The following is a 57,671-nucleotide window of genomic DNA, read 5'->3' on the forward strand; positions in this document are numbered from 1 at the left end:
ATGAAGAGTGACTATCGTTTTTTATGGAATAACTGTTTGAACGTCATTCGGGACAATATCCCCGAACCGGCGTTCAATACATGGTTTCTCCCCATTGTGCCATTGAAGTATGAGAACCATGTACTCACAGTACAGGTCCCGAGTCAGTTTTTTTATGAATATCTGGAAGATAAGTACCTCGACCTTATACAGCAGACACTATATCGTGAAATAGGGGAGGGCACCATTCTCAACTACCGGATTCTTGTAGAAACAGAGAGTAACACTGCCGTGGAACTCCGGGGAGAGAGCAAGCCATTCATAGGTAAAGAAAAGAGTGTTGCCAAAAAAATCACCGCCAAGGTGCCCAGTCCGTTCGACCGTGTGGAAACCTCGGAATTTGATTCACAGATCAATACAAAGTATACTTTTCAAAATTTCTTTGAGGGTGAGAGTAACCGTCTGGCGCGTACTGCAGCTGAGGCCGTTGCGAACAACCCGGCAAAAACAGCATTCAATCCTCTTTTTGTGTATGGTCATTCGGGTGTGGGAAAGACGCATCTTTGTCATGCCATCGGCTCAAAGGTTGAGTCGTTATACCCTGATAAAAAGGTATTGTATTTATCTGCCCATCTCTTTAAGGTACAGTTTACCGATGCCCGCAGGTTCAATACCATTAACGATTTTATAAATTTCTATCAGAGCATAGACGTGCTCATTATTGACGATATTCATGAACTGTCGGGGTTGGAAAAAACGCAGAACACCTTTTTTCATATTTTCAACCACCTGCATCAGAACAACAAGCAGTTGGTGATGACCTCTGATTGTGCACCCATGGATATGCAGGGAATGGAAGAGAGGCTGCTTACCCGTTTTCGCTGGGGCCTTACGACCAGACTCGAGCGTCCCGATAAGGAACTTCGCAAAAGGATACTACAGAACAAAGTTCTTTCCGACGGCCTTTCCATTCCTGCGAATGTGATTGATTTCATTGCCGAGAATGTGACGGAGAACGTGCGTGACCTGGAGGGTATTGTGGTCTCTCTGATGGCTCATTCCATCATTAATAATCGCGAAATAGACATGAATCTTGCCCGTCGGGTGGTGGAGCAGAGCATTAAATATGAGCGCAAACGTATAACAGTACAGAAAATACAGGATACGGTCTCTGATTTTTTCAATATCAAAAAGGAACTGATTCAATCTTCCTCACGCAAGCGGGAAATCGTACAAGCCCGCCAGGTGACCATGTATTTTATTAAGAAGCACACGGAACTGTCTCTTTCCCAGATAGGTGTGCAGGTGGGAAATCGCAACCATGCTACGGTACTCCATGCGTGTAACACTGTAAAGAATTTTTATGAGGTCGATAAGGGATTTCGTTCCGACATTGAAGAAATCGAAAAAATTCTGAATTCCTGATTGCCGTAGCAGACGATCTCACCGGTTGTTTTTTTATTTTTATCCCTTTTCTGCATAGGGTATTTCAATGAATTCATTATATTTGCCCTTTTGCCGGAATCATTAAGAAGTGGTTCTGCCTTATCATATAAGAAATGAATTATTCACAGCACTACCTTTTTGCTGCATTTTTTTTATTTGTTACCGGCACCCTCAGCGCCCAGGTGCCCAGCGGCTATTATGCGGGGGCAGAAGGTAAAAGAGGATCCGAGTTGAAAACCGCACTGTTTCAGATTATAAAAGATCCGCAGGTGGTTCCCTATGCAGATCTGTGGGAGGTTTTCCTGTTGACCGACAGTCAGAAAAACAACAAAGTGTGGGACATGTATTCAGACAATCCTGAAAAGGGGGCCGAATACCTTTACGATTTCAGAAATGACCGTTGTGGTTCTTACCGGAGGGAAGGTGACTGTTACAACCGGGAACATATATTACCGAAGAGTTGGATAAAAGGGTCAGAATTACTGGAGTCAGACCTGTTTCACCTTTATCCTGCCGATGGATACGTAAATAACCGTCGCGGTAACCTGCCTCTCGGGGAAGTTGGTATTACATACTGGGAGTCATCCAACGGATCCAGGATTGGACAAAATGTATTCGGAAATTATACAAAGACTGTTTTTGAACCTATCGACGCCTATAAGGGAGATTTTGCCCGTACTTATTTTTATATGGTTACCGCATATGAAGAACAGTTACCACTGTGGAATTCCGATCAGGTAGGAGGCAACCGCTATCCCGGTTTCAGCGACTGGTCGCTTCGTCTGATGCTCAAGTGGCACAGGGAAGATCCCGTCAGCATTAAGGAGGTACGCCGGAATGAAGAGGTCTACCGTATACAAAAAAATCGTAATCCTTATATCGATTATCCGGAACTGGCTGAATATGTATGGGGTGATTTCAGAACCACAAGCTTTGAATCCTCGGCTCTTTCCGACAGTTTTTTGAAGATCGAATGCAGTCCCTTTGAACGCTGGCTGCAGGATGTGAAACTATTCTTCAAACGGAACAACCCATGAGCCGCAGGTGGTTGATTCTGTTGCTTTTATTACGGTTTGTTTCGTGTGATGTTTTCGCGGCGCAGGTACCCTCGGATAACAACTTCGGAGGTGATGCCATATTGAAAATTGCGGTACTCACCGATGTACATTATCTTTCTCCTGAACTGGCTGAGAAAGGAAAGGCGCTGTCCGTCTTTGAGGAATCAACCGGAAGAATAACGTGTGAACTGCATGAGGTACTGCATGAGGTACTGTCCGACCTCGGCAAAGAGGTACCCCAGATACTTCTTGTTACGGGAGATTTAACCAACCACGGCGAACGGCAGAGTCATCTCGGTTTTATTGAACTGCTCACTCCGTTGCAGAAAGCCGGAACCAGGATTTTTGTGATTCCAGGTAATCACGATGTCAATATTCCCGATGCCGTAGCCTATAAAGGAGACGTGCGAAAGAATGAAGAAGGAATCTCCCCTGATGAATTTGCCCGGTTATACGGTGCTTTCGGTTACGATGAAGCAACGCGCAGAGACAGTACATCACTCAGTTATCTGGCGGAGATTGACGAGAAAACCTGGCTGCTGGCAATAGACAGCAACCAGCATCAGGAATATCGGACCTCCTCACTTTCGGCTGGACGAATCCGTCCCGAAACACTGGAGTGGGCTCTTCACATCCTTCGTGATGCCAAGGAAAGAGGCGTGACGGTGCTGGGGATGATGCACCATGGACTAGTGGAACATATGCCATACCAGGAAGCGTTTTTTTCCGATTATCTTGTAGATAACTGGAAAATTCAGGCTGAAAGACTTGCCGACGCAGGACTCCGCATAGTCTTTACCGGTCATTTTCATGCCAACGATATCACACTTTTTACTTCCCCCGCGGGTAACAAAATCTACGACGTGGAGACTGCCAGTCTGGCACAGTATCCTTTTGGCTACCGCATCATGCAATTGCAGGGAAAAGAACTCTCCGTGGATACCCGGTTTATCACATCTATTCCCGGAAACCCTACGTTGGAAAGTGAATCAGCCAGGCGTCTCGCAGTGCTCACGCGCAGGGTGGCAAAGCACAGACTGGACACAGGCGCATTACCGATTCCGGAAGGAGTGAGGGAAAACCTGGTTGAAATGATCGTACAGCTGAATCTGATGCATGTGAGAGGCGATGAGATGTTGAATCCCGGACTGCAGGAATTAATTGCAAGCTTTGCTGACATGATGGGAACAGAGGCCGAAACGGATTCTTTTGTTTTTGATTTTCCGCCGGCAGACAATAAGGTAGTTTTGACAATCGGGGAGGATTGAGGAATGAAGCAAAATCATCCATTGCAGAGTTTTATGAGAGTCGGATGTGTGGAAGCCGGATGCGACGAGGCCGGACGAGGTTGTCTTGCAGGTCCCGTATTTGCGGCCGCTGTGGTGTTACCCCCCGACTTTTCCTGCGACGAACTGAACGATTCCAAACAGTTGACCGAAAAAAGACGGGATGAATTGCGTTTGGTCATCGAAAAAAATGCGGTAAGCTATGCTGTGGCATCCTGCTCTCCCGAAGAGATTGACGAAATGAACATTCTCTGGGCATCGGTCGAGGCGATGCACCGGGCACTACGAAAGCTGTCACTGCCGCCTGCCCATATTCTGGTTGACGGAAACCGCTTTCGTCCTTTCGGATCTATCCCGTATACCTGCGTGGTGAAGGGGGACGCCCAGTTCCAGTCCATCGCTGCCGCATCTGTCCTGGCCAAGACTTGCCGTGATGAATATATGCGGGAGTTGCATCAGCAGTATCCCTGCTACGATTGGGCCTGTAATAAAGGTTATCCTACGGCGAAACACCGTCAGGCAATTCGGGAACAGGGCATCACACCCTTACACCGGAAAAGCTTCCAGCTGTTTGAACGTCAACTGATGCTTGATTTCTGAAAAATTATCTACTTTTTCAGGGAGAGCGCAATGCGTTTCCTTTCCGTATCGATCGACAATACAGTCACTTCCACATGTTGATGAAGTGACACCACCTCCGTTGGGTCGGTGACAAACCGGTCGGCCAGTTCCGAAATATGCACCAGCCCATTTTCCTTGATACCGATGTCTACAAAACAGCCGAAGTTAGTGATGTTTGTGACAATGCCCGGAACCTTCATCCCCTCTTTCAAATCATGGAGAGTGCGGATATTGGGGTCAAACTCCAGCACCTGTACCGAGGAGCGGGGGTCGCGTCCCGGTTTCTCCAGCTCCTTCAAAATGTCGGTCAAAGTTTCAATACCCGCTTCTTCGGTCATGTAATTGTTTATGTCGATGGTTGCGATCAACGGTTTATTCCGGATTAGCTCTTTCACAGAACAATGCAGGTTACGGGCCATTTTTTCCACGATGGGGTAACTCTCTGGATGCACCGCCGAGTTGTCAAGCGGGTTTTCCGCATCCGTAATTCGCAGGAATCCGGCGCATTGCTCAAATGCTTTTGCTCCCAGCCGGGGTACATTTTTTAGTTCCTTCCGTGAACGAAAAGGGCCGTTCTCAGCACGCCAGGTCACAATATTTTGTGCCAGCGACTCCCCCAGACCCGATACATATGTGAGGAGATGCCGGCTTGCCGTGTTGAGGTTCACACCCACCAGATTCACACAACTTTCCACTGTTTGGTCCAGAGAATGTTTCAACTTTGTCTGATCCACATCGTGCTGATACTGACCTACGCCGATCGATTTCGGGTCAATCTTCACCAGCTCTGCCAGCGGATCGCTCAGCCGTCGGCCAATGGAGACGGCGCCCCGCACGGTCACATCATATTCCGGAAACTCTTCCCGTGCTGTTTTGGAGGCGGAGTAGACCGATGCTCCGCTCTCACTCACCACGAAGACCTTTACTTCCTTCTCATAGCGCAAGTTGGAGATAAACCGTTCTGTCTCGCGGCTTGCGGTACCATTCCCGATGGCAATGGCATCGATCCTGTAGGTGGAAACCAGCTTGACTACCTTGCTCGCCGCTTTGGTGAATTCGTTTTGGGGCGGATGGGGGTAGATGGTCTCGTTATGCAACAGATCGCCTTGCTCATTCAGGCAGACCAGCTTGCAACCGGTGCGGAAGCCGGGGTCGATGGCCAGGATGCGTTGCTGCCCCAGAGGGGGTGACAGCAACAGCTGGCGCAGATTTTCTGCAAATACAGCTATTGCCGCCACGTCGGCCTTCTCCTTGGAGAGATTGGCAAACTCAGTCTCAATGGAAGGTTTAAGCAGACGCTTGTATGCATCTGTAACCGCCTCCTCCACCTGACCGGCTGCAGGTACATCTTTTTTTACATATCGGGGTATAAGCCTTTCAAGGCATTTTTCGTCATCAGGCGAAATGGCGACACGCAGAAATCCTTCTGCTTCACCACGACGAATAGCCAGGATGCGGTGTGAGGGGCATCGCGCCAGCGGTGTGGAGAAATCGAAATAATCGGCATATTTTTCACCTTCCTGCTCCTTCCCCTTCACCACCTTCGACGTGATGAGGGCATCGCCTGAAAAAATATTCCGGATTAGCTGACGGGCATTTGCATCTTCGTTCACCTGCTCGGCGATGATGTCTCGCGCTCCTTTTAACGCTGTCGCTGCATCAGGTACTTGCTCATTTATATATTGCCCTGCTTTTGCCTCCACGGAGCCATGCTGTTGTGTCATCAACCATTTGGCAAGTGGTTCAAGTCCGTTTTTGCGGGCAATTTCGGCACGGGTCTGTCGTTTGGGTTTGAAGGGGAGATAGAGATCTTCCAGTACCGCGCTGTCCCAGCAGTTATTGATCTTTTCGCTGAGTTCCGTTGTGAGTTTTTCCTGTTCTGAAATGGTTTTAAGGATAAATTCTTTTCGCTTTTCCAGTTCACGGTATTGCTCGTATTGTGCTTTGATGTGGCCTACTTGTACCTCGTCGAGCCCACCTGTGGCCTCCTTGCGGTAGCGGCTGATAAAAGGGATGGTGGCACCTCCTTCGAGCAGCTCCACGGTGTTTTCCACACTTTTGAGGGGGAGGCCGAGTGACCTGGATATCAATGAATGAATAAGAGACATCTGTGGTATTTTAAATTGTTGTAAAAGTTGGGTTGTCGGCTTTCCGACCACCCTGTTCCGGCTGTTTCTGCCATATGCAACTGCATACTAACGACAAAAGTACAAGAAATTTCTCTATCTTTACCTCCTTAAACAGTAACAGTATGGCAAAACTGAAATCGGTCTACTTTTGCAGCCATTGCGGGCATGAATCACCCAAATGGATGGGCAGGTGTCCTTCCTGCGGAGAATGGTCTACCTTCGTGGAGGAACTGGTGCGCAAGGATACTGCCTCCAAACAGGAAGATACCCGTACTTTCCGGGAGGGCAAGAGCGTGCCCGTGATGTTGCGGGAGATCAAGGCCGATGATGAGCCACGCATCGATATGCAGGATGGGGAACTGAACCGTGTACTGGGCGGTGGTCTGGTGCCGGCATCGGTCGTCCTGATCGGTGGTGAGCCGGGTATTGGCAAGTCGACGTTGGTATTACAGACCATCCTGAAACTAAAGAGTATCCGTACGCTCTATGTCTCCGGTGAAGAGAGTGCAAGGCAGCTGAAGCTAAGGGCAGAGCGTATCGGCATTGAAAACGATAATTGTCTGATTGTATGCGAGACAAACCTCGATGAGATTTTCAAGCACGTGAAACAGGTGTCGCCGCAGCTGCTGATCATCGATTCCATACAAACGGTTTACAGCGACGCGCTGGAGTCATCACCCGGAAGCATCTCGCAGGTGCGTGAGTGTGCAGCCATGCTGCTAAAGTTTGCCAAGCAGTCGGGTACGCCGGTGCTGTTAATTGGCCATATCACCAAGGAGGGTAGTATTGCCGGTCCGAAGATTCTGGAACATATCGTAGACACGGTATTGCAGTTCGAGGGCGACCAGCACTACATGTATCGCATTCTTCGCGGTATCAAAAACCGGTTTGGCAGTACTGCCGAGCTGGGTATCTACGAGATGAACCAGACGGGATTGCGGGAAGTGAATAATCCTTCCGAATTGTTGCTTACGCAGAATCACGACGGGCTTAGCGGCGTCTCCATTGCCGCTGCCATTGAGGGAGTACGCCCTTTTGTGATTGAAACCCAGTCGCTGGTAAGCACAGCCGCCTATGGTACGCCGCAACGTTCTGCCACCGGGTTCGATATACGTAGAATGAACATGTTGCTTGCCGTACTGGAGAAAAGGGCCGGCTTCAAGCTGGCACAGAAAGATGTCTTCCTTAATATTGCCGGCGGGCTGCGGGTAAACGACCCCGGCATGGACCTGTCGGTCATCAGTGCGGTGCTTTCTTCGAGTCTCGATATGGCTGTCGACAGGGAGACCTGTCTCTGTGGTGAGGTGGGATTGTCGGGGGAAATACGTCCGGTGAACCGCATTGAACAGCGTATTCAGGAGGCAGAGAAGCTGGGATTCAACCGGATGCTCATTCCTGCCAATAATCTGAAAAGCATCCAAAAGAAAACGTCGATTGAATTGCAACAGGTAAAGCGAGTGAGCGATGCGTTCAGACTCCTGTTTTCCTGATTCCCTGTGTTTCTTGATCTCCCTGTGTTTCCTGATTCCCTGTGTTTCCTGATTCCCTGTGTTTCCTGATTCCCTGTGTGCTTTTTTTACTCTTCACGGAGATGGTTTCACGGTAAGACATATCTTCTACCTCTAATTTCTGCCGTGGCTAAAATTAGTGGCCAAACTTTTTATTTCTCAAAAAAATATGCTACATTTGCAACCGCTTTACGCAAGCAGGGTACCTTGGCCGAGTGGTTAGGCGCCGGTCTGCAAAACCGTTTACGGCGGTTCGAATCCGCCAGGTACCTCTGAATGAAAAAATCCCAGCACTGTTTCGTTTAATGGTGGTGGGTATTTTATTGTTATGTAATGGCTTATGAATGCCCGTCGTAGTTTGGAGTACTGGTGTCCGGTTCATCATCAGCATCTTCACTGCCAGTCTTGCGTTCCTTTTTTAATGTGTCAGCAATCTTGCCTAAATTTTCTTTCCATGATTCGGAAACAGTTGCAAAGAAGCTGACGGCACTTTCTTTGACTATATCCCATTTGTTGTCGGCAATGTTTTCATACTCCTCTAATTTGGAGGATAAGTTGTCCCGGATACCTTTCAAATTATCAAGACGTTCCCTATATCCCTCTCTGGCATCCTCTGCAATTTCACCTGCCTTGTCTTCCAATCCTGAGATATAATCAGCCAATTCATTCAGGACATCATTCGTTTTTTGTTTGAATTCTTCTTTCTTCATTGTATAGGATGTTTATATTCAACTTCAATGAATAAACATTTTGTATGACGATTGGTTCAACAGGTAATTGGTTTGACAAACAGCAAGGAAACAATGGGGATAATTAAATCCCGAAAATTTGCAGCTAAACGTGGAATAGATATCACAGGAAGTCCGCAAAACGGAGGAAAATATGTATCTTTGAAGCTTAATTCAGAAAGTAAAAATGTTGAATGTAGTAATTTTTGGCGCTCCCGGATCTGGCAAGGGAACCCAGAGTGAGAAGTTGATAGAGAAATACGGTTTAAGTCATGTTTCTACCGGAGATTTATTACGGGCTGAAATGAAAGTTAAATCGCAATTGGGACAGATGGCTGAATCCTACATGTCCAGGGGACAGCTTGTTCCCGACGACGTGGTGGTTGGCATGCTTGAAGGGTTGATTAAAAAAAACAACCATGTGAAGGGGTTCATTTTTGATGGCTTTCCCAGGACACTTGCGCAGGGTAAAGCACTGGATGCCATGTTGGTGAAATATGATGAGAAGGTAAATGTGGTGCTTAGTCTGGAGGTGGAGGATGAAGAGCTTATTGCGCGGCTGCTGAAGCGGGGAGAAATCTCCGGACGGTCAGATGACAACAAGGAAACCATCGAATCCCGTCTTCGGGTATACTATGACCAGACGGCCCCATTGAAGGATTTTTACCGCGAACAGGGGAAACTGGTAAGAATACCCGGTCAGGGCTCTGTGGATGAGATTTTTGCATCGATGGAAGCCGTTGTGGACCGGATAATCGTTTAGTGAATGGCTGAAACAAATTTCGTTGATTACGTAAAGATATTTTGTCGCTCAGGAAAGGGTGGTCGCGGTTCCGCGCACTTCCGCAGGGAAAAATATATACCGAAAGGAGGACCTGACGGCGGTGACGGCGGTGATGGCGGTAACATTGTCCTGCGAGGTAACCGAAACTACTGGACATTGCTTCATCTGCGCTATCAGCGACATATTTTCGCCGGCCATGGTGAGGGTGGTTCCAAGGCACAGCGTTCCGGCAAAAAAGGAGAAAGCAAGATCATCGAAGTGCCCTGCGGTACTGTTGCGTATGACGCACATACGGGGGAGTATCTGTGCGACATCACTGACGACGGACAGGAAGTGGTTCTTCTGAAGGGGGGACGCGGTGGCCTGGGAAATCAGCACTTCAAGACAGCCACCAACCAGGCGCCACGTTATGCACAGCCCGGGGAGCCACATGAAGAACGTTGGGTGATTCTGGAGTTGAAACTTCTGGCAGATGTGGGCTTGGTGGGCTTTCCTAATGCAGGAAAGTCGACTCTCCTTTCGGTTGTATCCGCTGCAAAACCCAAAATCGCAAATTATCCATTCACCACACTCGAACCCAACCTGGGCATTGTTGGCTACCGCGATGGGAAATCGTTTGTAATGGCCGATATCCCCGGTATTATTGAAGGGGCGAGCGAAGGAAAAGGCTTAGGCTTACGTTTTTTGCGGCATATTGAACGGAATTCGTTGTTACTTTTTGTGGTACCTTCCGACAGCGACGACATAAGAAATGAGTATGGTATTTTGCTGCGTGAACTAAAATTATATAATCCGGAATTGCTGGATAAAAGGCATCTTCTTGCCATTTCGAAATCAGACATGCTCGATGATGAACTCATGGATGAGATTAGAAAGGATCTGCCTGCCATTCCGTATGTCTTTATTTCGTCGGTCACCGGATACGGTATACCCCTGTTAAAGGATTTATTGTGGCGTGAACTAAATTCTGAAGATTCCATTCCCGTAGCAGCTTCCCGGCATACATTGGTTCACAGAAACCTCGATCTTTCTTCATTAGAGTTTGATCCGGAAGAGGAGTTCTTTGGTGACGAAGATGCCGAATCCGACGCGGAGGATAATGATGATTTTTCTGAAGAAGAAGATATCTAAGATCCGTTATGAAACAGCATCCACAATATCGTAATCTATTGCAGTTTGGTCTGTTGAGTCAGGAGAAAGAGATTGAGCATTTTTCCACCACCCGCTCCGGGGGAGTGAGCAACGGTACCTATGCTTCATTCAACATGGGTAATTTTTCCGACGATAATCCGGTAAACATCTATGAAAACCGTCGGATTCTTGCACGCATGTTGTACATGGAGATGGAGCAGTTTATTATTCCCCATCAGACACATGGCACGCGGGTATTGGTTATCGATGACTCTTTCCTCGCATTGGACCAGGCAGCTGCCATTGAAACAATGTATGGTGTGGATGCAACCATCACTTCTAAAAAAGGTTTTTTCCTTTGTGCTACAACTGCCGACTGTATCCCGATTATTCTTTTCGATAAAAAGAGAGAAATCATCGCGGCCATTCATGCTGGATGGAAAGGTACCCAGGGCCGGATCGTGGAAAGAACAGTTGCAGAAATGAGCCATCGGTATAACTCTTCGCCTGCGGATATCGTTGCCGGAATAGGACCGGGTATCAGCCAGTTACATTACGAAGTAGGCAGTGAAGTAGTCGAAGCTTTCGTCCGGGAGGGTTTTGATTTTTCTGATAGGGCGGTGGCATTCCGAAAGAACCCATCCTCGAAGTGGCATCTCGATCTGAAGGAAATAAACCGTAGGGAGTTGCTTCGGTTGGGAGTAATTGGGGAAAATATTGAAAAGAGTGACCTTTGTACCTTTGAGAGAGAAGAACTTTTTTTCTCTGCACGACGTCAAACGGAGCATTCCGGCAGAATGCTTACCGGCATCATGATGAAAATAAAATAAAAAAGGATGTAACCATGCGATTACATCCTTTTCCTTTTAAAGTGACTTACAACATCCTGCCGGATGATTGCTTTCAATTAATAACGTGCACTTACAACGTCCCAATCGATGATCTTCCATAATTCTTTCAGGTGGTCGGCACGGCGATTCTGGTAGTCGAGGTAATAGGAATGTTCCCATACGTCGAAGCCCAGGATCGGGGTCAATCCTTTGGTAATCGGATTGCCGGCGTTACTCTCTTTTTCGATGGAGAGTTTACCGCTCCCGTCTTTTGCAAGCCATACCCATCCTGAACCAAACACAGAAGTCCCGGCAGCATTAAACTCTTCTTTAAACTTTTCGAACGAACCATACTGAGCGTTGATGGCACCTGCCAAAGCTCCTTTGGGTTCACCGCCCCCCCCCTTTTTGAAAGAGGTAAAGTAAAGGTTATGATTGTAAATCTGGCCCGCATTATTGAAGATGGCGCCATCACTTTCTTTTACAACTGTCTCAAGATCCGCGTCGGCAAATTTAGTGTCTACAACCAGCTTATTCAAATTGTCCACGTAAGCCTGGTGATGTTTTCCGTAATGGAGTTCAACCGTTTGTTTACTGATAACCGGCTCCAAAGCGTCGGTTGCATAAGGTAAAGCTACTTTCTCAAATTTCATATTTACACTGTTTTTAGTATTGTTATTTTTATTATCTTTCGCATTCGAATAACCGCAGCTGATTACTGAGAATGCCAATATTCCGATCAAAAGGGCTGAATGAATCTTTTTCATTTTCCAATTTTTTTGTTGTTTATTAATAACGAAAAGGATCCCTTATTTGTTCGATTTTTTTTAGTGGTATAAATTTAAAAAGGTCATAAAATATCTCCTTAAAGAAATGTCAACAGCCTGACTGCTGAAGGTCAGGCTGTTGATTGAACGTGCGGTGTATTATTGCTTTACTCTATCATTGTTTTATAAAATTTATTCGGGGTTTTTCTCCTCCGTATCAAGGAAGACATTGTCTACGGGATGTTCCGGCTTGGAAGGTATTTTCTTGTCTTCCTCACTCTCTTTTTTGTGATCCAGAATTTCCTGTGAGCGCGATACCCACATACGTTTACCGAAGATATGTTCCAGGTCGTCGGCATAAATGATCTCCTTTTCCAGAAGAATCCCGGCCAACTGGTTGTGACCCTCTGCTTTCTCCGTGAGAATCTTTTTTGCCCTTTCATATTGTTGGGCAATCATCACCTTCACTTCGGTATCGATGAGTTCAGCCGTATCTTCACTGTAAGGTTTAGAGAAGCTGTATTCTTGCCCCGATGAATCGTAGTAACTCAGATTTGGCAGCTTTTCACTCATGCCCATGTAGGTTATCATGGCGTAAGCCTGCTTGGTAACCCGTTCCAGGTCGTTCATCGCCCCGGATGAAATCTGTCCGATAAACACCTCCTCTGCAGCGCGGCCTCCCAGTAAGGCACACATCTCATCGAGCATTTGCTCCTTCGTGGTGATCTGCCGCTCTTCGGGCAGGTACCAGGCTGCACCCAATGCCTTTCCGCGTGGTACGATCGTTACTTTCACCAGGGGGTTGGCATGTTCCAGGAACCAGCTCAGCGTGGCATGTCCTGCCTCGTGAATGGCGATCGACTTCTTCTCGTTTTGGGTAATGATTTTATTCTTTTTTTCCAGTCCGCCCACAATGCGGTCTACAGCATTCATGAAATCATCTTTCTGCACAAACTTTTTTTTCTTGCGAGCAGCTATCAATGCCGCTTCATTGCATACATTCGCGATGTCGGCACCTGAGAATCCAGGTGTCTGGCGGGCAAGAAAGTCTACATTGATTGATTCATCTATTTTGATGGGTCTCAGATGTACTTTAAATATTTCCTTACGGTCGTTCAAGTCAGGCAGTTCCACATAAATCTGCCGGTCGAAACGCCCTGCGCGCATCAGTGCCTTATCCAGCACATCGGCCCGGTTTGTCGCGGCCAGAATGATCACGCCACTGTTTGAGCCAAAGCCGTCCATTTCTGTAAGCAGCTGGTTCAGTGTGTTCTCCCGCTCGTCGTTTGAACCGAAGTTTGTATTTTTACCACGTGCACGGCCTACCGCATCAATTTCATCGATAAAGACAATACAGGGCGCTTTTTCTTTCGCCTGACGGAAGAGGTCCCGCACGCGTGAAGCGCCTACTCCGACAAACATTTCCACGAAGTCTGATCCTGAGATGGAGAAAAAGGGAACATTTGCTTCTCCCGCCACTGCTTTTGCAAGCAATGTCTTTCCTGTCCCGGGAGGTCCTACCAGTAGTGCTCCTTTTGGGATTTTTCCACCCAGATTGGTATAGTTGTTGGGGTTCTTCAAAAACTCCACGATCTCCTGTACTTCTTCTTTAGCTTCGGAGAGGCCGGCTACATCCCTGAATGTCACCTTCTGGCTGGAGTCTTTGTCAAAGAGTTGTGCCTTCGACTTTCCCACGCTGAAGACACCTCCACTTCCGCCTGCGGCACCGCCTTGCATCCTACGCATCATCCATATCCAGAATACAATAAGCAGGATGAATGGCGCAAAAGTAAGCAGGATACCCCACATCTCGGACGTGGTATTAAAACTCACCCCGATGTCATAGTTTTTTTCTGTCTTTACCTTGTCGATGAATTCGGAAATCGCATCGGCGGAGGATCCTTCCACTTGAATTACAGGCATTTTCCCCACACGGCCGGCATCGTCACCGAAAATATAAGGAACAGACTCTTCCCTTACAACCGCCTCTGCCGTTCCCTTATTGCTGTATATTACGATACTTTGTACCCTGTTGTCATATACATATTGTTGAAAGTCAGACCATTTTATCTCCTTTACGGTGCTGTCCTGACCAAAAAACCACATGCCCATCAATATAGCAAGAGCTACGGCATAAATCCAATAGGGATTAAATGGCCGTTTGGGGTTGTTTCCTCCCATGATTGGACGTAAGGTGGGTTGTTTGTCCTGTTTGCTGTCCTTTTTTGTATTACTCATTTGTTGTTGTCTCTGTTGCAAGGTTTTGTAGAAGCGATCTCTTTTATTTTGAGAACCATTGTGAAATATTAGTAACAATTCTTCAGAGAATTAGTTTTTATAATGAAGGAATCTGTTCAGACAGGGCATCCTCCCAAAGTGTATCAATATTGTAGAAAGCGCGGAGCTCGGGGAGAAAGATATGCACAATCACGTTCCCGTAGTCCATTCCGATCCATTCGGCCTGTTGTTGCCCGTGTACCCGTATAGGGTTTTCCCTCGTATTTTTCTTCACAATTTCTTCAATGGATCCGGCCAGTGCAGATACCTGTGTAGGACTGTTTCCTTCACATATCACAAAATAATCGCAGATGGTGCCCGATATTCCTTTCAGTTCAATTGCGCTGATATTTTTTCCTTTTTTTTCCTGAATTCCTTCAATGATACTTTGCAACAGTTCGTTTTTTTCTATCATTCTTTGTTTTAAGAGAGTTAATAATACAAAGATAGGTCCTTTTTTTAAAATTGATGATAAAAAGAGTCAACCTCTCTTCTTTTATGTAGCATAGAACAAAAACAGTGCCAAAAAAGTGGGAAGTCTGAATAAATTATAGTCATGCAAAGAAAAGGCTTGCGATGAGAGTGAATGCCAGTCCGCAAGCAGAGATGATTGATTCCATCACCGTCCAGCTCTGAAGTGTTTGTCTCTCATTCATCCCCAGATATTTTCCTACCAACCAAAAGCCGCTGTCATTTACATGGGAGAGCATGGTCGCTCCTGATGCAATAGCAATAACAATCAGCGCCCGTTGCGGATCACTTAGTTCAAAAGTATTGATGATGGGTGCTACCAGGCTGGCTGCAGTAATCATGGCTACCGTGGCCGACCCTTGCGTGATTCTCACCGCAGCAGCGATAATCCAGGCAAGTATTATCGGAGGTAAAGAGGAATACATCATTGATTCGGCTATTACCTGTCCTGCGCCGCTGTCGATCAGCACCTGTTTCAGTACACCGCCAGCTCCGGTGATCAGTATAATGATTCCGGCCGGACCCAATGCTTTTGTACTTAACTCCAGCACCTTCTGTTTGCCCATACCTCTTTTTATACAAAGGAAGTAGGTGGCGGTTAAAGTGGCAATAATCAGCGCTGTGAATGGATGGCCGATAAACTCAATAATATCTGTCCATACGCCCGGAGTGATCATTTCTTTTGAAACGGCCATGGTTGTAAAGGTATTAAGGAGGATCAGGATGAGCGGAATTACAATGACGACCACAACAAGCCGGAAAGAGGGATGATTGTGCTGACCCGGTTCCCGCTGCTGTATATCGATACCCTCGGGCGGTAGAAGTTTTATTTTTCCAGATATGTATCTCCCGAAGAGGGGTCCTGCAATGATGGCTGTGGGGACTCCCAGGATGAATCCCAATAATATAACCCATCCCAGTTGAACACCGATGATGTCGGCCACCGCTACGGGACCCGGTGTAGGAGGAATGAAGCTGTGCGTTACAGCCAATCCGGCAAGCAAGGGAATGGCATAATACAACAAAGAACGTTTTGTGTCACGTGATAAAGCATACACAATGGGTATCAGGATAATAAAGCCCACGTCGAAGAAAACCGGAATACCCACAATAAAACCTGTAAGGACCATAGCCCATGGAGCACGTTCTTTGCCAAACTTCTTTAGCAGGTAATCAGCCAGAGATTCTGCCCCGCCCGAGCTTTCCAGCATTTGGCCGAAAATGGCTCCCAAACCTACTACTGTTGCCACAAAACCAAGGGTTCCGGCCATTCCTTCCTGAATAGAACGAGATACATCGCGAAGCGGCATACCGGTAAGCACACCCACATAAATGGAGGTAAGCAGCAATGCGATAAATGCACTGACTTTAAGTTTCAGTACCATGAAGAGGAGTATCAGTACTGCCGACAGAACGATAAGAAGGATGGAAAGGGTTGGCATGCGGATTAAAAAATAAACCCACCGGCAAAACAGAGTTTCAGGTGGGTTTTCAGAACGATCATATTTTTGTCTGGTTCATTATAATGTTTTCAGATTCAGGTTTCTCCAGAGCACTTTGATGCCCCCTCCATCGTGAATCTGCAGTGCGATACGTCCCTGGGCATTGCCAATCTTTTCATCGGTGAGATCTACCATCTCCTCTCCATTGAGAAAGGTCTTTATATTGTTTCCTTTTACTACAATGCGGAGCATGTTCCAATCGCCCACTTTCAGTATCTCTTCCTTTTCATCGGGGATTTGTACGAGCCACCCGCGACCGTAAGATTCGTAAATGCCACCGGTGTCGTTGCCTTTGGGGGCTACTTCAACCTGCCAGCCGTTCACAATGGCACCCGGTTCCACGAAGGAACGAATAAATACACCCGAGTTGCCATCTGCCTCCTGTTTAAACTCCACGCTCAGGTCGAAGTCGTCATAATATTCACGGGTAGCCAGATAACCATACTGTTTGTCGGGGCCGCTTTCGCAGACCAGCAATCCATCCTGCACATACCATTTCTCAGTGCCGTAAACCTCCCATCCGTGCAGGTCGGTGCCATTAAATAGCGACACCTCTTTTGTTTTGCGGGGCAGTTCCTTGATTTTTACATTGCGGAACCAGGCTGCCGAGCCATGATCCTGCAGGCAGATCACTCCCTTGCGTGCCAGCCCGTATTCAGGAGCATTTTCCCATTTCCCGCTGTCTTTGCGCGTAAACCAGTCTTCTGTCCATGCCTCAAACTCCACCACCTTTTCACCGTTAAGCCAGTGTTCTACATGACCGTTATCGAAAACAATCTTTGAAGTATTCCATTCACCGGCGGGTTTGATGATGGTTTTGGCAGTGTCGGCAGTATGCATGGCGTAGTCAGCCGCAGTCTTCTGCCACTCTTCCAGTGGCTGGGGGAAGTTCAAATCGTCGATTAGCTGGTATTCCGGTCCCGTGACATACGGAACGGGAAACTTGGAGTTTTCCACCACGTGATACAACACACCGCTGTTACCGCCGTCGGCAATCTTCCAATCCCATACCAGTTCAAAGTTTTCATAGATCTTTTCGGTGACAATGTACCCATGTTCATCGGCTCCTTCACCTTTTGCCTGTATCATGCCGTCTTCGGCAAACCAGGGTGCTGTAAGGCTGTCGCCATTATAGTCACGCCATCCCTGAAGGGTTTTACCGTCGAAGAGGAGTTCCCATCCTGCTGCCTCTTCCTGCGGGGTAAGTTTATTGTGCTTTCCCCCTGTAGTGCAGGATGTTGCGAGTATCGCCATAGCTGTTATACCCATCAAAAAATTAAGTTTCATTTTTTTTCTTTTATAGGTTTAAACTTTAACAGACACAAAGATAGGAAAATTCCCGAAATAAGAAATGCAGAAATTTTACTTTATTCTGTGTATCTTTGTGCCATTCCGGGGCAATATTCAGGCATAGTTTTAAGCCAAAAATAAATACAGAATGTTTATTAACACGGAAACTTCCCGGAAGATTCCGCCAAACAACCGATTAGTTTTGGAACGCATTGATCTGTCCGAAAGCAAGATAATGACTGATGGTCCCTTTGTGGCCTCTGTCGGCTTTTTTGACGGGGTACACATCGGGCACCGTCATCTTATTAAACAGGTAAAAGAAAAGGCCAGAGAGCTCGGTTTACCATCGGCCGTCGTCACTTTTCCTGTCCATCCTCGTAAAGTATTGCAGAAAAACTATCAACCGGCCCTGTTGTGCGGTTACGAGGAGAAGTTGGAGCAGTTAAGTACTACCCAGATAGACTATTGCATCAGTCTCCCTTTTACGCAGGAACTTTCCCGGTTGTCGGCCAGGGAGTTCATGAATGATGTGCTGAAAAAGCAAATAAATGTTCACACGCTTTTCATAGGCTACGACCATCGGTTCGGATATAACCGGGAAGAGGGTTTCCCTGAATACAGAAGACATGGGAATGAACTTGGTATGGAGGTAATTCAAGCCCATGAATACCAGGTAGCGGGAGAGGATGTCAGTTCCACAAAGATACGATCATTACTGAAAAAGGGAGATATTGAACAGGCCAACAGCCTGTTATCTTACCGTTATACACTTTCGGGAAAGATAGTGGAGGGATACCGTGTAGGACGGACCATTGGATTTCCAACGGCAAATATACGTTCCTGGGAACGATATAAAGTGGTGCCCGAGCTCGGTGTATATGCTGTATTAGTGCATATAAGAGAAATTATTTACGAAGGAATGCTTTATATTGGTACCCGACCCACGTTGCACGATGATCCGGAAATCAGCGTGGAGGTGAATATTTTTAATTTCAGTGGCGATCTGTATAATCAGTCGCTCACGGTGGAGTTCGTCGATTTTATCCGGGCCGATCGGAAGTTTGACGCCATGGATGAACTGGTTGCGCAGATACATAAGGATAAGATATTGGTGATCAAGCGTCTGAAAAGTGAAAAATAGGATATGGAGACAAGAAAATTGAATAACGGAGTAGAAATCCCTGTAGTAGGATTGGGCACCTATAAAATAGGAAACACGGATAAGGAGACCTATCGTGCCGTGCGTACAGCACTGGATGCGGGATACCGGCATATCGACACTGCCACGCTGTATGTGAATGAGCGTCCGGTTGGAAGAGCCATCCGGGAGAGTGGTATTGCGCGGGAAGAGATTTTCGTGACCACGAAGTTGTGGGGAAGTGCCATCCTTTCAAACCGGATTCAGGAGGCTTTCGAAGGTAGTCTATCTAATCTGGGTCTAGATTATGTGGATCTTTACCTTGTGCACTGGCCGGTGAAAGGCAAGCTGGCTTTCACATGGCAGGCAATGGAACGGATATTTGATTCCGGAAAAACAAGATCAATCGGTGTGAGCAACCATCTCGTACATCATATTGATGAGTTGTTGCAGGAAGCCACCATCGTGCCAGCTGTGAATCAGATGGAGCTCCACCCTTGCCTGACACAAAATGATGTGGTGAAATATTGCAGCCGAAAAGGAATAGTTCCTGTGGCCTGGAGTCCGCTGGGGAGAAATAATATTGCTTTGCTGGAAGAAGAGACGTTGGTTACAATCGGAAAGAAGCATGGGAAGTCGCCAGCACAGGTTATTTTGCGCTGGAATGTGGATAAGGGCATCGTGGTAGTCCCCAAGTCGTCCGATAGCCAACGACAAAAAGAGAACATTGAAATTTTTGATTTCCAGCTTACAACAGAAGAAATTAACCAAATTGATGCACTAAACAGAGACTACCGTACGGGGATTCATCCCGATAAAATCTCATTTTAACAACGCTAATAAATATCTCTTTCGTTGAGTGCCTGCTGGTATGCTCTTGCATTTCGTGTATGTTCGGCATGTGTGACTGCAAAATTATGTCGTCCGGACAGGTCTTCCTTTGCACACATGAACAGATAGTTGTGCTCTTGGGGCGATAAGGTTCCATCAATGGCGCGGATTGACGGTATACGAATGGGGCCGGGGGGCAGGCCGGCATTTTTATAGGTATTATAGGGTGATTCTACCTCCAGATGCCTGTAAAGAATGCGGCGCAATGAAAAATCTCCTACTGCAAATTTCACGGTGGGATCGGCTTCCAGCCGCATCCCCTTTTTTAAACGATTCAGATAAAGTCCTGCCACCACAGGATATTCATCGGCGTAAGTGGCCTCTTCCTCCACGATGGAGGCCAGGACGGATACCTCAGCCGGAGTCAATCCGAGCTTTTCAGCCTTGTCCCGGCGGCTTTCATTCCAGAAAACATCATATTCCCTCTTCATCCGGGTCAGCAGATTCCCGATGCCCGTATCCCAGTATACTTCATAGGTGTTTGGGATAAACATCGATATGAATGTCTCTGCATCAAATCCATACTTTTCGGCATTGGAATTATTCCTGAGGGCATTCAACAATGTCAGGCTATCCATCATCAGCTGTTGGGATATACGCCCGGCAAGGTTTTCCGCAGTACGCATGTTGTTGAAGGTAAGATCAACCGGTGTCTGGCTCCCCGAGCGTAACAGACGGATGACGTCAGACATTGTCATGCCGTCATTAATGGCATATCTTCCGGTTTTCACCTTGTTCGGGTAGTTCATCCGTTCCGCCATCATCCGGAATATTTTTTCGGAAGGAAATCCGGCCTTATCCCTGATTTGCGTAACAACATCTTCATACTTCTTTTGCCCGTCGATATAAATATAGACAGTTTCTGACAGGGAAAAGGGTTTAGATATTATGCTGAAGGCAAATATACCTGCAGAAACTACCAGTAGCAGCAATGTTCCGCTGACCCATAACAGAATATTCTTTTTTTTCTTCTTCTTTTGCATAGTGTGGCATGAAAGCTGGCGCAAATGTAAAAATATTCGCTTGAAAATATCATCTTTTCTTTGACAAGTTGAAAACAAACTTGTATATTTGCATCCGATTTTAGCGAAAAATTACAAGGAAGTGTGGGTGAGTGGCTGAAACCAGCAGTTTGCTAAACTGCCGTACGGGTAACTGTACCACGAGTTCGAATCTCGTCGCTTCCGCTGCAAGGGGATTTTTGGGTAATACCAAAAGTCCTTTTTTCATACTTATGCCATGCGGATAGGTTTATTCTATTCTCCTTCGAAAAAATCTATACAAAATATGTTGTACAACATGTTTTTTGTTGTATCTTTGTAGTGATTTAAATGGCAAGCGAGTTATTTGGAATCATCTTTAGGTTATCAATTACATACTGAATGGCTTCTTAATAGTCGGTTGCCGATGAATCATGAATTTTTTAAAGAAAGGAAAAATTATGACAATCAGAAACCTTACCAAAGAAGAAATTTTGGGACAGATCAAGTATCTGGAACGAAACATCTCAAACGGGTCTGTTTCATACCGTATAAACAGGTTAAACAGGCTTCGTACGTTAAGAGCGAGTTTGCGATATGCAAGCTAAGGACCATTTGCCGGTAGCGAAGAGCAGAAAGCAGGAATTGCCTGCAAGTATGCTGATGCCGTGAGGCAAATGTAATCAGACATGGTTTTGAAGCTGAGTGATCGAATGTATATCACGGACGCTTTATTTTGATTTTTATTTATACTATTATATTGCAGGCTACCTACCGGGTGGCTTTTTTTGTTTTTGAAAGAGTTTTACGGATATTTATGCCAAATATTCTGGATGGCATGCTTTAAAATGTGATTTTTGTCTATCTTTGTGCCGTATTCTAACAAAAAGCTAATTTAATTCAAAGATTATGATGAATTTATTATCTGCCAGATTGTCTGCCTTGTCGCCTTCAGAAACTTTTGCGATGGCGCAGAAAAGCAATGAGCTGAAAGCCAAGGGTATTGATGTGATCAATATGAGTGTGGGCGAACCTGACTTTACTACGCCCGACCATATCAAGCAGGCTGCAAAAAAAGCGATCGACGATAATTTTTCATTCTACTCTCCTGTTGCAGGATTTCCTGACCTGAAGAAGGCGGTGTGCGAAAAGTTGCAAAAAGAAAACGGATTGGAATATACACCGGCACAGATTGTGGTTTCGGGAGGAGCGAAACAATCACTTTGTAATGTGATCCTTTCTATTGTGGATAAGGACGAAGAGGTGATTATCCCTGCCCCCTACTGGGTGAGTTACCCCGAAATGGTAAAGCTGGCCGAAGGAAAGTCTGTTTTTGTGCATGCAGGAATAGATCAGGACTTCAAGATTACGTCGCAACAGCTGGAAGAGGCAATCACTCCGAAAACCAAGGCTTTGATTCTCTGTTCCCCCTCAAATCCAACAGGGAGCGTTTACACGAAAGAGGAACTGAAGGCGATGGCTGCAGTGCTGGAAAAGCATCCTCACGTCTATGTGATTGCCGATGAGATCTACGAGCACATCAACTATATCGGCCAGCATGAATCTATCGCGCAGTTTGTCACTATCCGTGACAGAGTGATTGTGGTGAATGGCGTATCGAAAGGGTATGCCATGACGGGATGGCGTATAGGATGGATTGCCGCACCACAATGGATTGCTTCAGCATGCAGCATGTTGCAGGGGCAGTATACTTCCGGACCTTCGTCCATCTCACAGAAAGCAGCCACGGCAGCCTATACCGGTGATCAATCCTGCGTAAGTGAGATGAGAGTGGCTTTCGAGAGAAGACGTAATCTAATTGTTTCACTGCTTGGTGAGATTCCGGGATTGAATGTGAATAACCCGATGGGTGCTTTTTATATTTTCCCCGAATGCAAAAGTTATATTGGAAAATCTTACAACGGGAAAATAATGAACAGTGCTACAGATGTGGCAATGTATCTTCTGGAAGAAGCACATGTGGCCTGTGTGGGGGGGGACGCCTTCGGAGCTCCGGGCTGCATCCGTCTGTCCTATGCCACATCCGATGAAAATATTCAAAAAGCAGTCGCACGCATAAAAGTAGCTTTGGAAAAGTTGTCCTGACCGCGTATTGCAAGGCATGTTCACGCAGAGATCGTCCTCAATTAATCAGGATTTCTAATTGTTGCTTGTGATTGAAACTGACACCCATACCGGGAGATGGTCTGAAGCCATGGTCTCATTTTCTACCCTGGTTTCCAATACAGTGAAGGCTAGCTTCGGATTTTTCTTTGCCAGTATATAATCGATGCATCTTTTTGGATTATTGACGGGAATTGTCGGTTGAGATGTGTCGTTTAAAAAAGTCCACTCCTTCGATAGCTCCTGAATTTCTTCCGAGTCGGGAACAGCATTCAGGTCGCCGGCAAGGAAGATTGGTTTTGACCTGTAATTTTGCATCAGCTCATTGATTATGTCGACCGATGCTCTCCTGTCGGGTTGCTTCAATGACCAGTGTGTGCAACAGATTATGTAATCTACCATCTCAACAAGCAGCAGGCTGCGCTGTTCTTCACTGCCGGGCAGTTCGATTGCATCTTTGCGTAGGGGCTTTTCTTTTGTCAATATGCCGATGCCATATCCCCCTCCCTGATAATCTATCGATTTGTTGTATGTGGCAAACATCCCCGTGCGTTTTGCCAACTCATTCAGAGCAATTAATCCTCCGCTTCTTTGAGTGGCACTGTCTAGTTCCTGAACTGCCACACAGTTGGCATCAATCCGCCTGATAACGTCTGCCACACGGTCATAATCGATTATTTCATCCATGCCCCGGGCATTACGAACATTATATGATAATATTTTAACCTGTTTCCTCTCAGTGTTTATGGTTTCCCCTTTATGTCTGATTGTAGAACAACATGGCAGTAATACGAAGAACAATAGAATGATCATATTACTGACGCTTACTTGTGCCTTTCTCATATGGATATATTTTAATAAATTAATCTAAAGAAATGAAAGATGTGAATAGTTATTTTATACAATTATTAATCATAAAAGAGTTGGGTGTTCTCTTCGATTAACTTACCTCGCTGACGGCATCGCAATATTTACTTTTCAGGGCGAGTGAAAACCGTTAAAATAAGAGAATACGCAACATGAATATCTTTTTACGGATCATAGCCTGACTAAAATCCTCAACCAGTTCGGGGTGCTTTTTCTTTATATGAGATCTCACAATAGATAATGATTCCGAATATTTATTATATACTGTTTTTTTGCTCACAGTCAACGCTCTGGCTGTCTCTCCCACGGACCAATTGTTAATCCGTAACCAGAAAGTTTTCTGTATTAATGGGGGGTGCCCATCAAGGGCATCACAGATTATTTGTACCAGTTCTTCCTCTTCCATTTTCGCTATTATGCTACTGTAGCCGGTCTCTATGTTCTCTTGTAATTCCAGTTGATCGATGGAGATGATGTTCTTTAATGTTTCCCGGTAAATGTCCAACATTCGGAATCTGAGATATTGTAACATATATGATTGTGCCGAACCTTGGTCATTACATTTCAGGAAAGATGGGTTTTCCCATACCTTTATCCAGAAATCCTGAATAAGGTCATCTGTCAATGCCTGATCATTCAATTCATAATAAACGAAACTATAGATCAGTTTAATATATCGCTTGTAGAACCAATCGAAAGCCTTTTGGTTTTTTCCCGCAATAAGCAGCAGCAATGAATAATCTGTTCTCTTTTCCATACAGATTTTTTCTTGTGTGATATATTTCTTTACAAAGAAACATAATTTCATTTAAAAAAAAGACTTAAGGAACGATTAAGTTTTTGTTAAGTAGTGGCTGAAGATATATTAAATATAATTTAAAATACTTGCAATTAATTTCTTTAAATATCACAATAGGAAGTGGATAGAATATTCCTGATTGTAGTTAGCATATATTAACTAAAAAGTCAGGGAGAAAAATCAATTCAACCACGTAATATGTATATAGGAAAAATATATTGCAAAAAATAAAATGGAAAAGAATAAACTACCCGTTGATAAAGTTAATAGAGAAGAGAAGAAGATGTTGTTAAAGAGTTTTTTACGGCACTTCCATTACGAAAACATGTCGCCGAAGGAGATGAGAGTAATTGAATTGTTAAGGAAAACATATAACCCTGTTAATAATGCGGGAATCTTGACTGATAAGGATCTGAATAAGGCAGTCAGGAGAAATCGGAAGCAAATTTTAAAAAAGATAAATACATCCCCAACTCCTTGGAGAACGAATAAAACAAGCCGGTATACTCCTGTCTTCATAGGAGGGAGTGTTGCAGCCATTACCCTCCTGGTAATTTGCTTTATAACTCCTTTTCCCAAGAGTATACCAGTTACTGAAAAAACAGGTATAACAGCAGACTCTTACATGATCGAAAAACAATTTATCGCGGAAGATAATATGAAAAAGATCGTCCTGGCCGATGGATCTACTGTATTTCTTAATAAAGGAACGACTGTCAGTTTGCGAACAGGAAAATTCAATGCCTATATCCGTGAACTATGGCTTGACGAGGGCGAAGCCTTCTTTCAAGTTACGAAAGATGCAGACCGCCCGTTTGTTGTACATACATCCAATGGGATAGCGACAAAGGTATTGGGTACCTCTTTTAATATAAGGGCATATGCCGAGCTAGAGGAACAGGTGATTTCGGTCAATACCGGTCGTGTACAGGTATATGATGAAAGTGACAATAAGATTATCCTCGACCCTGATTATAAAGTATCCATTAAAAACGGAACCAGCGGATTTATGGCAGGTAAAACAGATGCCCACAATATTTCCGCATGGCGATCAGGAGCCATTCTACTGGAAGATGCAACCATCAAAGAGGTTGCCTTCAGGCTGAAACAAGTATTCGATATTGATCTGATCTATGGCGATGCAGTTGACCTGAATGAGGAAATTGTCACCTCGTTTACTCCGGACATGTCACAAGAGGAGGTGATTATGACGATATGTAAATTGTATGGCGTACATTATGAAAGAGATAGTAATAGGGTAATACTGATTAAATAAGATGAAAATTATGGTGATAAAGATGGAGAAGATGTGCAGTATCGTCCTTCTGGTGATGGTGCTGGGGTGGGCAAATTTTGGAAATTTGTCTGCAAATGTTCAACATGGAGGAAACTTCCCGGTTGAGTCGATGATTGAAAGAATGGAACGGCTCAATGAAATGGGGAAAACAACAGGACAAACCGTATCGTATAATGCAACAGAAATTCGCGATGAGATTGTACCGGCAATAGAAGCTGAAACCAACAATATGGAAGAGTGGTTATATAAATCGTTGAAGGACTCCAAATATACATACGAGAAGAGGAATCAAGCGCACTATCTGGTTGTCCGGAACAACTATGAAACTGAAGAAAAAACGGAGCAAAAACAGCAAGTGTCTGTACTCCAGGGACGTGTGACGGATTATCGGAATGAACCGCTTATCGGAGTAAATATTGTTGAAAAAGGCACTTTAAACGGGACAGTAACCGATATAAACGGTCATTATTCTTTATCCGTTCCTCCTGATGCCGTTATTGTATTTTCTTATATCGGATATACTGCTCAGGAAACTCCGAGAAATAACCGGAATATCATAAATATAGTCCTTTGGGAAGATTCGGAAATACTCGATGAGGTTGTTGTTGTCGGGTATGGAACACAGAAAAAAATCAACCTTACCGGATCAGTGGCTTCCGTGCAGGGAGATGTGTTGGAAAATCGCCCGGTAGGCACTGTCGGAGTAGGATTGCAAGGGATGTTGCCCGGTGTGACCATCACCTCTTCTTCCGGTCAACCCGGAAGTCCCGGTCTCAATGTCTTGGTCAGGGGTGTAAACACGATTCACAGCCAGACCTCTCCGCTTATATTAATCGATGGTGTGTCAGGAGGTGACATTAATTTAGTTAACCCAGACGATATTGAAAGTGTAACAGTCTTGAAAGACGCCGCTTCCTCGGCCATTTACGGAGCACGTGCCGCGAATGGCGTCCTCCTGGTTACTACTAAAAAGGGGAAGAAAGAAGGAAAACCTACGATCAATTATTCCGGTTATATAGGAATACAGACCCCTACTTCATTACCTGAGCTGGTGAATGGGCGTGAATATATGACATTGTCTAACGAGGCACGAAATGCCCGGGGAGTGGCAATTCCTTATACCGACGAGGCTTTTATGAAGTATGACTCTAAAAATTTCCCTAATGATTATTCCAACACTAACTGGGTGGATGGCGTATATAAAAAACAGGCAACCCAACAAAGCCATAACATCAATATCAATGGTCGGAGCGCAAATACTTCTTACTATATGTCTTATGGATTTCTTGATCAAACTGGCCTGATTGTCGGCGATCCGTATGCTTCCAGCCGCCATAATACACGTCTTCGGTTAATCACGGATTTAGCCGATCGTTTGCGTATTGATGGTAATATCAGTTTTATTGACTTCTACCGTAAAGATGCCGGGGGAACCGGAACGGCTGGTGTATTCCGACTGGTACAGCGTATTTCCCCCTTGCTTCCAATTAAATGGCAACTTCCTACTGACGATGGTAACTGGCAGGATTCCCCACATTGGTCGTACGGATCAGTGTCTAATCCTGTACGGGTTGCGTATGAGTCCGGTTATACCAAAAATTATTCCAGGACCTTTAACGGTAATTTTAATGCTACTCTGCGTCTGGTTGAAGGAATGGATGTAAACGCGCAGTATGCCTATAATTATTACACGCGTGACATGAAAGACTGGAGCCCGACCATGCCTCGTTTTCTGGCTGATGGAACTCCTCACACGGGAAACAGTCAGGCGGTGAATTCAGTTTCGGAATCCCGTCTTAATACGGTAACTCAAACGTTTAATACAACGTTGAACTATGTGAAGCAGATTTCCCGACATGAATTGAAACTTCTTGCCGGTTTCTCTCAGGAATCGGCCGTCATACCTTATTTGAGCGCCTCGAGACAAAAAGTGTTACTTGATGGAATTGAGGTAATTGATGCCGGTACGGAAAATATTCGTAATAGCGGGACCGAAGAACATTGGGGACTCCGTTCCTACTTTGGACGGTTAAATTATGACTTCGCTTCCAAGTACCTGTTCGAGGCAAATATCCGTTACGACGGTACTTCCCGGTTTTCAAAAAACAACCGTTGGGGAACCTTCCCTTCCTTCTCTACCGGATGGCGATTCTCGGAGGAAAAATTTATGGATTTTTCCAAAGATTTTTTAGATTCGGGAAAACTTCGTGCTTCATGGGGAGAATTGGGAAACCAGAATATCAGTTCTGATTACTATCCTTACCTCATTGAAATAGAACGTGTGGAAAAGGCATATCCTATCGGCAATAAAGAGAATGTAGGCTTCAAGCAGTACGCTTTGGCAAATGAAAATATCAAATGGGAAACCATACGAATGTTCAATATCGGCGTAGATATGGTAGCACTGGATAACCGGCTAGATTTTTCGTTCGACTGGTTTAAGAAGATCAATCGGAATGCTCTTTTGAAGCCAATTTATCCTTCAATTATTGGTATTACGGCTACTTCAAACCTCCCTTTTGAAAATGTTGGATCAATTGAAAATAAGGGCTGGGAGATTAGTTTGAACTGGCGGGACAAAATTGGACAAGTTAATTATGGCTTGACAGCCAATCTTTCGGATGCTAAAAACAAAATAACCGATTTGGGAAACAGTACTCCTTCCTTAGGAAACAATATTCGGAGAGTAGGCGATCCGATTAATGCATACTATGGTTACCTGACAGATGGATTGGCGCAGGTAACCGATTTTGAGTCGTATAATGAATCAACTCAGCGGTACGAAAATCCCAAGTTTCCTCTTATCAGCAGTTATGCAGCCATTATTCAGCCTGGTGATATAATTTATCGCGATATCAGTGGTGAAAATGGGAATCCGGATGGTAAAATCGATGATTACGACAAGGTGGTTTTCGGAAATCCCTATCCCCGTTATACATACTCATTAAGAGGCTTTGCCGAATGGCGGAATTTTGATTTTTCATTTTATCTGCAAGGTGTTGCGAAAGTCGATGGTTATCTGAGTGAAGAGGCACGACATGCGTTCATCAATGATTACTCCATTCCCAAGAAAGCACATTTGGACCGGTGGACACCTAATAATCAGGATGCTTCATATCCTCGCATGTACTACCAACCTGATCACAATGTTGTTTTTTCGGATTATTGGTTGGAAGACGCTTCTTATTTGAGATTGAAGAATATTCAACTTGGTTATAATATTCCTAAGTCCTTGATTAATAAAATGAAAATAAGTAATTTAAAGGTGTTCTTAACGATTGATAATTTATTTACCTTGACCAATTATTTCGGCGGATTTGATCCGGAGGTCAGGGAAACTTCCGGGGATGCTTACCCGCAATTAAAAACATATGCAATAGGCGTTCAACTCGGATTTTAATATTATTAATGAAAAAAAACATGAATAAAATGACAAACTTGAAATATATTCTTGTTGCAATGCTTCTGTTTGTATGGAGTTGCGACGATGGTTTTTTAGATAAATTTCCCCTCGACACGGTTACTAACGGAACGTACTGGAAATCGGAAGATCAGTTAAGGGCTGCTCTTTATCCTTGTTACGACGGACTTCAGTTTGAACTGATCACCTACCCCAGTGTTTTCGGGGATGATGTGGTATGGGGCGCTTTGGGCAGCGGACTGAGCAAAGTGCCCGGAGGACGGCATACGGCTTTGGATGGGTTCCCTATAAGTTCTTTCTGGAATTATACTTATTCCCATATTTTTACGTGTAATAACTTTCTGGATCATTATAATGCGGCGGAAATACCACAAGCGACAAAAGATGTATATGCTGCCGAAGTGAAAGTGATCCGTGCATTACAGTATTTCTGGCTTACATCCTATTGGGGAGATGTACCTCTCGTTACAAAGGTCATCACTTCTGAAGAGGCTTACGGACCGAGAACACCTCGCAGTGAAGTGATTGAATTTATTCTTGATGATCTGGATTGGGCGGCAAGCAAGCTGAGTGGGGATATTCCCTCTGGAGACAATTTAGGACGTATCAACAAATGGGGCGCTCTGGCATTGAAGGCACGCATTGCTTTACAAAATGAATTTTGGGAAATGGCTGCTTCTGCCGCGAAAGAAATTATTGACAACAGTCCATATGAACTATATTCCAATTATGCAGATTTATACCAACTTGCCGGTAATTCCGAAACCAATCCGGCAAATAAGGAAGCCATTATTTATAGCCTTTATGTGAAGGATATTCGCATGAATAATATGACCAACTATACCTGTACCCCTGTTGACTATATCCGTTTTAATCCATCCAAGCGGTTGGTGGATGCCTTTTTATGTACGGATGGTAAACCTGCAAAAACCGGGTTGGAATATTATGGGCGAAATGATGTTTCGGTCTCCGGCCTATACACCTATCCCGAGCAGACTTATGCCGATTATTTTCAAAATCGCGATCCACGTATGGCCATGACCCTATATGTGCCCGGAGATGAATGGCCGGGAGGTGATGACGGAGATTCGGATGATAACATCCCAAATCCCATATTCCGGTTGCCGCGTTTTGCCGCTTTGCAGAATAACAACCGAAATGGAGCCAACGGGTTGACCGGCTTTTATTTTAAAAAATACAATACTATTGAGCTGGCAGGTGCTACTAACAGAGACCACAACAATATTAACGTGATTCGCTATGCTGAAGTATTGCTGATCTATGCCGAAGCATTGTTTAATATGCAAGGGGGTACCCTCACTCAAGCACAGATCGACCAGACAGTCAACAGATTGCGAGGCAGGGTGGGAATGCATCCCATGAAACTAAACGAACTGGATGCCTGGGGAATGAACCTTGAAACGGAGCTTCACCGGGAACGACGGGTGGAGATGTCCATGGATGGAATGCGCTATTTTGACGTGCTGAGATGGAGAGAAGGTGAGAAATTCCTGGGAAAGGCCATGGTGGGTCCCCGCCTGCAGGTGTGTTTGAATGATTTGGGTAAAAACCCTTTCAGTGCTAACGGTGTGGATGAATTTGGTGATATAATTTATGAAAAATCTGTGGCCGAGGGCGGAATAGATCACTTTGACCCGAGTAAACACTATTTATGGCCGGTACCTTATGCCGAAAGAATTAAAAACCCCAAATTGGGACAAAATCCGGGATGGGAGGAATAAGAAATGAAAAAAATATACATGTCTGCTTTTTTGATGTTCTCATTGCTTATTGTAGCAATAGCCTGTGATAAAAAGTATAAAGAAATGGAGGATCCCGGCTGGATTACGCCAAAGCCGGATAATAAGGTTGTTGTGATGAGTTACAACGTTAAATACTGTTCTGCTATTAATAGTACTGTTTCGGATGTTGATGCTGTAGCGGCAGTTATTAATAAGATAAAACCCGACATCGTTCTTTTTCAAGAACTTGATAAAAACACTACCCGTAGCGGTAAGGTCGATCAGCTGGCCCTATTGTCGTCCAAAACAAATATGCCTTATACGTTTTATAGTAAAGCTATTGATTATCAGGGAGGAGAGTCCGGGCTTGGTATTCTTTCCAAGTACCAGCTGTCCGATCCGAAACGATATGATTTGCCTCGTGTAGACTTGGGTCCGGATGTGTATGTCAGCTATCGTATTCTGCAGACAGCAGTCATTACCGTAAATGAGAAAAAGGTTCTGATTGCTAATACGCACATGGAACTGACGCAGGAAAACCGGGATTTGCAAGTGCCTGAAATTAATAGGATTCTTACTAGTTCTGCGATTCCTACTATTATTGGAGGAGACTTCAACGCCGTTCCCGGTAATAAGACCATGCAGTCTTTTTTCGATTTTGGCTTTAAAAAAACATGTACTACAAATTGTTTGACCATCCCGTCAATTAATCCGAATCGAGAGATTGACTTTATCCTTTACCGTCCTGAACAAAAATATTCAGTAGTGTCGCACCAGGTTATTGATAGCCAGGCATCAGACCATTTGCCTATTGTTGCGGTTTTGGAACTCAAATAACGAGATGTTTGATATAAACGAATTAAAAATGCATACAATGAATAGACTTTTATCATTTTTCTCAATCCTTACAATTGCGCTTTTGGCATCATGTGAGGATAAGATGTCAAATCCCCTCATAACATTCGAAAACGGAGTGGACAGCATTGCTGACGTTTTTCCGGGAGATATTATTCATGTGAAAGGAACTATTACTGCCGAGGAACCTCTTGTGGGAACTTTTTATTTTATTCAGAGAAAGGATGCGGGAGTCTTGGAAGAGACCGGAGATCGTCTGATCCTTGGAGAGGAGGGAACCTCCGGATCTTTCTCCCTGGAAGTGACCGCGGAAGCTGTAATAACTGGTGTGAAGATAATTGCCGAAGATAAGAGCGGAAATCGTACCGTTAAAATATTCAAAGTAATAAAAGGTGTAGACGAAATCAATATTGCCCTAGAGGAGCCCGCTTTTCTTGATGATATCAATACCGGAGAGGTCTTTCACGTAAAAGGTAAAGTAACGTCCAAAACGAAAATAACGAATTTGAACTATCGGATAATAAAAGGCGACACAAATGATACTCCGGTAGACATGGATATAACAGGAGCGCTGGAATCCTCTTTCGATATTTCTTTAGCTGCACGTAACGGCTGGACCGGTGTATTAATAACTGCTTCTAATCAGAGTGAGCTGGTTGCCGAAAAACTTTTCGAATTAAAGCACGTGACTCATGTAGGTCCTTCAATTTTGTTCGATTCGGAAGAGATTCTGGTGAAGCCTGATTCTATGTTTACCGTATCCGGAAGAGTTGCCTCCAACCACCCTGTTGCTTCACTTTCATATATAGTTGTCAGGGGCACAGTGTCTGATCCTGCTAAACCAGCCTTATTAACCGGAGACAGGTTTAATTTTGAAGTGAATGCCTATGAAACGGCAACTGCTGTGATGCTAATAGCAACTGATGAAAAAGGAAATGAGGGCGAGGGGACAATCCCTGTGTCTATTCTGTTTCCCTCCAGAACGGAAGGGAGTTCAATGATCCATTATAAAAACATTATTCTAACGGATAGTCCGTCGAAGGGTTATTTTAGTTTTTCTCTGGCTCCCTATGTGCTTGACAAAGAGAAGGCTACCTCTAGCCAGGAACATGTCAATCTGTTGTATTCCAATTTATTCATTGCAGATGGGAATACCAATAACGGTCCGGCTGTTTTTGGCCCGAATGTATACAATGCCTCCACAATCAAAGCACCTTATATGGTAGAGGGATGGACCACACTGAACTTAACGCGCACACCTGTTGCAAATGATTTCTTCAGTGTCTCGGGTCTCACCTTTGATGAAATACCGGATAATAAGGATGCCTGGGATCAGATCAATCAATATATCAAAAGCAAAATAGGGTCTTCCAGTGTAGTGCGTCAGAAGAATGTGTCAGTGGGATATATGTTCGCTATCGGTTACGGAGGCACTACTGCAGGAGAGATTAATAAATATGCGCTCGTTATCGTTCGGGGGATGGGTGGTAAAAATGCTACTTCCGTTGGAGAGTCCACAGGAGCCTGGATTGAGCTTGAAATTAAAATGAGCAAATAAATAATAGTTATTGAGTTAATAAACGTAAGAGGGTGAGGTCACGCAGTGATTTCACCCTCTTCAGGTATGTCGGCATGGCACTTAACTTGGTAGAGATGCTTTTTTATCGGAATAGACAAATGAGGTAGGCTTGTATGTCGATTGTCATTTCTCAATTTATTACTACCTTTGCATCTTAAATTTTGTATGGTTTAAATGTATTGACAATGAGTAAAAAGTTCCCGGAATACAATCAACTAAATCTTTCAGAAGTTAACAAGGAGATGTTGAAATTGTGGGATGAGAAGGAGATTTTCAGGAAAAGTCTGGAAATACGCGAAGGACATCCCCGGTTTGTATTTTATGAGGGTCCTCCTTCTGCCAACGGCATGCCGGGGATCCATCATGTAATTGCACGATCCATCAAAGACATTTTCTGCCGTTACAAAACAATGAAAGGATTTCTGGTGAACCGGAAAGCCGGCTGGGATACCCATGGCCTGCCTGTGGAACTCGGCGTGGAAAAGTCAATGGGCATTACCAAGGAGGATATTGGAAAGAAAATATCCGTAGAGGAGTATAATGCAGCCTGTCGCACAGAAGTAATGAAATATACGCGGGAATGGGAAGATCTCACGCGGAAAATGGGTTACTGGGTGGACATGAGCGATCCTTACATTACTTACGACAATCGCTATATAGAAACACTCTGGTACCTGCTCAAAGAGCTGTACAAAAAAGATTACCTCTATAAGGGATATACCATACAACCCTATTCACCTGCCGCGGGAACAGGATTAAGTACACACGAACTTAATCAGCCCGGATGTTACCGTGATGTAAAGGATACCACCTGTACGGCGCAGTTCCTTATTAAGAACCCACTGCCCGAGTGGAAAGAATTTGGGGAGCCATTCTTTCTGGCATGGACAACCACGCCCTGGACATTGCCTTCGAACGTATTGCTGGCCGTAGGAAAGAATATTGATTATGTTGCGGTGCAGACCTATAACCCTTATACAGGAAAACCCGTGACGTTGATACTGGCCAAGAATCTGCTTGGAACTTACTTTCCGGAGAAGAACAGTGCTTTGTCCCTTGATGAATACAAACCCGGAGACAAGAATATCCCGTTCCATGTGCTCGACAAGGTATGGAAAGGTTCCGACCTTGCCGGGATCGGTTATGAACAGCTTATCGCATGGGTGAAAGCGACTGATAATGCATTTAAAGTGGTGACGGGCGACTTCGTAACTACGGAAGATGGCACCGGAATTGTACATATTGCACCCACCTTCGGTGCGGATGACATGAAGGTAGGCAGAGAGAACGATGTGCCTGGTTTGTTACTTACCGATAAAGAAGGGAATCCACGCCCCATGGTGGATCTCACAGGTAAATTTTTCCGGCTCGAAGAGCTCGATCCGCTTTTTGTGAAGAACAACATGGATGCGGAACATTATAAAGAGTATGCGGGCCGCTATGTAAAAAACGAATATGACAATTCCCTCACCGAAGAGGATGCTACGCTTGATGTGGATCTCTCCGTAATGCTGAAACAACAGAACCGTGCCTTTCGCATTGAAAAGCATGTACATACCTATCCCCACTGTTGGCGCACCGACAAGCCGGTATTGTACTATCCCCTCGATAGCTGGTTTATCCGTACCACGGCAGCCCGTGACAAAATGATTGAACTCAACAATACCATCAACTGGAAGCCGCAGTCCACCGGTACAGGCCGTTTCGGCAAATGGCTCGAAAACCTGCAGGACTGGAACCTGAGCCGCAGTCGCTATTGGGGTACACCGTTACCCATCTGGCGTACAGAAGACGGCAAAGAGGAGAAATGTATCGGTTCGGTGAAAGAACTCTATGAGGAGATGCAGAAAGCACTGGATGCCGGTGTGATGACCGAACTCCCATGGAAGGATCTGGACCTGAACAGCTACAAGGAACTGCAATATGATCAGATTGACCTGCATCGCCCCTATGTGGACAATATTGTACTGGTATCGGAGAGTGGTAGGCCGATGAGGCGCGAGTCGGACCTGATCGATGTCTGGTTCGACAGTGGAGCAATGCCTTTCGCACAGGTTTTCTATCCCCACATTTCAGAAGACGGGTTTCAGCGGGAGTTTCCTGCCGATTTTATCGCTGAGGGAGTGGATCAGACGCGCGGCTGGTTTTATACACTGCATGCAATCGCTTCGATGGTAAAGGGCAGTGTGGCATTTAAGAATGTGATATCCAACGGACTGGTATTGGATAAGAATGGTAATAAGATGTCCAAGCGTTTGGGAAATGCGGTGGATCCGTTTGATACCATCGGAAAACATGGTTCCGACCCGCTTCGCTGGTACATGATTACCAATGCGGCACCCTGGGATAATCTCAAATTCGATATAGAAGGAGTGGAGGAATCACGCAGGAAGTTCTTTGGTACACTTTACAATACCTATTCCTTTTTTGCTTTGTATGCCAATGTAGACAATTACATCGATCAGTATCCGCGGATTCCGGTTGAAAAGAGACCAGAAATAGACCGCTGGATCATCTCACTGTTGAACTCACTCGTGAGGGAGGTAGATCAGGGTTATGAGAATTACGAGCCGACCAAGGCAGGACGTGCCATAGCCGACTTCGTAAGCGACAATCTCAGTAACTGGTATGTGCGCCTGAACCGGAAACGTTTCTGGGGAGGTGAGATGACCGATGATAAATTGTCGGCCTACCAGACACTGTATCAGTGCTTGGTGACGGTAGCAAAGCTGATGGCGCCCATCGCCCCGTTTTATGCCGATAAGTTGTACCTCGACCTGATCTCCGTCACAAACAGCGAACGTCAAGAGTCGGTCCATTTGGCCGATTTTCCGGAGGCGGACGGAAAACTTATTGACCATCCGCTCGAGGAGCAGATGTACCTGGCACAAACTGCATCTTCCATTGTGCTGGCATTGCGTCGCAAAGTGAATATCAAAGTACGTCAGCCTCTTTCCAGAATCATGATTCCGGTGGTGGATGAAGAACAGAAGCTATATATATCGTCTGTTGAGTCACTTATTCTCAGCGAAGTGAACGTCAAAGAACTGCATTTTGTGGATTCAGCCAGTGAGATACTTGTGAAACGGGTAAAGCCCGATTTTAAGAAGCTGGGGCCAAGATACGGAAAAATCATGAAGCCACTGGCGAGACATATTCAGGAGATGAGTAAGCACCAGATTAATGAGCTGGAGAATACGGGTTCACTCCTCCTTGTGATAGATGGACAAGAGGCAGTGATTACAACCGACGATGTGGAGATTATCTCGGAGGATATCCCGGGATGGCTGGTAGGTAATGAAGGAAAGCTGACTGTGGCGCTCGATGTGACGATTACCGGAGAACTCGAAAAAGAGGGTATTGCCCGGGAACTGGTCAACAGGATTCAAAATCTGCGTAAAGCAAAGGATTTTGCAATCACAGACCGCATCACCGTACGCATTTCATCTCACCCCGCTTTCAATGAAGCAATCACAACCAATGCCGGTTATATAAGAAATCAGGTGCTGGCCGATAAAGTCGAAATTGTGACGGAACTGCTTGATGATCAGATAGAAATAGATGATCAGGCTTTGACCGTCAGCATTCTTAAAAACAGTTGAGAATTATTTGTTTTATATGTATCTTTGTGAAGGTATGCAAAAGCAAACAGGCATTATATAATTCCGGTTGTTGTACATAAACTCAGATTCCAATAAGAGGCATAGCCAATAAACATATATTATTATGAGCGAGAAGACAAGATATTCAGACGAGGAACTGGAGGAATTCAGGGCCATTATCAATGAAAAGTTACAGGTTGCCCGTCAGGAGTATGACAATTATCGTGCTGCCGTTACCAATACCGACGGTAACGATACCATTGATACATCTCCTACTTACAAGGTTCTTGAAGAAGGTGCTTCCACTCTCTCAAAAGAGGAAGCGGGTCGTCTGGCACAACGTCAGATGAAGTTCATTCAAAACTTACAGGCTGCATTAGTACGCATTGAGAATGGGACATACGGCATTTGCCGCGAAACAGGCAAGCTGATCCCGAAGGAGCGCCTTCGCGCAGTGCCTCATGCCACATTGAGCATTGAGGCCAAGTCTGCCAAGAAAAAGTAAGACCTGCCGGATGAAGAATTGTACACACAAGGCCTGGATGGCCGTAGCAGTTGTTCTTCTGGTTCTTCTGGTTGATCAGCTTTCCAAGATATGGGTGAAAACGCACATGGGTTTGTACGACTCCATACCGGTTACCGACTGGTTCCGGATTTATTTTGTGGAGAATAATGGAATGGCTTTTGGCATTGAAGCGGGTGGAAAACTCTTTCTGTCACTTTTTCGTATTGTTGCGGTTGTGATGATCATCTTCTATATCAGTAGACTGGTGAAGGAAAATTATAAAACCGGATTTATCGTGTGTGTTACACTCGTCCTGGCGGGTGCCACCGGAAATATTATCGACAGCATCTTCTATGGCGCCATTTTTGAAGCCAGTTATCCGGGACATGTGGCTTCCCTGGTGCCGTGGGGCGAAGGATATTCGTCGCTCCTTCACGGTAAGGTTGTGGATATGCTGTACTTTCCGTTGTTCAGCGGTACCTGGCCCCACTGGGTGCCAATGGTGGGTGGAGACGAGTTCCTTTTTTTTCGCTTTATCTTTAATATTGCCGATTCGGCGATTACCGTGGGTGTTATCCTGATTCTGCTGTTTTATAGAAGAACGTTGTCCTATTCGTTGCTGTCGAAAACAGAACGGGATAAATTAGACAAAGAAAAACAGGCAAAGGAAAGTGAAATCTAATCTTGCTTCATATTTTTTATTTACCATCGCGGTGGTAGTATGGATCTCCTCCTGTCAGAACCGCCCGAAGGAAGTATTGAACAGGAAGCAGATGGAACAGGTCTTGTATGATGTATATGTTGCCGAGGCAATTATAGAGAGTGATTATCAGCATTTCGATACACCCGAAAAAAAAGAGGCATATATCAACGAGGTCTTTAAAGCACATCAGATCACACCGGCTCGGTGGGACACGTCGTTGTCGTGGTATTCCGACAGAATAGATTTGTATCTGAAGATGAATGATTCTGTAAAGGCGAGGCTGCAGCGAGCACGCACCGACATAGATACCCGGCTTTCAGCACAACAGACACAGCAGTATACAGCAGACCCGTCTCTGTTTCAACCATCCTACATCCCGCGGACGTTTGTCTTTTCCATGCCATCACCCAGAAACGGGTTCCGGTTTCAACTGGATTCAACGGATATAAATGAGAAAATCCCCGACGATCGTTTCTCTTTTACATTCAGTGCGATTGGTATACCGCCACTCTACAATACACGTTTTTTCTCTCTGCTTACCCTGCAATATACGGATACGACCCTTTATCAACAGGTAGACATCACTGAAAACAAAACCTATAGTATGGTTGCTTCGAAGTTTATTGAAAATGATACGCTTTCGCAAATACAAGGTTTTGTACATCTGCAGGATACCACCTCTGTAGCCTTACAAATAAAACTATACGATATATTCCTTGGGAACAAGCCAGATCCGCAGGATACGATACCGCAACAATTACAGGATATTATACCGGAAGACGAACGGCTTTTGCACAGAGAACGCTTAAAAATGGACGACAATGATTCTTTATAGAAAAAAGCAATTGACCATTGGTAATTTCTTTTTTAGATAATTTACTACATTTGCGAACAGAAAATTTTTACTGGAAGTATTTTAACATTTAATTATCATTTTACGACATCACGATGGAAAAGAAAAGAGTGTATACCTTTGGGAGCGGTGCCGCAGAAGGACGCGCGGACATGAAAAACCTGCTTGGCGGCAAGGGGGCAAACCTGGCTGAAATGAACCTGATCGGTGTACCCGTTCCTCCCGGCTTCACAATTACTACGGAGGTCTGTACGGAGTACAACGAATTGGGCAGGGATTACGTGATTGGCATCCTGAAAGAAGAGGTGGAAAATGCTGTTTCACGTATTGAAGAGCTCACGGGAACCAGGTTCGGAAATAAGGAAAATCCATGTCTGGTGTCGGTACGCTCGGGAGCCCGGGTATCGATGCCGGGTATGATGGATACCGTATTAAACCTTGGCCTCAATGACGATGCCGTGGAAGGAATCGCGAAGAAATCGGGCAATGAACGCTTTGCCTGGGATTCGTACCGCCGCTTTGTGCAGATGTACGGGGATGTGGTATTGGGATTGAAACCACAAAGCAAGGAAGATATCGATCCTTTTGAGGAGATCATGGAGGAAATGAAGAAATCAAAAGGGATTGAGCTGGATACAGATCTCACTACGGACGATTTGAAAGAGCTGGTTATACGATTCAAGGAGGCAGTGAAGGAAAAGACCGGACACGACTTCCCGATAAACCCATGGGATCAGCTCTGGGGGGCCGTATGTGCCGTGTTCGATAGCTGGATGAACGAGCGTGCCATACTTTACCGGAAAATGAACAACTTCCCGGAAGAGTGGGGTACTGCGGTGAATGTGCAGGCCATGGTATATGGAAACATGGGAAAGACTTCCGGTACCGGAGTTGCCTTCACGCGTGATGCCGCCACCGGAGAAGATATCTTTAACGGCGAATACCTTATCGATGCACAGGGAGAGGATGTGGTTGCCGGCGTACGCACTCCTCAGCAGATCACCATCGAGGGCTCACGTCGCTGGGCAAGGATGCAGGGAATATCTGAAGAGGAACGCATAGCCAAATACCCTTCTCTCGAAGAAGCACTGCCTGAATGTGCAAAGGAACTGATGACAGTACAGCAAAAGCTGGAAGACTATTTCAAGGATATGCAGGATCTGGAGTTTACCATTCAGGATGGGAAGCTATGGTTGTTGCAGACGCGTAGCGGAAAACGTACGGGTGCTGCCATGGTGAAAATAGCCATAGATATGTTCCATCAGGGATATATTGATGAAAAAACCCTATTGAAGCGATGTGATCCCGAGAAACTCGATGAGTTGCTGCACCCTGTATTTGATAAAAAGGCGATAGCTGTTGCAAAATCAATTACGCACGGATTACCCGCTTCTCCCGGAGCAGCAACAGGTCAGATAGTTTTTCACGCCGATGAAGCCGAACAATGGCATAAGGAAGGTAAAAAAGTGATTCTCTGCCGTATTGAGACTTCGCCAGAGGACCTGCGTGGTATGGCCAGCTCACAGGGAATACTGACAGCCCGCGGAGGGATGACCTCACATGCCGCGGTGGTGGCACGTGGTATGGGTAAATGCTGCGTGTCGGCAGCCAATAACGTGATCATCGATTATAAATCACGCGCAATGAATATTAACGGGCGGGAGCTGAAAGAGGGAGACTGGATTTCACTGGATGGCTCTACGGGATATGTATATGAGGGAAGAATACAGACACAGGACGCCGAACTCGACGCCAACTTTACCGAATTGATGGCCCTGGCTGAAAAGTATACCCGCATGGATGTAAGAACCAATGCTGATACACCTCATGATGCACTGGTAGCCCGTAATTTCGGTGCGAAGGGAATCGGATTATGCCGTACGGAGCATATGTTCTTTGAGGAGGACAAGATTGTGCCCATGCGTGAGATGATTCTTGCCAAGGATGAAGAAGGGCGCCGCAAAGCGTTGGAGAAGTTATTGCCATTGCAGAAGAAAGACTTCCATGGTATTTTCAGGGCAATGGATGGGTATGCTGTCACCATCCGTCTGCTCGACCCGCCACTGCACGAATTTGTACCTCACGATGAAAAAGGGCAGATGGAGATGGCAAGGGTGATGGGTATTTCCTATAAAGATATCCACGACCGGGTGGAAGGTCTTATGGAGTCTAACCCGATGTTGGGTCTCCGTGGTTGCCGTCTTGGCAATCTCTATCCCGAAATTACAGAGATGCAAACCCGGGCCATCATGGAAACTGCCCTGGAGCTTAAGAGGGAGGGGATAGAAGTCATTCCCGAGATCATGGTACCCCTCACCGGTATTGTATACGAGTTTACAGCGCAGAAAGAGATTATTGAAAAGACTATTCAGTGGGTATTTGCGGAAAAAAGTGATTCGGTGGAATACAAGATTGGAACAATGATTGAGATTCCCCGTGCAGCACTTACAGCCCATAAAATCGCCAGGGAAGCCGATTTCTTCTCTTTCGGAACCAATGATCTGACACAGATGACCTTTGGCTACAGCCGCGACGATGTGGCGAAGTTTCTGCCGATGTATCTTGATAAGGGTATTCTCAAACAGGATCCTTTCGCGGTACTCGACCAGAATGGAGTGGGGCAGCTTGTACGCATGGCAGTGCAGAAGGGACGTGAAGTGAAGCCATCGCTGAAATGCGGTATCTGCGGAGAACATGGTGGTGAGCCCTCATCGGTAAAATTCTGTCATACCGTAGGGTTGAATTACGTTTCCTGTTCCCCCTTCCGCGTGCCCATTGCACGTCTTGCAGCTGCACAGGCAGCCATTGAAGGGTAATGAAACCGATGGACAGGGATATTTTTTTTACAGAGACGCCACCCGTGGCGTCTCTGTGCTTATAACTACTTTTAACCATCAAACCATTTGGCTGCTAAGGGGATTATCATTACTTTTACATCTGTTATTCTACACCGATTAACTTGTGAAAATAAGCTTTGAAGTTAATTTGTGAATGTGATAGATTCAAAGATGTGATGATTTAATCTACAAATCGTTAAATCAGTAAATCAACTAATATGAAGTATTCTGTGAAGATATTGTTCTTACTTGTAGCATTGTCAACTGCTTCCTTTCTTGTGGCTCAAAACAATGTAATTGACGAGATTGTCTGGGTTGTGGGCGACGAAGCCATCCTGAAATCGGAGGTGGAAGAATATCGCAAAGAAATTCTGATGCAAAATCAGCGTATCGAAGGAGATCCCTATTGTTTTATCCCGGAGCAACTGGCTATCCGGAAACTTTTTCTGGATCAGGCCAAGCTTGACAGCATTGAAGTGCAGGAATCCAATGTGAACCGTTCACTTGAGTATCTGATCAATGAATATATTGCTTCCACCGGTTCTGTAGAACGGCTTGAAGAATATTACGGGAAAAGTCTGGCCGGTATCAGGGAGGACATGCGTGAACAGATACGCGAACAGCAGCTCGTGGAGGGGGTGCAGCAGAAGCACTTCGGAAATGTACAACTGACTCCGTCTGAAATAAGAAAATACTATAATAGCCTTCCTCAGGACAGTCTTCCGTTTATCCCTACCACGTTGGAAGTACAGATCATCACAGTGGAACCGAAAGTACCCCTGCAAGAGATAGACAAGGTGAAGGAGCGGCTGCGTGAATATACCGATCAGATAAATAGTGGACAGAGAGACTTTTCTACGCTGGCCCTGTTGCATTCCGAGGATCCTTCTGCGATGAAAGGAGGTGAACTGGGATTTATGACCCGGTCGCAGCTGGTTCCCGAGTTTGCCAGCGTGGCTTTTGCCCTGAACGATCCGAAGAAGGTATCGAATGTGGTAGAATCCGAATATGGATTCCATATTATCCAATTGATTGAACGACGTGGCGATATGGGCAATTTCAGGCATATCCTGCTGAAACCCAAGGTGCCCCAGGAATCGCTCGATACGGCGCTGGTGAGGCTTGATTCAATCAGTAGTGGCATCACACAGGGAAAAATCACGTTCGACGAGGCTGCCACCTATCTTTCCGCCGATAAAGATACGCGCAATAACAAGGGGATTATGGTAAATAATTCCCGTGGCTCCGCAAATGGAGGAACACCTCGTTTCGCCCTGAATGAACTGAATCAGGATATCGCAAAAGTTGTGGGCGAAATGAAAGAGGGTGAGATATCGAAACCCTTTATCATGCTCAACGAAAAAGGGCGACAAGTAGCGGCAATGGTGAAGATCTCCGCACGAAACGAAGGACATAAAGCCAACATCAATAATGACTATCAGACCATCAAGCAAATGGCAGAAAATGCCAGGCAGCAGAAGTTGGTAGATGAGTGGCTTCAGGAAAAAATAAACAAGACTTATGTGCGCATCGATCCTGCATGGCAGGGATGCGAACTCAAATACAAAGGATGGCAGAAATAATCCTTTTTTTTCTATTGGTAACCGCTCAAATACAGCAGCCACCTTCGGGACTTGCTCCGACAGCACCCGACACCCGGATCATTGAGTTGAAGCAGGCCGATTTGTGGAGTAAAAGGAGTGGTTTTGATGCAGAAATACTCACGGGCAATGTCACCTTTTTTCACGAAGGAGCTTTTATGTATTGCGACAGTGCATATCTGTATCAGCAAACCAACACATTCGAAGCCTTCAGTAACGTGCGCATGGAACAGGGAGATACCATCTTTGTATATGGCGACTATCTTCATTACGACGGTAATACCCGCCTTGCACGGCTGAGGAACAATATTCGCATGGAAGACCGCACGGCAACTCTCTTTACCGACAGTCTTGATTACGACAGGATGGCAAACCTCGGTTACTATTTTGAAGGAGGAATGCTGGTGGATGAAGAAAACGAGCTCACTTCATTCTGGGGGCAGTACAGTCCCGACACCAAACAGGCATTGTTCAGCGACAGCGTAAAACTGATCAACGAGGATTATATTATCTATTCAGATACGCTGAAATATAATACAGAATCGAAATACGCTGATATCCTGGGCCCTTCACGTATTGTATCAGACAGCGGTTATGTGCATACAAGCAACGGGTGGTATAATACAGTAACCGAAGATTCCCGTCTTTTTGACCGCTCAGAGGTGTATAGCAATGACGGCACCAAGGTGCTCATTGGCGACACCATCTTTTATAACCGTCAAACCGGTGTGGGAGAAGTCTTTGGTAACATGTTCCTCGAGGATAAGGAGCGTAAGGCCATTCTTCAGGGAAATTATGGATTTTATAACGAAAAAACCGAATACGGACTTGCCACCGATTCAGCTTTTGCCATCGACTATTCGCAGCAGGAGAGCATGTATGTGCATGGCGACACACTGGTGTTGATCACTGATTCTGTATATCGCGACATCAAAGCGTATTACGAGGTACGTTTCTTTCGTGCCGATTTGCAGGGAGTGTGTGACTCATTGCATTATACTTCACGCGATTCCATGGTCTACATGATCGGGGACCCGGTAGTCTGGAGTGATAATAATCAGATCACGGGGAATCAGATCAATATTTATCTGAATGATTCAACGATAGAGAAAGCGATTGTGAAAGACTATGCGCTGGCTATTCAGGACAGGAAGGAGCATCAGCAATACAATCAGCTTAGTGGTAGGGATATGACCGCCTTCTTTCGCAATGGGGACCTCTATCATGTACTGGTAGAAGGTAATGCCGAGTCGCTTTACTACCTCACGGAAAAAGACAGCACGATTATCGGGCTGAATAAAACGGAGAGTGCTTACCTCTCCATGGATATTGAGAATGAACAGATCAAACGGTTGAAACTGTGGTCGTCTACCACAGCCGTAACAACTCCTTTGCCTCAGCTGAAGCCGGAGGATTCGCGTTTACAAGGTTTCGTTTGGCTTGATTATTTACGTCCTGCCGGACCCAACGATATTTTTCGAAGTAACAAGCGACACAGCTCGGAAGGTACGGAACAACGGCAGCAACGGTTTCAGAGAGAGGATATCACATTGTAGGAATGCCGTTTTGTTTCTCTGAACGGAATTTTCTATTTTTGTAACAAACAACATTCTTTTTACTTATGGGCACTTTTTTTTTCTACAATAACAGAAAGCCGCGTAAATTCAATTATACGCCAATCCTTCACGATCCGGAGGAAGATGCACGTAAGGACAAGCTGCAGAACCGAATTGATGAGATAAAAAGAGAGATGGGTGTGCTCCCTGATCTCCCGCAGGAAAAGATGGCCGAGCGGAAAGATTTCAAAGCTGAATTTATCTCGCAAACCCGTCATCTGAAAAAGAGAAAAACACGGGAAGCTTCCGGTGAGCGAACCTTTTTCACCAACAACGGATTGCTAATTATTATACTGATCATCCTTTTTGCCGTCTTCTTTTTCTGGTTATTGCGGTAGCAATCAGACATTCATACTTATGCCAGATATCATACATCTACTTCCGGATTCCATTGCCAACCAGATTGCAGCAGGTGAGGTAATTCAACGACCGGCGTCGGTAGTAAAAGAGCTGGTGGAGAATTCACTTGACGCGGGTGCTACGCATATCCGGATATGCATTAAAGATGCAGGTCGCACCCTCATTCAGGTGATTGATGATGGGCTGGGCATGTCGGGTACCGACGTGCGGATGGCCTTCGAACGTCATGCCACATCAAAAATAAGACAGGTGGATGATCTTTTTTCTCTCACCACCATGGGTTTCCGAGGTGAGGCACTCCCCTCCATAGCTGCCATATCACAAATAGAAGTAAAAAGCCGCCGTGAAGAAGATGAACTAGGTACGTTGATTGTGATAAATGGTTCCAGACTCGAAAGGCAGGAATTTATTTCTTGCGCGACAGGAACTTCTGTTTCTGTGAAGAATATATTTTTCAATGTACCTGCGAGACGTAAATTCCTGAAATCAAACGAAACCGAAAGACGCAACATATTTTCTGAAATCGAACGCATTGTACTGGTGAATCCTCATATTGAGTTCACCCTCATAGAAAATGATATTGAAACACTCCATCTGCCTGTAACCAGCTTAAAACAACGCATCGTACAGCTCGAGGGAAAGAGCGCCACCCAGCAACTTATCGAGATAGATGAAGAGACTACACTTGGTAAGATTCACGGGTATGTGGCACGTCCCGAGTTTGCCAAAAAAGGGAGGGTAAACCAGTTCTTTTTCGTGAATAACCGTTTTATCCGTCATCCTTATTTTCACAGGGCTGTAATGACGGCTTTCGAACCATTGATCGCCGCAAATGAAAAACCGGCCTACTACATTTATCTTCGGGTAGATCCAGACACGATTGATGTCAATATTCACCCCACAAAGACAGAGGTGAAATTTGAGAATGAACAGGCACTTTGGCAGATCCTGATGGTTACGGTGAAGGAGTCGCTGGGTAAGTTTAACGCTATACCCAGTATCGATTTTGATAGGGAGGATGCACCGGAGATACCAATTTACGATCCTTCCCGCAATGCGCCCATGCCGCGGGTAAATATCAATTCCGGTTATAATCCTTTTCACAACACCCGTCCGGAAAGACAAGCCTCCTCACTCCCCGCTTATGGATGGGAACAACTTTACCAGGGGTTTGAGAACGAAAAGGAACTGTCGTCCGAAGCGGACACTGACAGACAGGGAAGTCTTTTCACCACCGGGGTTAATCAGGATCATCCCGATACGGAATTTTACCCCGAGCACTATCAGTATAAACAAAAATACATTCTTACTTCGGTCAAGTCGGGCCTGATGATTATTGATCAGCACAAAGCGCATATACGGATCCTTTTCGACAAGTATCTTGAACAAATAAAGCAAAGAAAGGGTGTGGTGCAGCGTGTATTATTCCCGGAAATACTGGAGCTGTCGGCAGCCGAAGCAGCCACGCTGCCCTCTCTTATGAATGATCTGGAAGCATTGGGCTTCGAATTGAGCCCTTTGGGCAATTATACCTTCGCTATTCAAGGCGTTCCGTCGGAGATTGAAAATGTGGATGCTTCACTGCTTATACGTACAATTATTGGGAAAGGCATGGAAGCGGGGAATGACGTGAAGACAGATATGCAGGAGGCCATGGCACTCTCTTTTGCCGGAATGACAGCTATTCCTTACGGGAGAATACTTACATCGGAGGAGATGTTGCTTACGGTGAGTCAGCTTTTTGCGACCAGAACGCCCACTTATACGCCCGACGGACAAAAGATAGTCAGTCTGATTTCGGATGAAGACCTGGAAAAAAAAATGCATTGATTTATTTCACCTTTTAATACGCACACACTATGAAATATGCTTATTGTGGCAAGAGTGGATTACAACTACCCAGAATATCGTTGGGTCTCTGGCACAACTTTGGATTTATAAATGACTATGAAATAGCCAAGGAGATGATTCTTCATGCTTTTGAAATGGGTGTTACACATTTTGACCTGGCAAATAATTATGGTCCCCCTCCCGGATCAGCAGAGAGCAATTTTGGTAAAATTCTGAGAGAGAACCTTGCCTCTCATCGCGACGAGATGATAATTTCTTCCAAAGCAGGCCATCTGATGTGGGATGGTCCCTATGGTGATGGCGCATCGCGGAAATACCTTATGGCAAGTATCAGTCAGAGTCTGAAACGCACGGGGCTTGAGTATTTCGACATCTTCTACACTCATAGATATGATCCGAATACCCCGATAGAAGAAACCATGCAGGCTTTGGTGGATATCGTCCGTCAGGGCAAGGCGCTTTACATAGGGATTTCGAAGTATCCGCCTCTGCAGGCACGCCACGCGATGAATTACCTGAAAGAACGGGATGTTCCCTGTCTGATATTTCAGGATAAATACAGCATGTTTAATCGAAAGCCCGAAGAAGAGATCCTGGATATTACCGCCGGATATGGATCTGGATTCATAGCCTTTTCGCCTTTGGCGCAAGGAGTACTCACCGACAAGTATCTCCATGGTATTCCGGCACATTCACGGGCAGCCGAGCCTGCAGGGTTCCTGCGGGAGGATCAGGTCACCGATATACTTGTTGAAAAGGTGAAAAAGCTTCATATCCTTGCAGGGTTACGTGGGCAGACAATGGCCGGGATGGCGTTGGCATGGGTACTGAGAGACGAGAGAGTGACCTCTCTGATTGTAGGAGCCCGTAATACCAGACAGTTGGACGACAACCTGAAGGCTTTGCAGAATCTCACATTCACACAAGAAGAGTTGGAGCAGATCGATGATATTCTCGACGGAGCAACCTTGTAGTCATACCGTCCAGTCTACTATTATCAGTAATCAGTTTTTTACCAGATGAAACGACCCGTTGTTGCCCTGTTGTTGATTTTGCTCTCCGCCGTAGCCTGCGTGGATAAAACCGAAGAATTCACCATTCCTTTTGCTCCTGTGAATTTTGAAGTACATTTGGCCAGTTATGACGTTGAATTACGTAATGCTCTGGCATATAAGGTTTTTACTGAGGCAGAACGCAGACGCAATACGGATCGTTTTGGTTTTGCCGGCCTGCTGGTGGTTTCCGATGTTACAGGGAATCTGTTGTTCGCCTACGATCTTTGTTGTCCCTACGAGGACAATAAAAGCATCAAAGTGCTTCCCGACGGTAATGGGAAAGCGGAATGTACCTCGTGCGGATCCGTTTTTGTGACAATGTACGGGCAGGGTAGTGTGGTGAAGGGACCTGCATCGCAGTCGTTGCAAAGATACCGGATCATCCCCCTTTATCAGGATATCTACCAGATCGGCAACTAAGCGTTTTTATAGTTGGCTTTGAGTTATTCAGCCCTGAAATACGGGTATTTCACAAAATTAATCAGAATTTCTTTGAAAAGCGGAGAAACATTTTTACATTTGCAGTCGCAAAAACGAGGTGGTACAATATTGCGGAAGTAGCTCAGGATAGGTAGAGCACGACCTTGCCCCGAAAGGAGATGGAACCGGCCTTGGCAAGGTGATATTCAAGAGATGCACACGGCGGTGTGAAACAAGGTACAATATTGCGGAAGTAGCTCAGGATAGGTAGCGCACGACCTTGCCCCGAAAGGAGATGGAACCGGCCTTGGCAAGGTGATATTCAAGAGATGCACACGGCGGTGTGAAACAAGGTACAATATTGCGGAAGTAGCTCAGGATAGGTAGCGCACGACCTTGCCCCGAAAGGAGATGGGACCGGCCTTGGCAAGGTGATATTCAAGAGATGCACACGGCGGTGTGAAACAAGGTACAATATTGCGGAAGTAGCTCAGGATAGGTAGAGCACGACCTTGCCCCAAAAGGAGATGGGACCGGCCTTGGCAAGGTAATATTCAAGAGATGCACACGGCGGTGTGAAACAAGGTACAATATTGCGGAAGTAGCTCAGGATAGGTAGAGCACGACCTTGCCCCAAAAGGAGATGGAACCGGCCTTGGCAAGGTGATATTCAAGAGATGCACACAGCGGTGTGAAACAAGGTACAATATTGCGGAAGTAGCTCAGGATAGGTAGAGCACGACCTTGCCAAGGTCGGGGTCGCGGGTTCGAGTCCCGTCTTCCGCTCAAGGTCTGCTCGGATGGTGGAATGGTAGACACGCAAGACTTAAAATCTTGTGACCATAACGGTTGTGCGGGTTCAAGTCCCGCTCCGAGTACAATTAAAATGTTGTTGGATTAATCATTTTTCTTGCCATCAAATGATTGCGAATAAACCGATGGAGAAATGCCAAATTCTTTTTTGAAACTGGAACTGAAATAACGAATATCCATAAATCCCACCTTTAAAGCCACTTCAGATACGGTGTAAGCTTTATTTTTCAACATTTGTGCTGCCCGTTTCAACCGGATGCTTCGAATCAGTTCGTTGGGAGACAAGTTTGTCAATCCCTTTATCTTTCTGTAAAGCATCGAAGAGCTCAGATTCATTTCGGTTGCAAAGGTCATCACGTTGAACTTTTCATTATCCAAGTTATTTTCAATGATTTCCATCGCCCTTGTCAGAAATCGATCTTCCGCAGATTTGAATTGGATATCTCTGGGGTTGACAATCAATTCCTGCTTCGATTTTTGTGCAATATTATCCTTGTTTTGGATTAACTGCATCATCCTTTTTTTCAGGTTATTTACATCAGAAGGTTTCGAAATATAAGCATCTGCCCCCTGTTCGTAACCCCTTTTTTTATCGTCATCACCGGAGTAGGCAGTGATGAAAACGAATGGAATATTATTACCTGCTCCGGGTGTAAATTTTCTGTCTGTTTTCATCCAGTTCAATTTTGGCTTTTAAGCGCATACGCAATCTCAAGAGCTTGACTATGAGTAAAATGATAGTTCAGGCATGCAAATATAGAATAGATACGAATACCAGGTTCGCCAGAAGGGTGGATTCACCCTGATTCTTAGTGTGTGGATGTTATCCTGCCAGATTCCGTTACCGTTTGTACTTTTAATTTTAAGTGTATAATTTCCAGCATGAAGGTTGGCATATGAAACGAGCATGAATTACGAAGTAATCGACTTTGTCAAAATCATTATCACACAAGATCATGACTAAAGCGAATTCCATATGACACCATTGAAAATAAATATTTTAGTCATATGAAATATACCTTTCTTCCGGGCCTACATAAATCCAATCAGGATCTACACCTTGCAGTATATAGGCGTATCTGATATTTTCTCGCTTTGTGTATACCAATGCTGAAAAAGCAAAGTAAATTTGGCTATTATTATGTGTCAGCTTTATTTCGGGAGTATAGTTTATATCGATATGATTTAGAAAATCATCAGACATCAACAATTTGTTGTTAATTCTGAAATCAGTAAAAAATACGCTACAACGTGTAGTATCAGAGACAATCTCTTCAGGATTCAGTACACCAGTAGTTGAATCATTTTTTCTGTTTTTCAACTATTTTAAAGTTAATGTCGTCATTGGCCGGACACTAGTGATGTAAATTTTAAGTTATTCAACTGGTCGGTTCTGACTTTTTTACTTTTACTCCCTGGATTGTTTTCAGCCAGATATAACCTACAATCATGGCCAGGAATGAAGCAATCAGCACGGAGAGCTTGGCTATGTCGCGCAGCATTTCGTCGTCCGGGAAAGCGAGAATCGATATAAAAATCGACATCGTAAATCCAATGCCTGCCAGAATGCCTATACCAATGAATTGAAGCCAGTTTATCTTCTCACCCAGCCTTACGAGCCTGAATTTGGTCATCAGGTAGACGGCAACGGTTATTCCAAGCGGCTTCCCGACAAAAAGGCCCAGGATAATTCCGATGGACAACGGAGAGCTGAGGCCGGTGATGGCAGCCGAGGAGATGACAATACTCGTATTGGCCAATGCAAAAATGGGGATCACGATGAAATTGACCGGAAAAAGAAGCTTCCGCTCAAAAGTGCCCAGTTTTTGTACCGGAAGTAAAAGTGCAAGAATCACACCAGCGAAAGAGGCATGAATGCCAGACCTGTACATGCTGTACCACATGCCGAGTCCCAGCAGGATCATAAGCAGGGTGCCCGCTTTATTTAGCAGTTTACGATTCACCACGAAAATTAACATACCCAGCAGGGCTACAGCCAGAAGCCATATAAACTGTAAGTTGGAGCCATAAAAAAAGGCAATGATGAGAATGGCACACAGGTCGTCGATGATGGCCAGTGCCGTTAAAAAAACTTTCATTGAATGAGGAACAGCTTTGCCCAACAGGCTGACTATTCCCAGTGTAAAGGCGATATCAGTAGCCGTTGGTATTGCCCAACCCCTTGTGTATACATTGTTTCCGGTAATAAGAATGAATATAAGTGCAGGAAAGGCCACGCCGAATAATGCAGAGGTTGCTGGCAACATCATTCTCCGGGGAGAAGAGAGTTCACCGGTTGTGGCTTCCCGTTTAATGTCAATAGTCACATAAAAAAAGAACAGTACCATCAATGCGTCATTGATAAAGTGCACAATTGTGTGTGGTAGATGCAACTGATGAAATCCGGGGATTACCGTTTCCCAGAAATTGGTGTAAGGAACCCTCGTCGCTTCAATGTTGGTTAGCAGCAGAGACGCAACTGTACATAAAATTAGAAGCACTCCTAAAGACCTGGTGTCGTGAATAATCTTGTTGAATATAGATACAGATGCCTGTATAGATGATCGGTTTGAACTCATCGATATAAAAAAGCTGTGTTAGTAATTTGAATAATATATTAATGCAACAGGAAACTGAAATCGTCTTCGTTGGACAATTCCAGAGGTTCCTGCCCATATCTGAAAATACGGGCTTTACGGTTTCCCATCAGTACCAGCTCTTTCCCTTCCAGTAGCAGCATGGTGCCTTCACGCAAACCGACCACATAAATTTCCCTGTTTACCTCGATAAATTCCTGTATACGGGCCTCACGCGTTTCACCACCGTGATTTGCCGGATTGTCGTCTAAATAGTGTGGATTTATCTGGAAGGGCAACAGTTTAAGTGTTTTGAATTTCTCCGGTTGTACAATGGGCATGTCATTTGTTGTCCTCAGTGTGGGGCATGCTATGTTGGAGCCTGCACTCCACCCGATGTAAGGGGTTCCCTTTTTAACTTTCTTGCGGATGACCTTCATCAATCCTTTTTCCTGAAGCATTTTTACCAGTTGCCAGGTGTTACCTCCTCCTACCACAATGGCATCGGCATTCTCGATTGCTTCCACAGGGTTGATAAAACGGTGGAGGCTGGTCACGTGATGTCCGATCTCGGCAAAACGGGTATTTACTTTTTCTTCGTATGCTTCATATGAAAACATGATTGCAGCGTAGGGAATAAAAATGGCATTCTTTGCTTTTTCTCCCAGAAAATCCCTGATATAATTTTTGGGATATTCAAGATAGCCTTCTCCCGGATTGGTGGAATTACTGATCAATAAGAGTCTCATCGCAAGAGTTTTTGTTTAATTGGACAAATATAACGAAAAGTAGTCGAAAAATGAGTTTATTCAGTCCGAATAACGTAAATTTGTTATTAAAAAAGAGTGGAAGAAGAATTTATGAATACTGTTTTGCGACAGATACGCACCGACTTGCGTCTCTCAATGGATGGAGTGGTTGCCGCCAGCATGCGGTTGAAAGGGATGGATTACCGAATGAATTTTGGTGTAAATTTGCCGCGACTTAAAGAAATTTCCAAAAAATACAGACCTGACAAGGCGTTGGCGGAAGTCCTTTGGAAAGAGAATGTGCGGGAGATGAAGATCCTGGCAACCATGCTCTATCCTGCCGATGTGATGTCGATAGAAACTGCAGAGAGGTGGGGTACTGGAATTGGCAACCAGGAGATAAGAGAGCAGGCATGTAGAAATCTTTTTCAGGAGATGCCCTTTGCCGATCAATTGGTAGACGGATGGACCAAGAGCGAAGATGAAATGATTCGCATGACCGGTTACTGGCTCTTTGCCAGACTCTGCATCATCCGCTCCGAAACCATGGATCGCGTGTGTAAGCCGTTATTACTACGACAGGCCGTGCAGGATTTAAAGAGTGATTCGTTGTTACTCCGCCAATCGGCATTGAACGCATTGAGATATCATGGCAGGATGTCGAAGGAAAATGCCGCAGAAGTATTACATAGTGTTGAGTCACTGGAAGGAGCCAATGAGATGTCAAAATCAGAGATGATTGATCTTCTGCGTTTTGAGTTTGAGTATACAGATTAGTCTTTAAAGTTTTTCTTGATGAAAAACATCGACAGCAGCATGTTCAGTATGAGAAAGCCACCCATACCCGCGAAAAAAATCCCTTTCCACTGAGGAAAAATAATCAGGGCGGTAACCGATGCTGTCACAATTGCTGCGATGATTACCCACAAAACCGTAAGAATTGTTTTTCTTTTTGCCATTGCTATGTTAGTTTATCTGCAAAAATAGGTATAATTATTCATCCGGACGTTTTTTAGTTGTCGCCATGGCATCTTTGAAGGATACCGTGCCGATTTTATTTTGTTTCTTTTATGAGCCAGTTTGTGATGTCGGAAAGTACTTCCGGAGAAATTGTTTGCGTAATTTTGGCATATTCGTCAACTCTTCCCGTTGTGCTCTCCTGAAAAAGATGGTTCAATCCCGGGTATACTTTTGTTGTCATACAATTGTTTCCCCCTTTTCCTAAAGCTTTTTTGATGGCGGTGAGGTTTTTTTCGGCTGTCACCTGCAGGTCGTTCTCTCCGTTGACAGCCAATACTGCACAGGAAACTTTCTCCAGGTAAGAAGCCGGATCCACAGCAAGAAAACTCCGGTAACCGGGCTTGATCATCGCATTGAACTGACTTCGCAGGTAGGACTCTTTGTTTATTTTCATTTTTAACAGGATTGGCAGTTGATTCCAGAGATGCAGCAATTTGTCGCGCAGGGCTGTGCGGTGATTCTCTGAACCATCCCACGAGAGAAGGCTTTCAAACATTTCGCGGTTGAGCATCTGCAGTTTTTCGATGGTCCCGGGCTCCATTGCCTGTTGTCGCATGGATATTTCGTTTTGATCCAGTACTACTTCAATGCCTGTTATCCCCGGAGCAGCCATCAGCACCATCATGCGGACTTCTTTCTCTACCGATGCTACCATCGGCGCCACAATGCCTCCTTCGCTGTGTCCCAGCAGGCCTATTTTCAAGTTGTCGATCTCTTTTCTCTGCCTCAGGTAGTTCAGTGCCATCGTAACGTCATCTGCAAAATCACGGAGGGTGGCTTTGTCGAAATTGCCGGTGGATTTACCCACGCCCCGTTTGTCGTACCGCAGAACGGCAAATCCATTTCTGGTGAGATGATCGGAAATGACAAGAAAAGGTTTATGCCCATAGAGTGTCTCGTCGCGATCGTTCGGGCCGCTGCCCGCGATGAGTATTACTGCAGGAAAGACTCCCGGACTGTCGGGCAGTGTAAGTGTGGCCGAAAGAGAAAAGCTTTTATCGGAATTCGGAATAATTACCTCTTCCGAAATATAAGGAAGTGGTTCCTGCGGCGTTTGGGGACGCTGAAGCAGCGGTTTACCGGAACGCCGTAACACGAGAGGAAAAGAGATACCTCCCTGGCTGAATGTGCCCGTGATGGTGTCATTTTCCAGTGTTCCTCTGTAAAGCAAGCCCAAACCTGAGGCGATAATTTCCAGTTTATTCTCCCGGAACGAACTTCTTGTGGTGGGTAGTCCAAAGGCCCCCTGATCGGGACTGTCCATGGTGCTGGTCAGTAGAGAATCGTTCCTCTCGATGTGGAAAACGATCGGAAGACGGGCAGACTGTATCTCCAGCATCCCTTCCCAGCTGCCGGTGACATCTTGTGCATTCAGGGATGCAGCGGCAAAAAGCAGGATGATACAAAGAAGTGTTTTATTCATGATGATAGGGCTCATTGTGTAGAATTGTCATTGCGCGGTATAGTTGTTCCGTAAAAATCAACCTTACCATCTGATGGGTGAATGTCATTTTTGAAAGCGATATTTTTTCATTTGCGATATTATAAATTTCCTGAGAAAATCCGTATGGACCACCTATCACAAATACAAGCCGTTTGGGAATGATATGGCTTTTTTTTTCCAGATACCGGGCAAACTCTGTGGAGGTGTGTTGCTTCCCCTTGTCATCAAGCAAAACAATGTGGTCGGCTGGTAACAGTACTTTGAGAAGAAAATTGGCCTCCATGGTTTTTTGCTCTTTTTCTGACAGGTTTTTTCTGTTTTTTATATCCGGAACCTCCTGTATATTAAAGGGAATATAAAAATTTACTCTTTTACGGTACGCATCAATCAACTGTGCAAACTGCATATCATCGGTCTTCCCCACAGAGAGCAAAATGATTTTCATCCTTCAAATGATTAAAACTATTATTTCCAATTTCATTAAAAAGTTCAAAGACATCATATTCTTTAAAGGGAAATTTAACCCCACCCGCTTAAAAAACCCCTGCCCGGTAACAAATGTAACTCTTTATTTCTTACTTTTGTAAGAGATTTTAGGTAAAATTATAACAATATTGGGATGTTGAGTGTTTACTACATGCCGATTTCATTGAGATGATGGAGATAGATAAATTAATAAGTGACCTGATTGAGCTTGCCTTTGCTGAAGATATCGGCGAGGGTGATCACACCACGCTATGCAGTATACCGGCAGAAGCAACCGGACAATCCAGATTGATCATAAAGGAAGAAGGAATTCTTGCCGGTGTGGAAGTGGCCAAAACCATATTCCATGCATTTGACGATACCCTGGAGATAGAAGTAATCCTGGGCGACGGTACACCTGTTAAACCTGGTGATATTGCTTTCGTTGTTTCAGGTAAAATTCAATCGCTGCTTCAGACCGAACGTCTGGTACTTAATGTGATGCAGCGAATGAGTGGTATCGCTACCATTACCGGTAAATACGTGAAACGGCTTGAAGGAACCTCCGCCAAGATACTGGATACACGAAAAACCACGCCCGGCATGCGCATGCTTGAAAAGCAGGCGGTTAAAATTGGTGGAGGTGAGAATCACAGGATTGGCCTTTTTGATATGATCCTGTTAAAGGACAACCATGTGGATTTTGCCGGTGGGATAGAGAATGCTATCCGGGGTGCGCAAAAATATCTACGGGAAAAGGGCAAATCACTGAAGATCGAAATAGAAGTTCGGAATATAGAGGAGCTTGACGAGGTTCTCAGGATTGGAGGAGTAGACAGGATCATGCTCGATAATTTTTCTCCGGAGCTTACTCGCAAGGCTGTACAAATAGTTGCGGGAAGTGTAGAGCTTGAATCATCGGGGGGAATAACATTCGATACAATCCGTTCGTATGCCGAGACGGGTGTGGATTATATCTCAGTGGGCGCGATCACGCATTCGGTTAAAAGTCTCGATATGAGCCTGAAAGCTGTTTAATGAATTATATGAATCAAAACGATAACAAGCAGGAGTTACTTGACAGAAGATATATGCGCATGGCCTTTATATGGGCCGAGAACTCCTATTGTAAACGCAGAAAAGTAGGCGCACTCCTTGTAAAGGATAAAATGATCATTTCCGACGGTTATAATGGAACTCCGTCGGGATTCGAAAATATTTGTGAAGATGAAAACGACGTTACAAAGCCTTATGTACTGCATGCTGAGGCGAACGCGATCACAAAAGTAGCTCGTTCCAATAACAGCAGTGAAGGAGCAACACTTTATGTGACTTCATCTCCCTGCATTGAATGTGCCAAACTGATTATTCAGGCCGGAATCATACGGGTGGTATACGCCGATGCTTATCGTCTGAGCGATGGTATTGATTTATTAAGAAGAGCAAACATAGAAATGGTTGCTGTGGATATTGCACAATAAGGATAGAAAGGAAATTGATGGATTCAGAGAAGAAAGTAAGGACATGGCTCCCCTTGTGGATCAGCATCGGTATTGCCCTGGGTATATTTATCGGAAGCAAGTACACCCAATTTGGCAGATCGGGAGCGTCGCAGGGTGTTGGAAAAATTGATGCCGTACTGAACTATGTCCGCGAGTCTTATGTCGATACGGTCAATATGCGTCAACTTGTAGAGGATGC

51 protein-coding genes and 4 tRNA genes (1 of these 55 running past the window's edge) are annotated in these 57,671 nt (G+C 45.1%); 36 read left to right on the forward strand and 19 right to left on the reverse strand.

The features are described from left to right. The 4 genes from dnaA (at position 1) to AC1HCU_RS00020 (ending at position 4,369) form a co-directional block, all read left to right on the forward strand. Positions 1-1,404: a chromosomal replication initiator protein DnaA gene (dnaA, locus tag AC1HCU_RS00005; protein ID WP_480367541.1), complete on the forward strand. Its 1,404-nt coding sequence runs from the start codon at positions 1-3 to the stop codon at positions 1,402-1,404. 134 nt (positions 1,405-1,538) lie between these two features. Beyond that, positions 1,539-2,462: an HNH endonuclease signature motif containing protein gene (locus AC1HCU_RS00010; RefSeq protein ID WP_480367544.1), complete on the forward strand. Its 924-nt coding sequence runs from the start codon at positions 1,539-1,541 to the stop codon at positions 2,460-2,462. Further along, positions 2,459-3,751 (forward strand): metallophosphoesterase family protein, encoded by a 1,293-nt coding sequence (locus AC1HCU_RS00015; protein ID WP_480367547.1) that lies wholly within the window; start codon positions 2,459-2,461, stop codon positions 3,749-3,751. The genes AC1HCU_RS00010 and AC1HCU_RS00015 overlap by 4 nt, the downstream gene beginning before the upstream one ends. A 3-nt stretch (positions 3,752-3,754) precedes the next feature. Continuing rightward, entirely contained in the window at positions 3,755-4,369 is a 615-nt protein-coding gene (locus AC1HCU_RS00020) for a ribonuclease HII (protein WP_480367550.1), read from the forward strand. An 8-nt stretch (positions 4,370-4,377) separates the two neighbouring features. On the opposite strand, the gene AC1HCU_RS00025 is transcribed toward AC1HCU_RS00020, so the two are convergent. Further along, entirely contained in the window at positions 4,378-6,498 is a 2,121-nt protein-coding gene (locus AC1HCU_RS00025; RefSeq protein ID WP_480367553.1) for a Tex family protein, read from the reverse strand. Between the two features lie 143 nt (positions 6,499-6,641). On the opposite strand from AC1HCU_RS00025, the gene radA reads away from it, so the two are divergent. Beyond that, the gene (gene radA / locus AC1HCU_RS00030) at positions 6,642-8,009 is read left to right on the forward strand and encodes a DNA repair protein RadA (RefSeq protein WP_480367556.1); all 1,368 of its coding nucleotides are present in this window, start codon (positions 6,642-6,644) and stop codon (positions 8,007-8,009) included. Here radA and AC1HCU_RS00035 read toward each other — a convergent pair. Continuing rightward, positions 7,990-8,130 carry a hypothetical protein gene (locus AC1HCU_RS00035; RefSeq protein WP_480367558.1) on the reverse strand — a complete coding sequence of 47 codons (141 nt, stop codon included), beginning with the start codon at positions 8,128-8,130 and terminating at the stop codon, positions 7,990-7,992. The two genes, radA and AC1HCU_RS00035, sit on opposite strands and share 20 nt — an antisense overlap. Before the next feature lie 98 nt (positions 8,131-8,228). Between AC1HCU_RS00035 and AC1HCU_RS00040 the strand changes: the two genes are divergently transcribed. Further along, positions 8,229-8,299 (forward strand) — tRNA-Cys (locus AC1HCU_RS00040). 66 nt (positions 8,300-8,365) lie between these two features. Here the strand turns inward: AC1HCU_RS00040 and AC1HCU_RS00045 are convergent. Beyond that, a complete protein-coding gene (locus tag AC1HCU_RS00045) occupies positions 8,366-8,737 on the reverse strand; it encodes a sll1863 family stress response protein (protein WP_480367561.1) in 372 nt (123 codons plus the stop codon). Positions 8,738-8,942: 205 nt separating this feature from the next. On the opposite strand from AC1HCU_RS00045, the gene AC1HCU_RS00050 reads away from it, so the two are divergent. Genes AC1HCU_RS00050 through pgeF form a run of 3 tightly spaced genes read left to right on the forward strand, consistent with a single transcriptional unit; the run spans position 8,943 to position 11,500 of the window. After that, entirely contained in the window at positions 8,943-9,518 is a 576-nt protein-coding gene (locus tag AC1HCU_RS00050; RefSeq protein ID WP_480367563.1) for an adenylate kinase, read from the forward strand. 3 nt (positions 9,519-9,521) lie between these two features. After that, positions 9,522-10,670: a GTPase ObgE gene (obgE, locus tag AC1HCU_RS00055; RefSeq protein ID WP_480367566.1), complete on the forward strand. Its 1,149-nt coding sequence runs from the start codon at positions 9,522-9,524 to the stop codon at positions 10,668-10,670. An 8-nt stretch (positions 10,671-10,678) separates the two neighbouring features. Then, complete coding sequence (gene pgeF / locus AC1HCU_RS00060; RefSeq protein WP_321721991.1) at positions 10,679-11,500, forward strand: peptidoglycan editing factor PgeF; 822 nt, start codon at positions 10,679-10,681, stop codon at positions 11,498-11,500. A 77-nt stretch (positions 11,501-11,577) separates the two neighbouring features. On the opposite strand, the gene AC1HCU_RS00065 is transcribed toward pgeF, so the two are convergent. The 5 genes from AC1HCU_RS00065 to AC1HCU_RS00085 form a co-directional block, all read right to left on the reverse strand. Further along, on the reverse strand, positions 11,578-12,153 hold the full coding sequence (locus AC1HCU_RS00065; protein ID WP_480367569.1) for a superoxide dismutase: 576 nt from the start codon (positions 12,151-12,153) through the stop codon (positions 11,578-11,580). Between the two features lie 306 nt (positions 12,154-12,459). After that, positions 12,460-14,505 carry an ATP-dependent zinc metalloprotease FtsH gene (gene ftsH / locus AC1HCU_RS00070; RefSeq protein WP_480367571.1) on the reverse strand — a complete coding sequence of 682 codons (2,046 nt, stop codon included), beginning with the start codon at positions 14,503-14,505 and terminating at the stop codon, positions 12,460-12,462. Between the two features lie 97 nt (positions 14,506-14,602). Beyond that, entirely contained in the window at positions 14,603-14,959 is a 357-nt protein-coding gene (rsfS, locus tag AC1HCU_RS00075; RefSeq protein WP_480367574.1) for a ribosome silencing factor, read from the reverse strand. A 139-nt stretch (positions 14,960-15,098) separates the two neighbouring features. Further along, on the reverse strand, positions 15,099-16,457 hold the full coding sequence (locus AC1HCU_RS00080; RefSeq protein WP_480367577.1) for a GntT/GntP/DsdX family permease: 1,359 nt from the start codon (positions 16,455-16,457) through the stop codon (positions 15,099-15,101). 78 nt (positions 16,458-16,535) lie between these two features. After that, complete coding sequence (locus AC1HCU_RS00085) at positions 16,536-17,786, reverse strand: 3-keto-disaccharide hydrolase (protein ID WP_480371265.1); 1,251 nt, start codon at positions 17,784-17,786, stop codon at positions 16,536-16,538. 256 nt (positions 17,787-18,042) lie between these two features. On the opposite strand from AC1HCU_RS00085, the gene ribF reads away from it, so the two are divergent. Then, positions 18,043-18,948: a riboflavin biosynthesis protein RibF gene (gene ribF / locus AC1HCU_RS00090; protein WP_480371268.1), complete on the forward strand. Its 906-nt coding sequence runs from the start codon at positions 18,043-18,045 to the stop codon at positions 18,946-18,948. Between the two features lie 3 nt (positions 18,949-18,951). After that, positions 18,952-19,776, forward strand: coding sequence for an aldo/keto reductase (locus tag AC1HCU_RS00095; RefSeq protein WP_480367580.1), 825 nt, complete (start codon positions 18,952-18,954; stop codon positions 19,774-19,776). A 5-nt stretch (positions 19,777-19,781) separates the two neighbouring features. On the opposite strand, the gene mltG is transcribed toward AC1HCU_RS00095, so the two are convergent. After that, the gene (gene mltG / locus AC1HCU_RS00100) at positions 19,782-20,819 is read right to left on the reverse strand and encodes an endolytic transglycosylase MltG (RefSeq protein WP_480367582.1); all 1,038 of its coding nucleotides are present in this window, start codon (positions 20,817-20,819) and stop codon (positions 19,782-19,784) included. A gap of 117 nt (positions 20,820-20,936) precedes the next feature. On the opposite strand from mltG, the gene AC1HCU_RS00105 reads away from it, so the two are divergent. From AC1HCU_RS00105 to AC1HCU_RS00115, 3 genes are all read left to right on the forward strand, one after another. Further along, positions 20,937-21,023, forward strand: a tRNA-Ser gene (locus AC1HCU_RS00105). Between the two features lie 254 nt (positions 21,024-21,277). Next, positions 21,278-21,424 carry a hypothetical protein gene (locus tag AC1HCU_RS00110; RefSeq protein ID WP_480367583.1) on the forward strand — a complete coding sequence of 49 codons (147 nt, stop codon included), beginning with the start codon at positions 21,278-21,280 and terminating at the stop codon, positions 21,422-21,424. A gap of 304 nt (positions 21,425-21,728) precedes the next feature. After that, complete coding sequence (locus AC1HCU_RS00115; protein ID WP_480371271.1) at positions 21,729-22,922, forward strand: pyridoxal phosphate-dependent aminotransferase; 1,194 nt, start codon at positions 21,729-21,731, stop codon at positions 22,920-22,922. A 54-nt stretch (positions 22,923-22,976) separates the two neighbouring features. On the opposite strand, the gene AC1HCU_RS00120 is transcribed toward AC1HCU_RS00115, so the two are convergent. Together AC1HCU_RS00120 and AC1HCU_RS00125 are read right to left on the reverse strand one after the other, a co-directional pair. Further along, a complete protein-coding gene (locus AC1HCU_RS00120; RefSeq protein ID WP_480367586.1) occupies positions 22,977-23,627 on the reverse strand; it encodes an endonuclease/exonuclease/phosphatase family protein in 651 nt (216 codons plus the stop codon). A 310-nt stretch (positions 23,628-23,937) separates the two neighbouring features. Continuing rightward, positions 23,938-24,564 carry an RNA polymerase sigma factor gene (locus tag AC1HCU_RS00125; protein WP_480367589.1) on the reverse strand — a complete coding sequence of 209 codons (627 nt, stop codon included), beginning with the start codon at positions 24,562-24,564 and terminating at the stop codon, positions 23,938-23,940. A gap of 274 nt (positions 24,565-24,838) precedes the next feature. Here AC1HCU_RS00125 and AC1HCU_RS00130 point away from each other — a divergent pair, with 274 nt between their 5' ends. The 18 genes from AC1HCU_RS00130 to AC1HCU_RS00215 all read left to right on the forward strand — a co-directional run bounded on the left by AC1HCU_RS00130 (position 24,839) and on the right by AC1HCU_RS00215 (position 49,781). Then, on the forward strand, positions 24,839-25,882 hold the full coding sequence (locus tag AC1HCU_RS00130; protein ID WP_480367592.1) for a FecR family protein: 1,044 nt from the start codon (positions 24,839-24,841) through the stop codon (positions 25,880-25,882). A 10-nt stretch (positions 25,883-25,892) separates the two neighbouring features. Continuing rightward, on the forward strand, positions 25,893-29,303 hold the full coding sequence (locus AC1HCU_RS00135) for a SusC/RagA family TonB-linked outer membrane protein (protein ID WP_480367595.1): 3,411 nt from the start codon (positions 25,893-25,895) through the stop codon (positions 29,301-29,303). A 29-nt stretch (positions 29,304-29,332) separates the two neighbouring features. Then, on the forward strand, positions 29,333-31,066 hold the full coding sequence (locus tag AC1HCU_RS00140) for a RagB/SusD family nutrient uptake outer membrane protein (RefSeq protein WP_480367597.1): 1,734 nt from the start codon (positions 29,333-29,335) through the stop codon (positions 31,064-31,066). Positions 31,067-31,069: 3 nt separating this feature from the next. Further along, positions 31,070-31,903 (forward strand): endonuclease/exonuclease/phosphatase family protein, encoded by an 834-nt coding sequence (locus AC1HCU_RS00145; protein ID WP_480367600.1) that lies wholly within the window; start codon positions 31,070-31,072, stop codon positions 31,901-31,903. A 37-nt stretch (positions 31,904-31,940) separates the two neighbouring features. Then, positions 31,941-33,479: a hypothetical protein gene (locus AC1HCU_RS00150; protein ID WP_480367602.1), complete on the forward strand. Its 1,539-nt coding sequence runs from the start codon at positions 31,941-31,943 to the stop codon at positions 33,477-33,479. A gap of 206 nt (positions 33,480-33,685) precedes the next feature. Next, complete coding sequence (gene ileS / locus AC1HCU_RS00155; protein ID WP_480367605.1) at positions 33,686-37,102, forward strand: isoleucine--tRNA ligase; 3,417 nt, start codon at positions 33,686-33,688, stop codon at positions 37,100-37,102. A 124-nt stretch (positions 37,103-37,226) separates the two neighbouring features. Beyond that, positions 37,227-37,607, forward strand: a complete 381-nt coding sequence (locus tag AC1HCU_RS00160) for a TraR/DksA family transcriptional regulator (RefSeq protein WP_480367608.1) — start codon at positions 37,227-37,229, stop codon at positions 37,605-37,607. Positions 37,608-37,617: 10 nt separating this feature from the next. After that, entirely contained in the window at positions 37,618-38,289 is a 672-nt protein-coding gene (locus tag AC1HCU_RS00165; protein ID WP_480367610.1) for a lipoprotein signal peptidase, read from the forward strand. Continuing rightward, complete coding sequence (locus AC1HCU_RS00170) at positions 38,279-39,145, forward strand: DUF4296 domain-containing protein (protein WP_480367613.1); 867 nt, start codon at positions 38,279-38,281, stop codon at positions 39,143-39,145. Before AC1HCU_RS00165 ends, AC1HCU_RS00170 begins: the two co-directional genes overlap by 11 nt. A 113-nt stretch (positions 39,146-39,258) precedes the next feature. Further along, the gene (gene ppdK, locus AC1HCU_RS00175) at positions 39,259-41,979 is read left to right on the forward strand and encodes a pyruvate, phosphate dikinase (RefSeq protein WP_480367616.1); all 2,721 of its coding nucleotides are present in this window, start codon (positions 39,259-39,261) and stop codon (positions 41,977-41,979) included. 239 nt (positions 41,980-42,218) lie between these two features. Further along, a complete protein-coding gene (locus AC1HCU_RS00180) occupies positions 42,219-43,583 on the forward strand; it encodes a peptidylprolyl isomerase (protein WP_480367619.1) in 1,365 nt (454 codons plus the stop codon). Beyond that, positions 43,571-45,157: an OstA-like protein gene (locus AC1HCU_RS00185; RefSeq protein WP_480367621.1), complete on the forward strand. Its 1,587-nt coding sequence runs from the start codon at positions 43,571-43,573 to the stop codon at positions 45,155-45,157. Before AC1HCU_RS00180 ends, AC1HCU_RS00185 begins: the two co-directional genes overlap by 13 nt. Positions 45,158-45,222: 65 nt before the next feature. Beyond that, positions 45,223-45,555: a hypothetical protein gene (locus AC1HCU_RS00190; protein WP_480367623.1), complete on the forward strand. Its 333-nt coding sequence runs from the start codon at positions 45,223-45,225 to the stop codon at positions 45,553-45,555. Positions 45,556-45,574: 19 nt separating this feature from the next. Next, on the forward strand, positions 45,575-47,407 hold the full coding sequence (mutL, locus tag AC1HCU_RS00195; RefSeq protein WP_480367626.1) for a DNA mismatch repair endonuclease MutL: 1,833 nt from the start codon (positions 45,575-45,577) through the stop codon (positions 47,405-47,407). Between the two features lie 29 nt (positions 47,408-47,436). After that, positions 47,437-48,402, forward strand: a complete 966-nt coding sequence (locus AC1HCU_RS00200) for an aldo/keto reductase (protein ID WP_480367628.1) — start codon at positions 47,437-47,439, stop codon at positions 48,400-48,402. A 45-nt stretch (positions 48,403-48,447) separates the two neighbouring features. Then, positions 48,448-48,903, forward strand: coding sequence for a hypothetical protein (locus AC1HCU_RS00205; protein WP_480367632.1), 456 nt, complete (start codon positions 48,448-48,450; stop codon positions 48,901-48,903). A gap of 711 nt (positions 48,904-49,614) precedes the next feature. After that, positions 49,615-49,689, forward strand: a tRNA-Gly gene (locus tag AC1HCU_RS00210). 8 nt (positions 49,690-49,697) lie between these two features. Then, positions 49,698-49,781 (forward strand) — tRNA-Leu (locus AC1HCU_RS00215). Between the two features lie 19 nt (positions 49,782-49,800). Here the strand turns inward: AC1HCU_RS00215 and AC1HCU_RS00220 are convergent. The 5 genes from AC1HCU_RS00220 to pepE all read right to left on the reverse strand — a co-directional run bounded on the left by AC1HCU_RS00220 (position 49,801) and on the right by pepE (position 53,041). Further along, the gene (locus AC1HCU_RS00220; RefSeq protein ID WP_480367636.1) at positions 49,801-50,391 is read right to left on the reverse strand and encodes a helix-turn-helix domain-containing protein; all 591 of its coding nucleotides are present in this window, start codon (positions 50,389-50,391) and stop codon (positions 49,801-49,803) included. Positions 50,392-50,439: 48 nt separating this feature from the next. After that, the gene (locus tag AC1HCU_RS00225; RefSeq protein ID WP_480367638.1) at positions 50,440-50,625 is read right to left on the reverse strand and encodes a triple tyrosine motif-containing protein; all 186 of its coding nucleotides are present in this window, start codon (positions 50,623-50,625) and stop codon (positions 50,440-50,442) included. 91 nt (positions 50,626-50,716) lie between these two features. Then, positions 50,717-51,037 (reverse strand): hypothetical protein, encoded by a 321-nt coding sequence (locus tag AC1HCU_RS00230; RefSeq protein WP_480367641.1) that lies wholly within the window; start codon positions 51,035-51,037, stop codon positions 50,717-50,719. A 58-nt stretch (positions 51,038-51,095) separates the two neighbouring features. After that, positions 51,096-52,217: a Na+/H+ antiporter NhaA gene (gene nhaA, locus AC1HCU_RS00235; protein ID WP_480367644.1), complete on the reverse strand. Its 1,122-nt coding sequence runs from the start codon at positions 52,215-52,217 to the stop codon at positions 51,096-51,098. A 116-nt stretch (positions 52,218-52,333) separates the two neighbouring features. Then, entirely contained in the window at positions 52,334-53,041 is a 708-nt protein-coding gene (gene pepE, locus AC1HCU_RS00240; RefSeq protein ID WP_480367647.1) for a dipeptidase PepE, read from the reverse strand. Between the two features lie 96 nt (positions 53,042-53,137). On the opposite strand from pepE, the gene AC1HCU_RS00245 reads away from it, so the two are divergent. Then, positions 53,138-53,818, forward strand: a complete 681-nt coding sequence (locus AC1HCU_RS00245) for a DNA alkylation repair protein (RefSeq protein WP_480367649.1) — start codon at positions 53,138-53,140, stop codon at positions 53,816-53,818. Here AC1HCU_RS00245 and AC1HCU_RS00250 read toward each other — a convergent pair. The 3 genes from AC1HCU_RS00250 to rlmH form a co-directional block, all read right to left on the reverse strand. Beyond that, positions 53,815-54,000, reverse strand: coding sequence for a hypothetical protein (locus AC1HCU_RS00250; RefSeq protein ID WP_480367651.1), 186 nt, complete (start codon positions 53,998-54,000; stop codon positions 53,815-53,817). The two genes, AC1HCU_RS00245 and AC1HCU_RS00250, sit on opposite strands and share 4 nt — an antisense overlap. 95 nt (positions 54,001-54,095) lie before the next feature. Then, complete coding sequence (locus AC1HCU_RS00255; protein ID WP_480367654.1) at positions 54,096-55,484, reverse strand: alpha/beta hydrolase family protein; 1,389 nt, start codon at positions 55,482-55,484, stop codon at positions 54,096-54,098. Further along, a complete protein-coding gene (gene rlmH / locus AC1HCU_RS00260) occupies positions 55,477-55,950 on the reverse strand; it encodes a 23S rRNA (pseudouridine(1915)-N(3))-methyltransferase RlmH (RefSeq protein ID WP_480367657.1) in 474 nt (157 codons plus the stop codon). The genes AC1HCU_RS00255 and rlmH overlap by 8 nt, the downstream gene beginning before the upstream one ends. 209 nt (positions 55,951-56,159) lie before the next feature. On the opposite strand from rlmH, the gene nadC reads away from it, so the two are divergent. The 3 genes in view from nadC to AC1HCU_RS00275 are tightly spaced (at most 17 nt apart) and all read left to right on the forward strand, a layout consistent with a single transcriptional unit that may run on beyond the window. Beyond that, positions 56,160-57,008, forward strand: coding sequence for a carboxylating nicotinate-nucleotide diphosphorylase (gene nadC / locus AC1HCU_RS00265; RefSeq protein WP_480367659.1), 849 nt, complete (start codon positions 56,160-56,162; stop codon positions 57,006-57,008). Positions 57,009-57,016: 8 nt separating this feature from the next. Further along, positions 57,017-57,451: a dCMP deaminase family protein gene (locus AC1HCU_RS00270; protein ID WP_480367662.1), complete on the forward strand. Its 435-nt coding sequence runs from the start codon at positions 57,017-57,019 to the stop codon at positions 57,449-57,451. Positions 57,452-57,468: 17 nt separating this feature from the next. Continuing rightward, positions 57,469-57,671: the start of a S41 family peptidase gene (locus AC1HCU_RS00275; RefSeq protein ID WP_480367665.1), read on the forward strand. 1,441 nt of this gene lie beyond the right edge of the window; the window shows 203 of its 1,644 coding nt (coding positions 1-203); the start codon lies at positions 57,469-57,471; the stop codon falls past the right edge of the window.

The sequence above is a fragment of the Proteiniphilum sp. LBM24028 genome (assembly GCF_056629195.1).

Bases quoted from the DNA above. Each gene is read 5' to 3' on its own strand.
- dnaA (WP_480367541.1), top strand. From the start codon at position 1: ATGAAGAGTGACTATCGTTTTTTATGGAATAACTGTTTGAACGTCATT.
- AC1HCU_RS00010 (WP_480367544.1), top strand. From the start codon at position 1,539: ATGAATTATTCACAGCACTACCTTTTTGCTGCATTTTTTTTATTTGTT.
- AC1HCU_RS00015 (WP_480367547.1), top strand. From the start codon at position 2,459: ATGAGCCGCAGGTGGTTGATTCTGTTGCTTTTATTACGGTTTGTTTCG.
- AC1HCU_RS00020 (WP_480367550.1), top strand. From the start codon at position 3,755: ATGAAGCAAAATCATCCATTGCAGAGTTTTATGAGAGTCGGATGTGTG.
- AC1HCU_RS00025 (WP_480367553.1), bottom strand. From the start codon at position 6,498: ATGTCTCTTATTCATTCATTGATATCCAGGTCACTCGGCCTCCCCCTC.
- radA (WP_480367556.1), top strand. From the start codon at position 6,642: ATGGCAAAACTGAAATCGGTCTACTTTTGCAGCCATTGCGGGCATGAA.
- AC1HCU_RS00035 (WP_480367558.1), bottom strand. From the start codon at position 8,130: ATGTCTTACCGTGAAACCATCTCCGTGAAGAGTAAAAAAAGCACACAG.
- AC1HCU_RS00045 (WP_480367561.1), bottom strand. From the start codon at position 8,737: ATGAAGAAAGAAGAATTCAAACAAAAAACGAATGATGTCCTGAATGAA.
- AC1HCU_RS00050 (WP_480367563.1), top strand. From the start codon at position 8,943: ATGTTGAATGTAGTAATTTTTGGCGCTCCCGGATCTGGCAAGGGAACC.
- obgE (WP_480367566.1), top strand. From the start codon at position 9,522: ATGGCTGAAACAAATTTCGTTGATTACGTAAAGATATTTTGTCGCTCA.
- pgeF (WP_321721991.1), top strand. From the start codon at position 10,679: ATGAAACAGCATCCACAATATCGTAATCTATTGCAGTTTGGTCTGTTG.
- AC1HCU_RS00065 (WP_480367569.1), bottom strand. From the start codon at position 12,153: ATGAAATTTGAGAAAGTAGCTTTACCTTATGCAACCGACGCTTTGGAG.
- ftsH (WP_480367571.1), bottom strand. From the start codon at position 14,505: ATGAGTAATACAAAAAAGGACAGCAAACAGGACAAACAACCCACCTTA.
- rsfS (WP_480367574.1), bottom strand. From the start codon at position 14,959: ATGATAGAAAAAAACGAACTGTTGCAAAGTATCATTGAAGGAATTCAG.
- AC1HCU_RS00080 (WP_480367577.1), bottom strand. From the start codon at position 16,457: ATGCCAACCCTTTCCATCCTTCTTATCGTTCTGTCGGCAGTACTGATA.
- AC1HCU_RS00085 (WP_480371265.1), bottom strand. From the start codon at position 17,786: ATGGGTATAACAGCTATGGCGATACTCGCAACATCCTGCACTACAGGG.
- ribF (WP_480371268.1), top strand. From the start codon at position 18,043: ATGACTGATGGTCCCTTTGTGGCCTCTGTCGGCTTTTTTGACGGGGTA.
- AC1HCU_RS00095 (WP_480367580.1), top strand. From the start codon at position 18,952: ATGGAGACAAGAAAATTGAATAACGGAGTAGAAATCCCTGTAGTAGGA.
- mltG (WP_480367582.1), bottom strand. From the start codon at position 20,819: ATGCAAAAGAAGAAGAAAAAAAAGAATATTCTGTTATGGGTCAGCGGA.
- AC1HCU_RS00110 (WP_480367583.1), top strand. From the start codon at position 21,278: ATGACAATCAGAAACCTTACCAAAGAAGAAATTTTGGGACAGATCAAG.
- AC1HCU_RS00115 (WP_480371271.1), top strand. From the start codon at position 21,729: ATGAATTTATTATCTGCCAGATTGTCTGCCTTGTCGCCTTCAGAAACT.
- AC1HCU_RS00120 (WP_480367586.1), bottom strand. From the start codon at position 23,627: ATGGATGAAATAATCGATTATGACCGTGTGGCAGACGTTATCAGGCGG.
- AC1HCU_RS00125 (WP_480367589.1), bottom strand. From the start codon at position 24,564: ATGGAAAAGAGAACAGATTATTCATTGCTGCTGCTTATTGCGGGAAAA.
- AC1HCU_RS00130 (WP_480367592.1), top strand. From the start codon at position 24,839: ATGGAAAAGAATAAACTACCCGTTGATAAAGTTAATAGAGAAGAGAAG.
- AC1HCU_RS00135 (WP_480367595.1), top strand. From the start codon at position 25,893: ATGGTGATAAAGATGGAGAAGATGTGCAGTATCGTCCTTCTGGTGATG.
- AC1HCU_RS00140 (WP_480367597.1), top strand. From the start codon at position 29,333: ATGACAAACTTGAAATATATTCTTGTTGCAATGCTTCTGTTTGTATGG.
- AC1HCU_RS00145 (WP_480367600.1), top strand. From the start codon at position 31,070: ATGAAAAAAATATACATGTCTGCTTTTTTGATGTTCTCATTGCTTATT.
- AC1HCU_RS00150 (WP_480367602.1), top strand. From the start codon at position 31,941: ATGAATAGACTTTTATCATTTTTCTCAATCCTTACAATTGCGCTTTTG.
- ileS (WP_480367605.1), top strand. From the start codon at position 33,686: ATGAGTAAAAAGTTCCCGGAATACAATCAACTAAATCTTTCAGAAGTT.
- AC1HCU_RS00160 (WP_480367608.1), top strand. From the start codon at position 37,227: ATGAGCGAGAAGACAAGATATTCAGACGAGGAACTGGAGGAATTCAGG.
- AC1HCU_RS00165 (WP_480367610.1), top strand. From the start codon at position 37,618: ATGAAGAATTGTACACACAAGGCCTGGATGGCCGTAGCAGTTGTTCTT.
- ppdK (WP_480367616.1), top strand. From the start codon at position 39,259: ATGGAAAAGAAAAGAGTGTATACCTTTGGGAGCGGTGCCGCAGAAGGA.
- AC1HCU_RS00180 (WP_480367619.1), top strand. From the start codon at position 42,219: ATGAAGTATTCTGTGAAGATATTGTTCTTACTTGTAGCATTGTCAACT.
- AC1HCU_RS00185 (WP_480367621.1), top strand. From the start codon at position 43,571: ATGGCAGAAATAATCCTTTTTTTTCTATTGGTAACCGCTCAAATACAG.
- AC1HCU_RS00190 (WP_480367623.1), top strand. From the start codon at position 45,223: ATGGGCACTTTTTTTTTCTACAATAACAGAAAGCCGCGTAAATTCAAT.
- mutL (WP_480367626.1), top strand. From the start codon at position 45,575: ATGCCAGATATCATACATCTACTTCCGGATTCCATTGCCAACCAGATT.
- AC1HCU_RS00200 (WP_480367628.1), top strand. From the start codon at position 47,437: ATGAAATATGCTTATTGTGGCAAGAGTGGATTACAACTACCCAGAATA.
- AC1HCU_RS00205 (WP_480367632.1), top strand. From the start codon at position 48,448: ATGAAACGACCCGTTGTTGCCCTGTTGTTGATTTTGCTCTCCGCCGTA.
- AC1HCU_RS00220 (WP_480367636.1), bottom strand. From the start codon at position 50,391: ATGAAAACAGACAGAAAATTTACACCCGGAGCAGGTAATAATATTCCA.
- AC1HCU_RS00225 (WP_480367638.1), bottom strand. From the start codon at position 50,625: ATGCTCGTTTCATATGCCAACCTTCATGCTGGAAATTATACACTTAAA.
- pepE (WP_480367647.1), bottom strand. From the start codon at position 53,041: ATGAGACTCTTATTGATCAGTAATTCCACCAATCCGGGAGAAGGCTAT.
- AC1HCU_RS00250 (WP_480367651.1), bottom strand. From the start codon at position 54,000: ATGGCAAAAAGAAAAACAATTCTTACGGTTTTGTGGGTAATCATCGCA.
- AC1HCU_RS00255 (WP_480367654.1), bottom strand. From the start codon at position 55,484: ATGAATAAAACACTTCTTTGTATCATCCTGCTTTTTGCCGCTGCATCC.
- rlmH (WP_480367657.1), bottom strand. From the start codon at position 55,950: ATGAAAATCATTTTGCTCTCTGTGGGGAAGACCGATGATATGCAGTTT.
- nadC (WP_480367659.1), top strand. From the start codon at position 56,160: ATGATGGAGATAGATAAATTAATAAGTGACCTGATTGAGCTTGCCTTT.
- AC1HCU_RS00270 (WP_480367662.1), top strand. From the start codon at position 57,017: ATGAATCAAAACGATAACAAGCAGGAGTTACTTGACAGAAGATATATG.